Annotated in this window: 52 protein-coding genes, 8 tRNA genes, 1 rRNA gene and 1 pseudogene (2 of these 62 only partly in view); 7 read left to right on the top strand and 55 right to left on the bottom strand. The window is 49.9% G+C overall.

All coding sequences use genetic code 11. From position 1 onward, the window contains the following. From M1L66_RS05485 to M1L66_RS05440, 10 genes are all read right to left on the bottom strand, one after another. Positions 1-1209, bottom strand: the 5' portion of a protein-coding gene (locus M1L66_RS05485) for a xanthine dehydrogenase family protein molybdopterin-binding subunit (protein WP_434694197.1). It extends 1077 nt beyond the left edge of the window; only the first 1209 of its 2286 coding nucleotides appear in the window; it begins with the start codon at positions 1207-1209; its stop codon lies off the left edge, out of view. Positions 1210-1217: 8 nt separating this feature from the next. After that, positions 1218-1679 carry a (2Fe-2S)-binding protein gene (locus M1L66_RS05480; protein WP_187024221.1) on the bottom strand — a complete coding sequence of 154 codons (462 nt, stop codon included), beginning with the start codon at positions 1677-1679 and terminating at the stop codon, positions 1218-1220. Positions 1680-1682: 3 nt separating this feature from the next. Continuing rightward, entirely contained in the window at positions 1683-2447 is a 765-nt protein-coding gene (locus M1L66_RS05475) for an FAD binding domain-containing protein (protein WP_187024220.1), read from the bottom strand. Between the two features lie 280 nt (positions 2448-2727). Then, positions 2728-3615, bottom strand: coding sequence for an SDR family oxidoreductase (locus M1L66_RS05470; protein ID WP_187024219.1), 888 nt, complete (start codon positions 3613-3615; stop codon positions 2728-2730). Between the two features lie 18 nt (positions 3616-3633). Continuing rightward, the gene (locus M1L66_RS05465; RefSeq protein WP_187024218.1) at positions 3634-4209 is read right to left on the bottom strand and encodes an RNA 2'-phosphotransferase; all 576 of its coding nucleotides are present in this window, start codon (positions 4207-4209) and stop codon (positions 3634-3636) included. Between the two features lie 64 nt (positions 4210-4273). Further along, the gene (locus M1L66_RS05460; protein WP_434691422.1) at positions 4274-5392 is read right to left on the bottom strand and encodes a glycoside hydrolase family 25 protein; all 1119 of its coding nucleotides are present in this window, start codon (positions 5390-5392) and stop codon (positions 4274-4276) included. Next, a complete protein-coding gene (locus tag M1L66_RS05455; protein WP_434691419.1) occupies positions 5385-5930 on the bottom strand; it encodes a DUF6560 family protein in 546 nt (181 codons plus the stop codon). The genes M1L66_RS05460 and M1L66_RS05455 overlap by 8 nt, the downstream gene beginning before the upstream one ends. Positions 5931-5972: 42 nt before the next feature. Next, positions 5973-6665 carry a hypothetical protein gene (locus tag M1L66_RS05450; RefSeq protein WP_434691416.1) on the bottom strand — a complete coding sequence of 231 codons (693 nt, stop codon included), beginning with the start codon at positions 6663-6665 and terminating at the stop codon, positions 5973-5975. A gap of 28 nt (positions 6666-6693) precedes the next feature. Beyond that, the gene (locus tag M1L66_RS05445) at positions 6694-7509 is read right to left on the bottom strand and encodes a PhzF family phenazine biosynthesis protein (RefSeq protein WP_243270490.1); all 816 of its coding nucleotides are present in this window, start codon (positions 7507-7509) and stop codon (positions 6694-6696) included. Positions 7510-7691: 182 nt separating this feature from the next. Beyond that, positions 7692-7946 carry a TfoX/Sxy family protein gene (locus M1L66_RS05440; RefSeq protein ID WP_434691414.1) on the bottom strand — a complete coding sequence of 85 codons (255 nt, stop codon included), beginning with the start codon at positions 7944-7946 and terminating at the stop codon, positions 7692-7694. Between the two features lie 417 nt (positions 7947-8363). Here M1L66_RS05440 and M1L66_RS05435 point away from each other — a divergent pair, with 417 nt between their 5' ends. Then, positions 8364-9269: an AraC family transcriptional regulator gene (locus M1L66_RS05435; RefSeq protein ID WP_434691412.1), complete on the top strand. Its 906-nt coding sequence runs from the start codon at positions 8364-8366 to the stop codon at positions 9267-9269. Positions 9270-9458: 189 nt separating this feature from the next. On the opposite strand, the gene M1L66_RS05430 is transcribed toward M1L66_RS05435, so the two are convergent. From M1L66_RS05430 to M1L66_RS05360, 15 genes are all read right to left on the bottom strand, one after another. Then, positions 9459-10520, bottom strand: coding sequence for a MerR family transcriptional regulator (locus M1L66_RS05430; protein WP_434691410.1), 1062 nt, complete (start codon positions 10518-10520; stop codon positions 9459-9461). Between the two features lie 84 nt (positions 10521-10604). Continuing rightward, positions 10605-10820 (bottom strand): hypothetical protein, encoded by a 216-nt coding sequence (locus M1L66_RS05425; protein WP_434691408.1) that lies wholly within the window; start codon positions 10818-10820, stop codon positions 10605-10607. 48 nt (positions 10821-10868) lie between these two features. Continuing rightward, positions 10869-12116: a serine hydroxymethyltransferase gene (gene glyA, locus M1L66_RS05420; RefSeq protein ID WP_434691406.1), complete on the bottom strand. Its 1248-nt coding sequence runs from the start codon at positions 12114-12116 to the stop codon at positions 10869-10871. Between the two features lie 163 nt (positions 12117-12279). Then, positions 12280-13749, bottom strand: a complete 1470-nt coding sequence (locus tag M1L66_RS05415; protein WP_187024208.1) for a glycoside hydrolase family 32 protein — start codon at positions 13747-13749, stop codon at positions 12280-12282. Further along, positions 13736-14803, bottom strand: a complete 1068-nt coding sequence (locus M1L66_RS05410) for a LacI family DNA-binding transcriptional regulator (RefSeq protein WP_187024207.1) — start codon at positions 14801-14803, stop codon at positions 13736-13738. Before M1L66_RS05410 ends, M1L66_RS05415 begins: the two co-directional genes overlap by 14 nt. 24 nt (positions 14804-14827) lie before the next feature. Then, positions 14828-17305: a GH116 family glycosyl-hydrolase gene (locus M1L66_RS05405; protein ID WP_434691402.1), complete on the bottom strand. Its 2478-nt coding sequence runs from the start codon at positions 17303-17305 to the stop codon at positions 14828-14830. A 19-nt stretch (positions 17306-17324) separates the two neighbouring features. Next, positions 17325-18209, bottom strand: a complete 885-nt coding sequence (locus tag M1L66_RS05400) for a carbohydrate ABC transporter permease (protein ID WP_187024205.1) — start codon at positions 18207-18209, stop codon at positions 17325-17327. Beyond that, positions 18202-19113 carry a carbohydrate ABC transporter permease gene (locus M1L66_RS05395; protein ID WP_187024204.1) on the bottom strand — a complete coding sequence of 304 codons (912 nt, stop codon included), beginning with the start codon at positions 19111-19113 and terminating at the stop codon, positions 18202-18204. Before M1L66_RS05395 ends, M1L66_RS05400 begins: the two co-directional genes overlap by 8 nt. A 33-nt stretch (positions 19114-19146) precedes the next feature. Continuing rightward, on the bottom strand, positions 19147-20496 hold the full coding sequence (locus tag M1L66_RS05390) for an ABC transporter substrate-binding protein (protein WP_187024203.1): 1350 nt from the start codon (positions 20494-20496) through the stop codon (positions 19147-19149). Between the two features lie 196 nt (positions 20497-20692). After that, entirely contained in the window at positions 20693-20866 is a 174-nt protein-coding gene (locus M1L66_RS05385) for a GNAT family N-acetyltransferase (RefSeq protein WP_434691399.1), read from the bottom strand. Between the two features lie 18 nt (positions 20867-20884). Then, positions 20885-21238, bottom strand: coding sequence for a GNAT family N-acetyltransferase (locus tag M1L66_RS05380; RefSeq protein WP_434691396.1), 354 nt, complete (start codon positions 21236-21238; stop codon positions 20885-20887). Between the two features lie 57 nt (positions 21239-21295). Continuing rightward, positions 21296-22435, bottom strand: a complete 1140-nt coding sequence (locus tag M1L66_RS05375; protein ID WP_434691395.1) for a Gfo/Idh/MocA family protein — start codon at positions 22433-22435, stop codon at positions 21296-21298. Between the two features lie 15 nt (positions 22436-22450). Next, complete coding sequence (recJ, locus tag M1L66_RS05370; RefSeq protein WP_434691393.1) at positions 22451-24163, bottom strand: single-stranded-DNA-specific exonuclease RecJ; 1713 nt, start codon at positions 24161-24163, stop codon at positions 22451-22453. Beyond that, on the bottom strand, positions 24114-25250 hold the full coding sequence (locus tag M1L66_RS05365; protein ID WP_187024200.1) for an MCP four helix bundle domain-containing protein: 1137 nt from the start codon (positions 25248-25250) through the stop codon (positions 24114-24116). The genes recJ and M1L66_RS05365 overlap by 50 nt, the downstream gene beginning before the upstream one ends. Next, complete coding sequence (locus M1L66_RS05360) at positions 25216-25983, bottom strand: M48 family metallopeptidase (protein WP_434691390.1); 768 nt, start codon at positions 25981-25983, stop codon at positions 25216-25218. The genes M1L66_RS05365 and M1L66_RS05360 overlap by 35 nt, the downstream gene beginning before the upstream one ends. Positions 25984-26176: 193 nt before the next feature. Between M1L66_RS05360 and M1L66_RS05355 the strand changes: the two genes are divergently transcribed. Continuing rightward, the gene (locus M1L66_RS05355; RefSeq protein WP_055659605.1) at positions 26177-27073 is read left to right on the top strand and encodes a tocopherol cyclase family protein; all 897 of its coding nucleotides are present in this window, start codon (positions 26177-26179) and stop codon (positions 27071-27073) included. A 35-nt stretch (positions 27074-27108) separates the two neighbouring features. Here M1L66_RS05355 and M1L66_RS05350 read toward each other — a convergent pair whose 3' ends face one another. The 10 genes from M1L66_RS05350 to M1L66_RS05305 all read right to left on the bottom strand — a co-directional run bounded on the left by M1L66_RS05350 (position 27109) and on the right by M1L66_RS05305 (position 38019). Further along, positions 27109-27954: a serine hydrolase gene (locus M1L66_RS05350; RefSeq protein WP_187024199.1), complete on the bottom strand. Its 846-nt coding sequence runs from the start codon at positions 27952-27954 to the stop codon at positions 27109-27111. 147 nt (positions 27955-28101) lie between these two features. Next, entirely contained in the window at positions 28102-29007 is a 906-nt protein-coding gene (locus tag M1L66_RS05345; RefSeq protein ID WP_187024198.1) for a C40 family peptidase, read from the bottom strand. A gap of 131 nt (positions 29008-29138) precedes the next feature. After that, the gene (locus M1L66_RS05340) at positions 29139-30074 is read right to left on the bottom strand and encodes an ATP-binding cassette domain-containing protein (protein ID WP_187024197.1); all 936 of its coding nucleotides are present in this window, start codon (positions 30072-30074) and stop codon (positions 29139-29141) included. After that, positions 30074-31123: an ABC transporter ATP-binding protein gene (locus tag M1L66_RS05335; protein WP_187024196.1), complete on the bottom strand. Its 1050-nt coding sequence runs from the start codon at positions 31121-31123 to the stop codon at positions 30074-30076. The genes M1L66_RS05340 and M1L66_RS05335 overlap by 1 nt, the downstream gene beginning before the upstream one ends. A 34-nt stretch (positions 31124-31157) precedes the next feature. Then, positions 31158-32171 carry an ABC transporter permease gene (locus M1L66_RS05330; RefSeq protein WP_172683671.1) on the bottom strand — a complete coding sequence of 338 codons (1014 nt, stop codon included), beginning with the start codon at positions 32169-32171 and terminating at the stop codon, positions 31158-31160. Then, positions 32168-33109, bottom strand: a complete 942-nt coding sequence (locus M1L66_RS05325) for an ABC transporter permease (RefSeq protein ID WP_187024195.1) — start codon at positions 33107-33109, stop codon at positions 32168-32170. Before M1L66_RS05325 ends, M1L66_RS05330 begins: the two co-directional genes overlap by 4 nt. Positions 33110-33275: 166 nt before the next feature. After that, positions 33276-35231 carry a peptide ABC transporter substrate-binding protein gene (locus tag M1L66_RS05320; RefSeq protein ID WP_187024194.1) on the bottom strand — a complete coding sequence of 652 codons (1956 nt, stop codon included), beginning with the start codon at positions 35229-35231 and terminating at the stop codon, positions 33276-33278. Between the two features lie 65 nt (positions 35232-35296). Beyond that, a complete protein-coding gene (locus M1L66_RS05315) occupies positions 35297-36382 on the bottom strand; it encodes a dipeptide epimerase (protein ID WP_434691385.1) in 1086 nt (361 codons plus the stop codon). Beyond that, on the bottom strand, positions 36379-37179 hold the full coding sequence (locus M1L66_RS05310) for a serine hydrolase (RefSeq protein WP_187024192.1): 801 nt from the start codon (positions 37177-37179) through the stop codon (positions 36379-36381). The genes M1L66_RS05315 and M1L66_RS05310 overlap by 4 nt, the downstream gene beginning before the upstream one ends. A 192-nt stretch (positions 37180-37371) precedes the next feature. Further along, positions 37372-38019 (bottom strand): Crp/Fnr family transcriptional regulator, encoded by a 648-nt coding sequence (locus tag M1L66_RS05305; protein ID WP_002601480.1) that lies wholly within the window; start codon positions 38017-38019, stop codon positions 37372-37374. A gap of 103 nt (positions 38020-38122) precedes the next feature. Here M1L66_RS05305 and M1L66_RS05300 point away from each other — a divergent pair, with 103 nt between their 5' ends. Continuing rightward, on the top strand, positions 38123-38827 hold the full coding sequence (locus tag M1L66_RS05300; RefSeq protein WP_434691381.1) for an ATP-binding protein: 705 nt from the start codon (positions 38123-38125) through the stop codon (positions 38825-38827). A gap of 184 nt (positions 38828-39011) precedes the next feature. Here M1L66_RS05300 and M1L66_RS05295 read toward each other — a convergent pair. Both M1L66_RS05295 and M1L66_RS05290 read right to left on the bottom strand, forming a co-directional pair. Then, a tRNA-Arg gene (locus tag M1L66_RS05295) sits at positions 39012-39085 on the bottom strand. 61 nt (positions 39086-39146) lie between these two features. Then, entirely contained in the window at positions 39147-40160 is a 1014-nt protein-coding gene (locus tag M1L66_RS05290) for an MBL fold metallo-hydrolase (RefSeq protein ID WP_434691378.1), read from the bottom strand. A 183-nt stretch (positions 40161-40343) separates the two neighbouring features. Between M1L66_RS05290 and M1L66_RS05285 the strand changes: the two genes are divergently transcribed. After that, a complete protein-coding gene (locus M1L66_RS05285) occupies positions 40344-41231 on the top strand; it encodes a LysR family transcriptional regulator (RefSeq protein ID WP_187024189.1) in 888 nt (295 codons plus the stop codon). A 130-nt stretch (positions 41232-41361) separates the two neighbouring features. Here M1L66_RS05285 and M1L66_RS05280 read toward each other — a convergent pair whose 3' ends face one another. The 9 genes from M1L66_RS05280 to M1L66_RS05240 all read right to left on the bottom strand — a co-directional run bounded on the left by M1L66_RS05280 (position 41362) and on the right by M1L66_RS05240 (position 51908). Further along, a complete protein-coding gene (locus M1L66_RS05280) occupies positions 41362-42663 on the bottom strand; it encodes a GntP family permease (protein WP_187024188.1) in 1302 nt (433 codons plus the stop codon). 17 nt (positions 42664-42680) lie between these two features. Further along, positions 42681-43994: a hypothetical protein gene (locus M1L66_RS05275; RefSeq protein ID WP_434691375.1), complete on the bottom strand. Its 1314-nt coding sequence runs from the start codon at positions 43992-43994 to the stop codon at positions 42681-42683. An 11-nt stretch (positions 43995-44005) separates the two neighbouring features. Beyond that, positions 44006-44563, bottom strand: coding sequence for a hypothetical protein (locus M1L66_RS05270; protein ID WP_187024187.1), 558 nt, complete (start codon positions 44561-44563; stop codon positions 44006-44008). After that, positions 44556-46199 (bottom strand): medium-chain fatty-acid--CoA ligase, encoded by a 1644-nt coding sequence (gene fadK, locus M1L66_RS05265; RefSeq protein ID WP_187024186.1) that lies wholly within the window; start codon positions 46197-46199, stop codon positions 44556-44558. The genes M1L66_RS05270 and fadK overlap by 8 nt, the downstream gene beginning before the upstream one ends. Before the next feature lie 103 nt (positions 46200-46302). Further along, positions 46303-47316, bottom strand: a complete 1014-nt coding sequence (locus M1L66_RS05260; protein WP_434691371.1) for an electron transfer flavoprotein subunit alpha/FixB family protein — start codon at positions 47314-47316, stop codon at positions 46303-46305. Positions 47317-47341: 25 nt separating this feature from the next. Then, entirely contained in the window at positions 47342-48130 is a 789-nt protein-coding gene (locus M1L66_RS05255) for an electron transfer flavoprotein subunit beta/FixA family protein (RefSeq protein ID WP_187024184.1), read from the bottom strand. Between the two features lie 106 nt (positions 48131-48236). After that, a complete protein-coding gene (locus M1L66_RS05250) occupies positions 48237-49379 on the bottom strand; it encodes an acyl-CoA dehydrogenase family protein (protein WP_434691368.1) in 1143 nt (380 codons plus the stop codon). A gap of 39 nt (positions 49380-49418) precedes the next feature. Beyond that, positions 49419-50645: a CaiB/BaiF CoA transferase family protein gene (locus M1L66_RS05245; RefSeq protein WP_187024182.1), complete on the bottom strand. Its 1227-nt coding sequence runs from the start codon at positions 50643-50645 to the stop codon at positions 49419-49421. A gap of 78 nt (positions 50646-50723) precedes the next feature. After that, entirely contained in the window at positions 50724-51908 is a 1185-nt protein-coding gene (locus tag M1L66_RS05240) for an acyl-CoA dehydrogenase family protein (RefSeq protein ID WP_002601501.1), read from the bottom strand. A gap of 321 nt (positions 51909-52229) precedes the next feature. On the opposite strand from M1L66_RS05240, the gene M1L66_RS05235 reads away from it, so the two are divergent. Beyond that, positions 52230-52628, top strand: a complete 399-nt coding sequence (locus tag M1L66_RS05235) for a PaaI family thioesterase (RefSeq protein ID WP_434691364.1) — start codon at positions 52230-52232, stop codon at positions 52626-52628. 15 nt (positions 52629-52643) lie between these two features. Here the strand turns inward: M1L66_RS05235 and M1L66_RS05230 are convergent. Beyond that, positions 52644-52790 (bottom strand): annotated as a pseudogene (locus M1L66_RS05230) (DUF6783 domain-containing protein); the annotation flags it as partial. On the opposite strand from M1L66_RS05230, the gene M1L66_RS05225 reads away from it, so the two are divergent. Further along, entirely contained in the window at positions 52728-52967 is a 240-nt protein-coding gene (locus M1L66_RS05225) for a DUF6783 domain-containing protein (protein WP_434694195.1), read from the top strand. The pseudogene M1L66_RS05230 and the gene M1L66_RS05225 sit on opposite strands and share 63 nt — an antisense overlap. A gap of 63 nt (positions 52968-53030) precedes the next feature. Then, positions 53031-53855 (top strand): linear amide C-N hydrolase, encoded by an 825-nt coding sequence (locus M1L66_RS05220; RefSeq protein ID WP_434691362.1) that lies wholly within the window; start codon positions 53031-53033, stop codon positions 53853-53855. A 55-nt stretch (positions 53856-53910) separates the two neighbouring features. On the opposite strand, the gene M1L66_RS05215 is transcribed toward M1L66_RS05220, so the two are convergent. From M1L66_RS05215 to M1L66_RS05180, 8 genes are all read right to left on the bottom strand, one after another. After that, positions 53911-53996: transfer RNA gene (locus tag M1L66_RS05215), tRNA-Leu, on the bottom strand. 22 nt (positions 53997-54018) lie between these two features. Beyond that, positions 54019-54091: transfer RNA gene (locus M1L66_RS05210), tRNA-Val, on the bottom strand. A gap of 73 nt (positions 54092-54164) precedes the next feature. Next, positions 54165-54238 (bottom strand) — tRNA-Asp (locus M1L66_RS05205). 28 nt (positions 54239-54266) lie between these two features. Continuing rightward, positions 54267-54340: transfer RNA gene (locus M1L66_RS05200), tRNA-Ile, on the bottom strand. Between the two features lie 113 nt (positions 54341-54453). Beyond that, positions 54454-54526: transfer RNA gene (locus M1L66_RS05195), tRNA-Thr, on the bottom strand. Positions 54527-54563: 37 nt separating this feature from the next. Continuing rightward, positions 54564-54635, bottom strand: a tRNA-Glu gene (locus M1L66_RS05190). Between the two features lie 49 nt (positions 54636-54684). Continuing rightward, positions 54685-54757, bottom strand: a tRNA-Asn gene (locus M1L66_RS05185). 114 nt (positions 54758-54871) lie between these two features. Then, positions 54872-57671: ribosomal RNA gene (locus tag M1L66_RS05180) — 23S ribosomal RNA — on the bottom strand (it continues 91 nt past the right edge of the window).

Genomic DNA, 57671 nt, shown 5'->3' with positions numbered 1-57671 from the left:
TCTTACCATGTTCTTTTCCCGGAGCGCCACCGGGTCCATGTGGAGTGCAGCCGCCAGTTCATTGACTGCGGATTCCACTGCAAAAATCCCCTGGGTTGCTCCATAGCCCCGGTAAGCGCCGGAAGACATGACATTCGTATAGACTACATCGTAACGGAAACGGAACGCTTCCGGCGTCCGGTAAAGCGGAATCGATTTGTGGCCGGAAAGGCCTACCGTTGTCGGGCCGTGTTCTCCATACGCTCCCGTATTGGAGAGCGAATAGACATCAATGGCCTTAATCGTTCCCTCAGCATCCGCTCCCAGCCGCACACGGATCTCCATCTCATGGCGCGGAGATGAGGCAATCTGAGACTCATAGCGGGTGTAGACCATCTTGGCCGCCCTTCCCGTCTTCATGGTCACGATAGCCGGATAGACTTCCGCGACTACCGTCTGTTTTGCACCGAAACCGCCGCCGATTCTCGGTTTAATCACACGTACCTTCGACTTGGGCACATCGAGCGCATGGGCGAGAATTCTTCTCACGTGAAATGGAATCTGCGTGGAAGCCACCACGTTCAGCCTGCCGTAAGTATCCAGATACGTATAAGCCCGGAAGGTCTCCATCATGGCCTGCTGGTTCGCCTTCGTGTGATAGACGCGGTCAATCACATACTCGCACTGTTCCAGCGCAGCATCCACGTCACCATTTTCCTCACCGCCGCAAGCGCAGAGATTACGCCGGTTGTCCGCGCCTACAGGGCAGAGGCTCTTCCAGTTCTTTTCCGGATGAACCAGAATGGAGTTATCTTTCGCTTTCCGAAAATCGAGAATTGGCTCCAGCACCTCATATTCTACCTTGATCAGACGAAGGGCGTGATCAACCGCCTCCTCCGTCTCGCCCGCCACAATCGCAGCCGCATCGCCCACAAAACGCATTCTCTTATCCAGAATCAGCCTGTCATAGGGGCTTGGCTCCGGGTACGTCTGGCCAGCCATGGTAAAACGCTTATCCGGCACATCCTCATAAGTCAGTACACAGGCAATCCCGTCCACTTCGGAGGCGGCCTTCACATCGATTGCCTTAATCAGGGCATGAGCGTGAGGACTGCGGAGCACCTTTACAATCAGGCTGTCCTTCGGCGCCAAATCATCCGTATAGACAGGCTTTCCCGTTACCAGCGCCCTGGCATCCACCTTTACTACAGGGGAATTTACCGCATGCATTTCCATTTTCATCTCGCCTCTCCTCCCCTCGCCAGATACTTTCTTATGGCCCTCATCTGGCCCATATAACCGCTGCACCGGCATAGATTGCCGGCCAGGTACTCCCTGACTGCATCTTCTTCCGGCTGATTCAGTTCCTTTTCCATTGCAAGCACGTTCATGATCAGGCCGGGGCTGCAGAATCCGCACTGTTCGGCTCCCTCTCCTGCCAGATACATTCCAAACTCTTCCGCTTCCTTCTGAACGCCTTCCAGAGTCACCACGTCCTTGTCATCAACACGGGCCGCCAGCATAGAACAGGAGAGAACCGACTTCCCATCGACCAGAACGGTGCACAGGCCGCAGTTTTCCGTCTCACAGCCGCATTTTACACTGTAGCAGCCTTTTGCCCGGAGTAAATCAAACAGGGATGTATCGTCCTTGATCTCCGCATACGTCACTTTTCCATTTAAAGTAAATTCTATCTCCACGTTCTATACCTCCCCGCCAAGCTGCTTCATCAGCCGCCCTGCGTATACTTCCGTCAGATGCCTCCGGTATTCGGCGCTTCCTCTCGTATTGTCTCCAAATCGAAAATGCTCCGCCACGGCACCGCAGTCCACCTTGCCGTCCTCGGCCGCCACTTCCACCACTTCCGCTCTGGAGGGCCTGGCTCCGACCGATACGTACCATGTCCCCTCTTTTTTTGCCACACAGCAGGCAATCAGCGGGAAATCCGTACCGGATCGTCTCTGAGCCGCGTAAGCAGCCCTTCTGCCGTCTTTTTTTATAATAATGCGCACCAGAATATCGCGGTCGTATTTCATGTGGTTAAACTCTTTCAAGGAGACGACTCCGCCCTGATAAAGCTCCACATAAGTATCGAGCGCCATCAGGCAGGTCATGATATCGGAAAAACCAAATCTTCCGAACACACTGCCTCCGACCGTCGCCCCGTTTCGAAACTGAACGCCCACAATCGCCCGCGTGCACTCCTTAAAAACTCCCTGAAAATATGTATTCAGCCCCTCATGTGTCTCCAGCATGCGCAGGGTGCACATGCAGCCGATCCGGAATTCCTCATCCGTCTCCTCGATCGTATCGAGCCCCAGTCCCGCCAAATCGATCAGGGTCATTTTCACGCGGTTCTGAAGCTTCAGCCACATCATACCGCCGCCTACAATACTGCTCTTTTTCTGATTCAGCTCATAGGCCTCTGAAAGGCTTCCCGCCTTCACGTAATTTTTAAACCTTACCACCAGAATTTCCTCCTGACTCCAAAGCTTTCCTTCTTTTGCAACAACAGAATAAATCATAGATTCCGCATCCGGCCTTATGCCGCCTCACTCCGGGCAGACATAAAGCCGGAAAAAGTATATCATACTCACTCCGGCTTTGACAATCGATTCTTCGGTTTTCCGCTGTTTTTCTACATTTTTCGACTTTTCCCTGATAATTCACCGGGAAGTTAAGGCACTTTTCCGCCCTGGCTTCCCCTCATTTCGACTCTGATGTCTTTTTCCCCGCGAAAGGCCATTCCTATCGCTGCCGGATCATCCCCGTCATATATTCCGGACTCTCCTCGAAACACCTGCGGAACCCTTCCACTGTATCCGGAAATTCAATCCCACAGCCTCGTATTTTTTCTGTATCCATCAGCAGGTTCCTGGGCTGTTCTGCAAACCGCTCCTGGTCAGGAATGAGAAGTCCGCTTCTGTCCTCTCCGTCTGTCACCATCGCCAGAACCGCTCTCGCCGTCTCATATGTGGACAGCGTACCTCCGCTGCCAAAGTTATAGATTCCCGCCGGAAGCGTTCCCGCTGCCTCTATATTTTTCACGACCTCCATGGCCCAGGTGATTCCGCGATAATCGTGGACCGGAAGCGTCAATGGACGGTTTTGAATCAGAGCCTTCAGTAAATTCCCCAGAAGGTTGCTGTTGCTCTTTAGCCCCCGCCAGGGGAAATCATACATCCACGGCAATCGGAGGCACACCGAGTCCGGAAGTATGGCCATAATCTCCTCCTCTGCCTGCCGTTTGTGAAGCCCGTAGACATTGACCAGCTCCGGAGTATTCTCCTCCTTCGCCGGTACCATGGTCCGGTTTCCCGCGTAAATCTGATCCGAGCTCATAAAGATCAGCCTGCTCCCGGTCTCCCTGCAGGCCCGTGCCAGGTTCACAGCCCCGTTCACATTGACCGCCTCCGACAGGCCCGGATTTTCCTGGCAGGTCCCGGTGTTGGAGATAGCCGCGCAGTGAATAACCAGCTGTGGGGCCGCCGCTCTCACGAATTCTGCCGCCGCTGCCTCATCCGTGATATCCAGATTCCCGTGATGTGCTCCCGTTATCTCATATTTTTCCTGGTAAAATTTCATAAGCCTGGAGCCTAGAAATCCGTTTGCTCCTGTTACCAACCATCTCTCCATACTGCTTCCTCCGTCACCTTATTCTCTGTCCATGACTTTCAGATATTTACTCTCCACCGGTCCGGTCAGCCACACTCCGTTTTCAGACTGGTAAAATACCGCTCCGGCTCTCATCATTCTTTCCGTATCGACGCTCAATACCACCGGCTTTCCGTGCCTTTTTCCAACCTTTACAGCCGTTTCATAATCCCCGGACAGATGGACGTACAGCCGGCTCATGGATTTCAGCCCCTGAGCCATAATGGATGGGAGAAAACGCTCCGCCGTCCCATGATACAGCACTTTGGGCGGTTTCGTTTCTTTCAGTTCCACATCCACCGGAATACTGTGGCCCTGGTTTGCCCGGATCAGCGTACCGTCTTCGCTCATGCGGTAACGCCCCTTTTCATCTGTTCTCACAATCTCCTTCAGCATTTCCAGATCCAGAGGCCTTCCTGTTTTCTGAAATCCCTCAATCAATTCCTCCACATCAGCCCAGCCATGTTCGTCCAGCGTGATGCCGGCCGCATCTGGCTGATGGCGAAGAACCAGGCTTAAAAACACGCTCATCTTCTTCCATTTATTATTTTTTGAATTGTCGTTCTTATTCTCCATCCTTTACTCCTTCATGTTCCTGTCCCGCGGCGGAAGAGGCATTATCTTCTCTTCCCACGTTCTCCTATCCGTTTCCGTCATACGAATCGTATTTAGATATCACGGCGGCAGGGCGTTGCGCCTCCGGATTGTATTTCCATTCCTGTTCCGTACATTCATAACACCGAAGTCCGGTATCGGCAGACTGCGTCCATATCCGGTCCGTTCCCGGTTCCCAGCAGATTCCCCGGAAATCCCGCGCACGGTCCGTGATAAAGGCAAAAATACGTTCTCCGCTCTCTCCATCCTGAATCGTCACCCGAACCGATTGCAGACCGGTGCTCTCATCTGTCACCACGTCCTGAACCGCCAGATAGCGGCCGTCGCCGCTGTACTGCGGATCCGGGCGGAAGCTTCCCCAGCCTGGCCTGTAGTTCCAGCCCATCTCGTAATTCCTGGACCAGAATTCCCATTCATCACGGTCGCCCCCAAACACATTCATGTCAATATACGTTTCATCTCCCTCGTATCCGTTCAGCTTTTTCCGGTTTGTATACTGCCAGAACACCCAGTTCCAGTTACCTGTCTCCGGTTTCTTCATCACGTTTCTAATCCAAAGAGGATACTCCTCATATCTTCCTTCCAAATATAAATGCATCGTATCTTCCGTCGCATAGAGCACCGGTTTGACGCCATAATGTGCCTCCAGCCCCTGCAGCATCACATCCAGCTGCGCGCATACCGTCTCTCGATCGGGCGGATTTACTTTCTTATCGCCATAGAATTCGAAATCAACCACTGGCGGAAGCATTTGCCGGAAGGCTGGTACTGTCTCTGTAAAATGCTTCAGCTGGCTCTCTCCCGGGCTGTCAAAGCTGAAAAAATGGTATGCCCCGATCCTGAGTCCCGTGTCCTTCGCCGCTTCCCAGTTCTCCGCAAACTTCTCATCCGTATGAGAGCTTCCCTCTGTCGCCTTTATGTATGCAAAATCCAGATCCTGCGCCGCCAGAACCGGCCAGTCGATGGTCCCCTGATAGTGGGAGACATCCACACCGCGTACCGGATACCGCTTCTGTGAAGGATTATTTAACTGAATCAGGCCGCAATAGACCGCGTACCCATAGAACGCGCACAGGATGGCCGCCATCACGCAGACCACGCCGGCTGCTATTATCTGTTTTTTTCCTCTTCTGCTCTTATCCATTCCATATCCCACCTGCACTGCGCCGGATCTTCCGGCTCTCCATGTCCTTCATAAAATATTCCGCATTCACCAGATTGGAGCGAATCCAGAATAACCGTCTTCCCTCCCTGTCAAATACCTCGATCTTTCCGGGTTTCGACCTGCCGCCTGCCGACTCCGTCACATGAAGCCCGGATATTTCTGTCGTCTGTATTCTTCCGCTTCTGTCCCGGTACGTAATCTCCATGGAGGTGACCGTAATCCGCATTGTAAAGAACAGAAAAATTTCCCTGGCCAAGTTCACAAAGGCACAGACACCTATTGCATAAAAAAACAGGCTGTTTTTCCCATTCAGATATTCGGGATACACCGCTCTCCAAACAAAAAGGAATACAATTAACGCGATCACAATCGTAAGGAGAAGTCCCCCTGCATTCTCATAAACCCGATACTCTTCTCTCTGGCGCTTCTTCTCCGCAGCCTGCTTAAGACCGCGTTCCAGAGCCCATACCGCTGCTGCCACAACAACGCAGGCCGCCAGTATTCTATTAAATTCCATTTTCTTCCCTCCTCTGCCGCTGTCACTGCAAACGGGCTGCTGTCAACGGGAATGGGCCGCTTTCGCCATTCGGAACTTAAGGCCTGTCTCCCTGTTCACGCTGTCTGCCATGGATGCCGTTGCATATAAATACAATGGTGCCTCATGGCTGTTATCCAGATAGAAACGTTGTTCTGCACCGCCCTCCCGGTCCAGAAGCCGGTTTAAAAATCCCGCCATCCCGGTATCCATCCAGTCGCGGTTTTTTCTGGCCTTCCATTGATAAGCACGGTCATGAAAACGGAAGGTTACCACATAACGTTCCTCCCCGCTGATCTCCTCAAACGGCAGCCCGGATATCGCCTTCAGACCATTTAATATCTTCCCGTAGGAATCCCACTGATAGATACACTCCCGGTCCCCGGTCGAATAGACGCAGTTCAGCGCCTTCCTGCTCCCGGCCAGTATACAGAATCCATAGTATGGGTGACTGGCAAGATACTCATTTTCCGAAGGCGTAAGACCGAGAATAAATTCCTGTTCCATTTCAGCCGGAGCAATGGAGATCCCCGCTTCTTTCAGTACCCGTATCTGCTCCAGTTTCGGAACACATCCGCTTGCCTCCACTCCCATCATATCCTCAATCGCCGCCACAGCGCGCCGTTTTACAAACTGCACACAGGCGGCCAGAGCCACCGCAGCAGCCAGTAAAATCAGGAGACAGCTCATTACCGTACCGATAAAACCTGCTGCCATATCCGCTTCACTTCCTTTCCCGGTCATCTCAATCCATGGTGATCGTTTTCATCGATTCCACATACCCGTACCCGCCTGCGAAAACGCCGGTAACAGTATTGCCGCTGCTATGCACATGAACATATATTTCGGAAATGCGATTCAAGCGGTGTCCCTGTTCAAATATATACCGACTCCGTTTCTGTTCGTATTTATGCAGATAACAGGCCAGTGCACAGTTGGAGGTTCCGGTAGCGGATTCCTCATCAATACCATACAGAGGCGCGAAATTTCTGCATACTGCGGTTAAATTGCTCTCTCCCGTAAGAGAAAATGCATGAATCCCGACGCAGTCCCGTTCCTGGCTGAGCTTCGTAATAGCCGCGAAATCGGGAACCATGTTCTCCAATATCGTCGGCGACTCAATCGGAACTATGATATCTTTTAGACCGGTCGATACCATTTGAACAGGCAGATTTTCTATACCGGAGCCAGCTTTTAAACCGAAACACGGTTCGACCTCTGCCCTGTTCAGTGTTTCGTAAAATTGCGGAGTATTCTGCTGCATGAATATTGCCCCGTCCTGCTCCACATTTATGCTCAATATCCCAGACCTTGTCTCAATCGTATACCCGGATTTTTTCAGTCTGTTTAAATGATTTAACACGACAAAGGACGCAATTGTCGCATGGCCGCACAGGGGAACTTCTCCCGCCGGCGTAAAATATTCCAGACTATAATCTGCCCGCTCTGACTGAGAAAGAAAGGCAGTCTCGGAATATCCTAACTGATACGCTATCTTTGTTTTTTCTTCTTTACTTAAAATAGGACTCTGCAAAACTACACCGGCTCTATTTCCGCCCATATTGTTTTTGCTAAATGCGCTTGCTACGCAGACATCGATCAACATAGGAATTCCTCAACTATATCCGCTATCTCATCAAACGTTAATTTCAATGACTTGCATTCCTTTTCCCCTACATATTCCCACAATGCCTGATATTTGCTCATTTCGTATTACTCCTTTCCCCCCTCTGAGGCTGCCGTTTATTGAAAGCCGTCGCTAAACGCCTTTAGATCTCTTTTGACTTTATCGGGCAATTGGTTATAACCCAGATCATCAATCGCTCCCTGAAGCGTATATAAATGGACTAAACAGACATTTGGGTAACGCAATTTCAAACGCAGAAAAGCTTCTTTGCTTCCTGTCTGCCTTAACTCCTCTGCCGTACAAATATCGACAGCTTTCAACTTCTCTTCCATTGTTTTTCCGATATTTCGCATGGAAGTCAATTCTGCCATAGAATACCTCCTGATCCTTGTCGTTTATTATCGCCTAAACGGTCAACAGACGATGCTTATATTCCCGTAACTCGTGACTTTTCGATATAAAAAACGGTAACCGGTTTATAAAATTCTGCTTAAAGTCTAAAACAGTATTTTTGACCGTTATAGTTCCATTTTACAGTAATCGCTGCTATTTTACTACTACGTTTATTACAAAAATTTATTTTGTGAATCTGTATGCGGCGCTGGCCTAAAAAATACAGGTATCTGCAGGACCACACTTAAGCAAATGATACCGCTGACACCAGGAAGCGGTGTCTGAAAAAGCCGGATCTCTGAAATCAACATACAAAAAGAGCATTGTGTGATAAGCTAATATTAAATTATCCGGTTAGAATATCATTAAAGAAAACAAAGGAGGGATATCAAATCGTGCATGCGTGGGAAGCAATTCAAAAGTCCGTTGATTATATAGAAAACCATTTAACGGAAGACATACCCATTGATAAACTTGCGGAGACTGCCAGCTTATCACCATTCTATTTCCAGCGTTTATTTTCACGCTTAGTTAAAAAGCCCGTCTGCGAATATATAAAGTTACGCAAATTGGCACAGGCAGCAGATGATTTGAAAACCAAGAATACCCGCATAATTGATACTGCAGTGAACTACGGTTTTTCCAGTCATGCTAGCTTTACAAGGGCCTTCAAAGAAGTTTATGGTATTACACCAGACGAATATCGAACGTCAGACGTACATCTGAACCAATTTGTAAAACCTGAACTGATCTTAAATTACGTAATGGTTGACGAAAATGTTCCACTGGTTACAGATGGTATTGTTCTGGAAGTCACACGCAGACAGCTGGCCATACCGCGAATATTTATTGGGATTGAAAAAGAAATACCAATTAAAGAATTGATGGGAGGAACTGAAACGAGCATTTCATATGCTGCAAAGCTGTGGAACGAATTTCACGAAATAAAACCGAAAATACCTCATCTCATCGAACATGGAAATGAATTTGGCGCTCTTTATATCGGAAATGCGAAAGAGGGATATTGTACCTATATGGCAGGCGCCGAAGTCGAATATGGAACTTCTGCAGAAGGATATTCTACCTTCGAACTACCTGCTGCCGAGTATATTGTATGCGGATTTGAAGCTGAAAGCTTTGAGGAGTTGACAAATTCTGCCGTTTATAAAGCACAGACATTCATGGAAAGGTGGATGAAAAAACACAAGCTGGCCGCAACCGATTTTGCAGGGGAAATGTATTATCCCACGGAAGGCTGTGCGTATTTGGAACATTGGGTGAGACCAGTTACAACAGATTAGTAACATCGCCCTCGTCGATGAACTATTTTTCTTCCCGGATTTGCAGAGAATTACCGCTGATATTGACAATGGTAACTAGTACAGCATTGCTGTCATGCCGTTCAAATCTTATTTTGACATTACAATGCGGCGCCGTATAACCGATTTTCCACTTCTGCGGTGCCGCATTGATTCCGTTCTCTGCCCCGTCTAATCCCCGGCCCTTCTATCCCCGGTCACAATCCAAATGAACGGATCCATCTGTACATGCCTGGCATCGAATCCCAACGTTTCCAACACGCCTTCCAGCCGGTCCGCATATGCGAAATATTCATCCTCCAGATCTTCCCGTTCCGCGTCAGAACAGTTTTCCGCAAATATCTTCCTTGCCTCTTCATCGGCAAACATCAGATCCGCAATCACAATACGCCCCTTCGGTTTCAGAATCCGGGCCATCTCCTTGACAGCCAGGATTTTCTCCTCCTCATTGCAATGATGGAACGCATAGGATGATACCACGGTATCCACACTCCCGGAATCCAGGGGAAGCTGCAGAAACGTTCCCAGTTTCACCTTCAGCTTGGGGAACTTCTTTTTAGTCTCCTTGAGCATATTCACCGACTGGTCGATTCCGGTAATTTCACAATCAGAAAGCCGCCGTCCAGCCAGTTCTCCTGTACCGACCCCAATTTCCGCCATGATGCCTCCGTGCTCCCGAGCCAGCCGCGCCGTCTCATTTAGGACCGTTTCATAATTCTCATAAAATGCGAGCCCGTTCACACCACGCCTCACCATCTCATCGTAATGAACCGCAGAGCTGTCGAAGTCCCACCGGTCCTCCCACTCCGCCATCCCCGCAAGCAGTGCCGCAGTTTTCTCCAACTCCTCCATGGCACTTGCCGGTATGGCCGCATTGAAACCGGAACCTCCGTCTTCCGTTCCATTTATCTCTCCCAGCATCCCGTCGATGCAGCCCGCCAGGGAATCCCGGATCAGGCTCATGGAATGAACATGACGGTTTAAAATATCATACTGCTGAAAAAATAAATCCACCGGACTTTCCTCCTGCCCGAGCAGTTTTAATATCATTTCAATGGAAAATCCCATCCTTCGGTACAGCAGAACAATCTGAATCCTGGCGACATCATCCATCGTATACATCCGATAACCATTTTCATCCCTGTGCGGTGCAAGAACGCCCTTCTTTTCATAAAAGCGCAGGGCGTTCGGATTGACATGAAGCATTTTAGCCGCCTCGTTGATTTTAAGCATCTTCTCTCCTCCTAAACATACCGTTTTCCCGGTGACAACGTCAGTATAGAGCTTCGCCCAGGGTGAATGTCAAGCGGATATTTTTCACCATTTTACACTATTGGGGTACTGTCCTGTAAAAAGCGATAAAATAAAATGAAATAAAATAAAAGCAAAAAACAACAGGCCGAAACCGCACAGTCTCCCATTCCAGGGAACCGCACGCCTCCGGCCTGCCTCAATCTCATTTACCGCTATCTCATTTACCGCTATCTCATTTACTGCTGTCTCATCTACTGCAATCTCATTACCGTGTCGCATTCTATCATTATCTGCGATTTACTCTACAATTTTCTATTATTTACTGAATTATTCGTAGATCGGATACTTCGTACAGATTTTCGTCACTTCAGCTCTGATGTAGTCGGCCTTGTTCTCAAAATCAGTCGCAGCCAGCCAGATGCATTCTGCGATCTTTTCCATATCCTCTTCCTTTAATCCTCTGGAGGTTACGGCCGGAGTTCCTACACGAACGCCGGAAGTCACGAACGGGCTTCTCGGATCATTCGGAACCGCATTCTTATTCAGAGTAAGATAAACCTCGTCACAACGGTTCTGAAGCTCCTTACCGGTTACTTCCATACCGCGTAAGTCGATTAACATCAGATGATTATCCGTGCCGCCGGTCAGAATGTTGAAGCCCTGCTTCACAAGAGCCGCAGCCAGAGCTTTGGCGTTTTTCACTACCTGCTCCTGATACTCTTTGAATTCCGGCTTCAGCGCCTCACCAAAGCACACTGCCTTGCCAGCGATTACATGCTCTAAAGGACCGCCCTGGGTCCCCGGGAAGATAGCTTTGTTGAAATTGAATTTCTCTGCAGCTTCCTTATTCGCCAAAATCATACCGCCTCTCGGTCCGCGAAGCGTCTTGTGGGTTGTCGTTGTCACGACATCCGCGTACGGGATTGGACTTGGATGGAGCCCTGCTGCCACTAATCCGGCGATATGAGCCATGTCTACCATCAGGTAAGCGCCTACCTTATCGGCAACCTCACGGAATCTCTTGAAATCAATGGTTCTTCCGTAAGCACTTGCGCCTGCAATGATCAGTTTCGGTTTGTTTTCAACAGCGATACGCTCCATCTCGTCGTAATCGATGAATCCCTCGTCATTGACACCGTAAGGAACAATATTAAAATAAAGACCGGAAAAGTTGACTGGACTTCCATGTGTTAAATGGCCGCCGTGGTTTAAATTCATGCCCATCACGGTATCGCCCGGCTGCACCATGGCTACAAATGCCGCCATGTTAGCCTGTGCGCCTGAATGTGGCTGTACGTTGGCATAATCACAGCCAAACAGCTTCCTGGCACGCTCGATGGCAATATTCTCCACGATGTCCACATCCTCGCAGCCGCCATAATAACGCTTTCCAGGATATCCTTCTGCATACTTGTTGGTGAGAACGGTTCCCATCGCCATCATAACCGGCTCAGAAACGATGTTTTCTGATGCGATCAGCTCTAAGTTTCTTCTCTGGCGCGCGCATTCCAGCGCAATAGCCTCGCCCACTTCCTTGTCATAGCTGGTGATAAACTTCATTACTTCATTGACCATGTCCACTTTCCCTCTCTTTTCCCTTTCAATTTAACAGTTGCACAAAGACGCTGGCAGAGGGACTCTTCCCTGCACCAGCGCCTCTTACCGTTGAGGTTGATTATAATGCATTTTTAATAAGACTGTCAAGTTCTTTCCGGGGTCTTAACAATCTTAGGTCCCCCTAATCCCAGATCCTGTGAAACGATATTACCTCAAGGCGTTCAAGCGCTGCAGTTTTATACGGTGTTCTTATAAAACAGCCTGTCTGTTCCTTATCCGGATATACATTAGTCGTCATACAGCAGCGCCCCTCATCCGTAATCACCTCCACGGAACTGTGATCGACCAGTATTCTCATCTCAAACACCGGACGTGAGGCATTAAAAGGCGCGTGAATGCGGCCCACATCCCACGGTCCCATACGGCTCTTATCAATAGTAACGACTCCCGCTACAAAGTCTGCATCAATCATCAGCACATGCTCACCGTCGTCGAACAGCCCGATCTCAATGGCCTGTGATTCGATGTTCTTGGTACTTACGCGCACCGCCATTTCAAAACAAAAGGGGTCTCCCGGATAGAGATATCGTTTTCTCCCAGTCAGTTCGCACCGTTCTGCAACGGTCCGGTCCCTTTGTATGGTATCCAGAGAGATCGGCGCTGCACAGATACTCCCCTCCGAATCCAATGTAATTCTTCTTGGAAGTGCCAGAACACACCGCCAGCCCTCTTTTCCTGATGGCCCCTGCCCTGTACACCACGGCATCCAGTCCCAGCCATTCTGCCAGGCCGTCATAATACGTTTTCCGAATTGATCCAGACAGGACTGTGCTGCATAATAATCAGAACCATAATCCAGACATCCGATTTTCTCCACTTTATAACGACATGTTTCAAAATCCATGGTTCCCACACAGTAAAGCGCCTTATTTCCTCCTGGGTGATACATAGGCGAACAGGTAACGATCCATTTTCCATCCAGTTCAAACATGTCTGGACACTCAAACATGGTGCCAAGCCTGCCGTCAGATGCGAGCACCGTACCGGCAAACTTCCATTTTAAAAGATCCTCAGATCGGTAGAGATAGATTCTTCCATCTCCCCCGCCTCCGTCCCTGCAGGCGGAACCGCCTACCACCATGTTCCAGCTTCCTTCTGCAAAAAAAACTTTGGGATCTCTGAAATCTTCGGAATTGCCTTCCGGCGGCTCTGCAATTACAGGATTGAAACGATACTTATGAAAAATAACCCCGTCATCAGAATAGGCCATACACTGTGTCTGAACAGCCCTGCCGCCTCGTTTTACCGCCCCTGTGTAAAAGAGCCACAGTCTTCCATCCTTCTCTACTGCACTGCCCGAAAAGCAGCCTCCTTCCGGATCGTCGTCATACGGCTGGTCTGGTTTCAATGCAGGGGGCAAATCTTTCCAATGCAGAAAATCCCTGCTCACGGCATGTCCCCAATGCATAGGGCCCCATTCGCAGCCAGCCGGATTGTATTGATAAAACAAATGATACCAGCCTTTATAATAAATAAGCCCATTCGGATCATTCAGCCATCCTGACGGCGCCGTAAAATGATACGCCGGACGCCAGAACTCTTTCTTCTCCCCCTTAAACCGTTCAGAGGGAAGTAACTCATCCTCTATCATTAAACTCCTCCTCACCGATGCTGCGGACGGAACTGCGGATAATCAGTTTGGGACTGATTAAAATCTGCTCCGCATCAAACGGGTACTGGTGGCGGAATAAGTAGCTCACCGCCTGGTCACCCATCTCATAATGGGGCAGCTCAATAGTCGTTAAAAAAGGTACCAGGAATTCTGCGATAACCGTCTGATTATCATAACCAATCACCGATAAATCCTCCGGAATTTTTAGTCCAAGCGCATTAGCAGCGGAATACACGCCCATCGCCATTCTGTCATTATAACACATGACAGCAGTCGGACGGTCCGCAGACGATAAAATATCCGTTGCCGCCTCAAATACATCATGGCCTGTTATGGTGATCGGAATAATCGCAGCAGTTTCTGACGAAACTCCATGATCTTCAAACGCCGCTTTAAATCCACGTTCTCTCAACAAAGTTGCTGGCAGTCTCTCGCCATTCCCCGTCTCCCGCTTCTCGTTGCTTAAGTAGACAACATTCCTGTGACCACATTCAATCAGGTAGGATGCCGCCTGATATGCGCCTGAATAATCATCCGGCAGAATGGCCGGATACCGGTTTTCAGAATCGAAGCAGTTGACCAGTACGGTCGGAATATCCTTTAAATTTGACGGAAGTTCGATTCTCCTGTGATACATGGAGGCATAAAGAATGCTGTCCACCCGGTATCCGATCATCATATCGACCGATTTTTCCACCAGCCGCCCCTCGTTCTCCAGGGCCGCAAGCATCAGTATCTTATTTTTTCCCAGGGCACGTTCCTGGGCGCCCTTTACAATTGCACCGGCAAAGTTCGTCGTGATCAGCTCATCTGTCAGCATGCCTATGATTCCGCTGCCTGTACTGTTTAACGCACTGGCCAGCTTGTTCACCCGATATCCCAGTTCACTGCTGGCCTGGAATATCCGGTCCCTGGTAGCCTCCGGTATGTTATCCCCCGCTTTCCCCCGAAGCACAAGAGAGACTGTGGACTGTGAAACTCCTGCTAACCTGGCGACATCCGTCATAGTAGGCAATTTTCTATTGGCACCCATTTTAACCCTCACATTCTATTGTTCTTATCTTTCTAATATTCTAACACCGTCCAGACTTCCGTACAATACTTGAATACCAGATTTTACCACGCCATCCTCGCCGATGGATTGTTCATAAGTGCCCCAGGCTTTTCCGTTAATCCAGAAGGACTTAAAGTGATTCTGGTTGATTACCGGCTGGAAGGACATGGTCTTCTCCGTCATATCACACTCATAACCGGACAGAGCCGGAATCAGGGAAAAGCTGGACATTGGCCGTATATAGTGATGTCCCGCCTCAGTCTCACTCCAGGGGCATCTCTTATATCCGTCATACCTGTCACGGACTGCCCTTATTATGGTAAATGCTTCCTCCAGCATCCCCTCCTTAATCATGCATACTGCCACCTGGTATTCAACACCGGTCCACACTTCATCACAGTAAGCGAACGGGAATCTCGGACGGCCGCCTTTTGGCCAGGAGCAGAGAACCAGCCCAGCCTCATCATTCAGCGCATAGGTTCGCTGAACATTAGGGACCTCTTCCATGCAGTCACGGAAATTATAGCGATAAATGGATTCCAGCGTCTTTTTTACATGATCTTTCGGAAGCACGTATCCCAGCCCCGCGGCATGTGCCATGAACTGTCCCAGAAGCTGGTCCGTAAGGCACCCGGTACCGTACTGGTAACGATAAGCATCCACATCATCAAGCTTCTGCACGTAATACTCCCCGTTAAACAGCATTTCATCCACTAACGGTTCTGCTTTCTCATACAAAGCACGATATTTTTCCGCCTCTTCTGTCTTTCCCAGATGTTCTGCCATCAAAGCAACACCTTTGACAGCTGCCAGATAAATAGTATTTGTCATCGTATTCGGACCATAGAATTCGATGTCATAGGTAACATGCATTTTTCCGTCGAGAACGCCGTCTCCATCCGTATCCCACTCATGGATCGCATATTCAAGTGCTTTTATCGTTGGCTCCCATATTTCTTTCAGGAAATCGTCGTCTCCGGTATACTTCCACTCACGATATACCCGTAAAATAGAGCCAAACTGCCCGTCACATGCGGGTATCATATCCCAGCGGCTCTCCCCTAGAACCTTTCTTGCTCTGAATGGCATACCGCCGTCTTCATCCAGTTCCTTCTTAAATTCTACATTCCGCATGGTAATTTCAAGATCGGGGAACAGGGCCGCCACAGCTGTAGCATAATTCCAAACATGGTTTACATTACCCTGACCACAGCCTACATAGTCTCTGATCCCTTCCCAGCCCAGAAACTCTCCCGTCTCAATCCGGAAGCAGCAGTGGCTCTTCATTGACATGATATTGGCGGCCACTGCATCGATCACATAAGCTGGAATCGTAGTCTCAAACAGTGCCTCTTCAAATGCCCGGGAAGGCGTTTCCAGCTCGTCCATCTTCCCGGCTACGTACTCCGTTACATTCCATGCATCGGTAAATCTTGTGGCGTAATAATTGCGTACCGTATCATATCCGCCATCTCTGTATCTCTCTAAATCCTCATCGTATTCGATCCAGCCCTTTGGACGGTTGGGAAAATACCAGGAAATCACGAATTCAAACGTCTTCTCCTCGTTTGGCCCAACCATTTCCATACTTCCGACAGAGCTGATGCGTTCCTTGAGATTTAAGAAACTGAAATCGTAATGGGAAAGAAGATCACATCCTTTTGACTCAATTGTTTCCATATCGTCCAGAACTCCGTCCTCAGTAAAATCATCCCAGAAGTCCTGCGCATTATCCGTCCATTGGCCGTGCAGCCACTGTTTCTTATAAGTATTCTTCGCTCCCACAGATGCGATGGACATGCTTCCAAATTTCATGTCCGTTTCTTTTAAGTGCTTTGCAGTATAATACCAGCCTTTGATTTCTCCATTTTCACGATATTCATTCTGTACTTCATCAACCAGCTTAACATTATTAAATACATCGTAGCCCTGAAATCCGACCACATTAGCCATGGTGCCCACTACGGATACTTCTACCGCTCTATCGGTTGGATTCTTCACGTGATAACGGATAATTGCTGTTGGAATCCCGGAATCGTCGGAATTAAGCGGTATGAATGGTGTAAATGCCTCCATTTTCACCGCCACCGGCACCTTGCTGTCCTCCAGATCAATATAAACGAAGGGCTGCTTCCCTACCATTTTAGAAGATTCAAAACGAGGGATTCCTGCCAGTTCCCCATTTAAAAATCCGTGAGATTTATAGTAGGGCGGACATATCTTCGACTCCAGAATCCTGCTGACCGGTTCCTTTCCCTCCTCCCTGGTACGGATTGCAAAAAATGAAAATGGAACGAATTGTCCCTTTCCCGGCCAGTTAAATATTTCCCAGTCCCTAAGCTCCCCTCTGGCCCCCACGGAAATATTGCCCGTTCCGATTCCGCCCAAAAGAAATTTAGCAACTCCGGCATCCCCATTGTAGGAGATCTCCCCGCCGGTCTTGAATAAATCTGTCTTTGAATGCAGCATTTCTCTGTTCATCTCTTAAATACTCCTCCTCTTATCCCTTCACTCCCACATGCGTCATGCTCTGTACGATCCATTTCTGCCCCAGAATAAACACGAACAGGACCGGCAGCACCGCGAGACAAACTGCGGCAAATACAACATTATCACCTGTGGAAAACGGTTGTTTAATTGATAGAATTCCTACGGGCAGCGTCAGCTTTTCCGTAGAGTTTATCATAATAAATGTAGTAAAATAATCATTCCAGGCAAATGTAAAAACTATAATTGCCAGGGACGCCAGCGTCGATTTTGCCATTGGCAGCATGATGGAAAAAAAAGTTCTGATAATGCCTGCCCCATCGATCGTAGCTGCCTCTTCCATCTCAGCCGGCACCGTCATAAAAAACTGCCTCATCATAAATATTCCAAATGCCCCCGCAAATCCCGGGCACATGGCTCCAAAAACAGAAGGCAGTGTCACGGCAGCAGCCGTGTTGATAACCCCCAGCAGATTCATGATCTTAAATAAAGGGACTATCGTCACCTGTACCGGTACCATCATACCCACCAGCATCAGCCCGAACATCACATTCTTTCCTTTAAACGAGAGACGGGCATAGGCGTAGCCTGCCAGCGCACCGTGGCATACCATTCCAGCAGTGATGATTGTGCTGATTTTCAGACTGTTCCGCATAAAAGTAAAAAATGGGATCTGCCCCGAACATAATTTGTCAAAATACTTCATATTCCACTCGCCGGGGGCAGGCGGAAGCCATTTGGGCGGCAGTGCCGTCGCATCGCTGAATGTCCTTAGCGACGCTGAGAACACCCACAAAAACGGGGCAATCATAATCATGGCCATAAGGATCATACCAATGGCCAGAAGAATCTGTCCGGGACGTACTCTTTTTCCTTTTATTCTTATTATCTTAGTCATAATGTACCCACCACCTGCTTCCCGCGAATTGAATCATTGTAATGATCCCGATCAAAATCAGAAGAATCATGGACAGAGCCGAAGCTATTCCATAATCGAATGAGGTAAACGCCTTTTCCGCAATAAGCATAACAAGACTTCTGCTGGAATCTCCCGGCCCGCCGTTTGTCAGAACATATACCGATTCGTAAATGCGCAGCGCACCCGTCACATTCATAACCAGCACAAAGAAAATGGTCGGAGACGCGAGGGGAAGAGTCATCTTTAAGAACTTCTGCACAGGTCCGGCCCCATCGATACCCGCTGCCTCTAAAAGGCCTCTGTCGATATTCTGGAGTCCTGCCAGAATAAGCAGCATGGACATCCCACAGTTCTTCCATACGTCAAGGATCAGAACAGAAAACTTTGCCATGCTCTTGTCACTGAGCCAACCGATTTTACTGATTCCAACCTTCCCCAGATAATAATTAATCACTCCGGCATCCGTCTGGAAAAAATACTGCCAGATAATTGCTACAAACACCAGCCCGATTAAGGACGGAAAAAAATAGATGGACCGGAAGAATACCGTAATCTTTCCCGGAAGCTTATTGTCCACAGCTATCGCTAAAAGAAGCCCCACCGCTGTGTTTCCTACCGTTGCGAAGATTGCATACCACAAGGTATTCCCCAGTGTGGTCACAGATCTTGGATCCTGTAAAATATGCAGATAATTCTTTACCCCGTTCCATGTGCTGGCCCCGGTAAATACATTGTATTTTTGAAATGAAATGATAAGGGCCCAGAATACCGGAATCAGAACAAAGGCTATGAATCCAAGGAAGGATGGCAGGGTAAATAAATACCCTGTCAAAGCCTCTTTTCTCTTTCTTCGGTTATCTGGTCTTCGTTTTATGCCTGCCATCGCTTCCTCCAATCTAGTGTACGTCGAACCGGCCTACTTGTTTGCAATCGTAGTCTCCACCTCTGACTGTGCCTGATTCATGGCATCTTCTACACTCATGGAACCTGAGAATACATTTTCCAGTCCGCGAAGCATCGCCTGCTCAATATCCCCAAAGAATACGGGAGCCGCAACCGGTGAAGCAATCGTAACTGCCTTCCAAAGCCCCAGAATGTTATCCGGTACTGTCCCCATGATTGCCGTATCACAAGCCAGCTTCTCTGTCGGAGGTATCTGCTGTCCGCCCGCCGCTACTGCAGTCAGCGTCTCGTCTGCCACCATTTCCTTCAGCAGTTCGACAGCCAGTTCTTTCTCCTTTGTCCCAGAACCGATACACCATGCAGAACCGCCATATACACTTCCCTCTTCTGTCTTCTTCGGCCACTGCACACAGTCAAAATTCTTCATTCCCGCATCCTGCCATGTATTCAGTACCCATCTGCCAGCACCTACCATAGCCAGCTGACCGGAAGAAAACATCGTATAAACATCGGAGCTGATCGGATCTGGCGTCACCTTCTTATCTGCCATGGATTTTAAGAATGTAATGGATTCCAGCATAGCCGGTGAATTTAATGTTGGCTTCTCATAGTCTTCACTGACCGGATATGCGCTGTTTGTGGCCCACCACGGTGTCAGCTGAAAATAAGAACTGGATAATCCGTATCCATATACTGTCTTTCCATTTTCCTCATATGTAAGCTTTTCAGCCGTCTCCAGGAATTCATCCCAAGTCCAGCCTTCCTTCGGATATTCGACGCCTTTTTCATCGAAAATATCCTTGTTATAGTACATAACCATGGTCTGTGTTCCACTTGGAAGCCCATAAAGCGTCCCACCCTCGCTGAAGCCTTCCAGCAGCGACTCCGCATACTGTTCTTTCTTACTCTGTAATTCTGCATCCCCTGCTGCAATGTCATCGAGCGGAAGCAGTAAATCATTGGCAACTGCCATCTTCGCGCCTTCCAGCCCCAGATTAATCACATCCGGCGCCTCCCCCGAGGTGCTCATGGTAATCCACTTCTGGATAAAGTCGGACCAGGAATCAACTGGAACACATGTCTGTTCAACCTCCACTCCCGGATGCTTCTCCTTAAATCTGCCAATCGCATCATTGGCGATAGCTTCCTCCTCCGTATTTCCCCAGTTCAACATCCGGAGTGTCACCATCTTTTCTTCTCCCCCCGCGGAAGATTCCTTTGAAACCTCGCCAGACGTCTGCGCCTCCTTCTGGCTGCTTACCGCAGCTGGATCTGCTGTCTTTTGCGGGCTGCAGCCTGCTGCCTGGAGTACCATGAGAGCGCCGAGTGCCAGTGCCGTAAACCGTTTCCATTCTTTTTTCATTTTACCTTCTCCTTTTTTCTTAAAGTTAGTAATTCGAATTAGTAATACGTATTACTAACGTTAAATTAACACACTGCAAGACCTTTGTCAAGAGTAATTCCTCTACTAAAGGCGAATTTTTTTCAAAAAAAAGAACGCTGTTTTCACAGCATTCCTTCCCTAATCAGATCCCCTAGAGACAATCCGTCCCAAAGCTCTATAGCTCAATCCAATATCTCTGCGTAATCTTGCCTAGATACGGGACTTCATTTTCCAATACCGCACCGTTTTTCTTCATAGTGGCGATCGAAGCCGTTTTATCGCTGTCGACCGTCAAAAGTACTCTGTCCAATCCTATCTTTTTCGCCTCCTTCAGAGCCAGCCGCAGCATTTCAGCTGCATATCCCTTCTACCGCTCTGATTTGCGGACGCAATAGCCAATATGTCCTAAATACCGGTACATTTCTTCGGTTAAATCGTATCTGACATTAATCATACCAACGATTCTTCTGTCCGACTTTCGGATAGCCATAAATTCATAGGACGGTGGTCTTCCGTTTTCTGCAGTTTCCTTCTTTTCGTTTCTTTGTACGTTTTTCAGCCACTCTTCAAAGCTCACCGCATCCGTTAATTGTTCTGTCCCATACGCAGTTTCATGATTCCGCAGAAATTCTTCTCTGAAGTCCATAATCTCATGCTGATACTGCTCAGAAGGCTGTATCAGACAGATATCTGACTGAGTGAGTAAGTTGTTTTGTTCCATCCTTATCCTCCATTAGAAAAACAGATCAAATTCCCTTCGCATTTAAGCCGGAACACTTCATCTATCAAGACAGGCCAGCGATTTCTGTTCGTCCCGGACCTTCTCCTCCAGCATTGCCGCATACTTCTCATCATCGATCGGGAACTCAACCCGCTGTCCCTGCCAGGAAGAGAGGTACGCGCCATTCGCAATCATCAGTACGCGGAGTCCATCCTCTCCCGTTGCAAGCAGCGGTTCCCCTTTTATCAAATGATCCGTAAAATTCTGGAAGATCTTCTGATATCCTTCGACGCCATTTTTCTCCACTGTAATCTCCCTTGCATTGTGCTCCGGCATTCCATAGATATCCTGATTCAGACGGTTAAAATCATCCGTAGACATCACATTTTCGTCAAATATAATCCGGCTGCTGTCCTCGATGCACAGCCTTCCCTTCGTTCCCCAGATTTCCAGACGGTTGACTCCCGGATACTCCCCGCTGGAGGCAATAAAGGTTCCGTGGAGCCCGTTGTCATAGAAGAATTGGAGATCCATACTGTCGTCTACCGTGATATTACTGTATTTTCCGCATTCCACCGTTGCCAGCACCTGGTCCGGCATGCCGAGAAGCCACTGCCACACATCGAGGAAATGCTGGCTTTGATTGATCAGCAGACCGCCGTGCTCTCCCTCCCATGTGCTGCGCCAGGGCGCGGAATTGTGATAGGCCGGAGTACGGAACCAGATATTGGATATCCACACTGCGCGGTTAAGCCGCCCCAGTTCTCCACGCTCGATCATCTCCTTTGCACGGAAAAATACGCGGTTCATCCTCGTATTAAAGATCATTCCCAGACAGACTCCGGCGCGGTCTGCTGCATCTATGAGTCCCTTCACTTCCTTCGTTGATATCCCGGCCGGCTTATCCAGCAGGATATGCTTTCCCGCCGCGGCCGCCATCTTTCCGATCTCGACATGGGTGGCGTGAGGTGTCACGACAACTACAGCATCAAATTCGTCTCCGCATGCGAACATCGCCTCCACATTCGGATAGACAGATGCCCCCGGATAGACTGCCCTTATCTCATTCTGCCCTTTTTCATTTCGGCAGCAAACTCCGGCGAGTACCATACCATCGATTTCACCGTCATAAATCATCTGTACGTACTGGCGGCCCATACCGCCGAATCCAACCACTGCGGCTCTGATTTTCTCCATCGTCCTGCTCCTTCGTCAAACCGGTATTTTATAATTTTTTATTATAATCTGTAAAGTCCTGCTGCCATTGTATACATTAACCGTCGGATAATAAATCACATCGATTACCCGGCTTCTGCCGAGTTCCTCCAAAAATGCGTCGCCGTCTGTAAACAGCATGGCGTCGATCGGAACGCCCTTATCGTCAGCCAGGGAAAACTTCACCGCGTTCCGGTTCTTTCCCAGCACCCGCACGCTTCTGATATGAAGTCCTTTCAGTGCAAACAGCGGCTTTTCATTGCCCTGTCCAAATGGTTCCAAAAGCTCCAGTTCTTCAATAAGAGGCTCATTTATGTAATCGAGAGGCATGGGAACATCGATCCAGATCTTGCGGACAAAGTCATCCTCTGTAAGTTCCGCTTCCTCATTCAGCCTGCGGCGGAATTCATCAATATTTTCTTTTTCAAGTGAGAGTCCTGCGGCCATGGGATGGCCTCCGAATTTAAGCAGGATATCCTTTACCTTCACCAGCCCTTCGAACATATGATACTGCTCGATCGATCGCCCTGATCCCTTCGCGCATTCCTCTCCATCCGTCAATACAAAGGCCGGTTTCTGATACTGCTCCCGCAAACGCCCTGCAATGATTCCCGCCAGCGATTCATGGCAGGAAGGCAGATACGCCACCAGAACCTTATCGTCACGATAGCACTCCTCCACCTGCGCAATGGCTTCCTCGGTCCCCTGCTTCGTCATATCTTTTCTCTGGTCATTTAAATCCTTCAGTTCCATGGCCAGCTGGTCCGCCTCTTCCCCGTCCTCACACAGCAAAAGCGACAGAGCCAGCTTGGCTGTCTGAAGACGTCCGCCTGCATTTAAACAGGGTCCGATGACAAATCCGATATGATATGCGGTAATCTGGTCTTTATCCAGGTCATTCCGCTCGATCAGCTTTAAAAGACCGATACTCTTCGTATTTGCGATTCTTTTTAATCCTTCTTTGACAATGATGCGGTTTTCATCTCGCAGCTTCATCACGTCGCCCACCGTGGCAATCGCTGCAAATTCCAGCATGGACAGCCAATCCTCCTCCGGAACGGAAAATGCCTCGTAGAGGGCCTTTACAAGCTTATAAGCAACCATTCCTCCACAAATCTCCGGATACGGATAGCTGCAATCGCTCTGTTTTGGATTGACCACCGCGTCCGCGGGCGGAAGCAGATCATGGCCATCCTCCTGCATGATATCGTGATGGTCCGTGATCAGCACGGTAAGTCCCAGTTCCTTCGCCAGGCTGATCTGCGCCACAGCGGCGATTCCATTATCACAGGTCAGGATCGTATCGACTCCATCCTCAGCCGCGGCGCAGATAATGGATTCATTGATTCCATAGCCATCCTTGATCCGGTCCGGAATCTCATAATCCACGTTAGCCCCGATTCTCGTGAGCGCCCGGTAAAGCAGGTACGTAGAGCAGACGCCGTCTATATCGTAATCCCCGACTATCCGGATCCGTTTTCCCTGCTCCGTCTTCTCCTTCAGGATCTCTACTGCGAGATCCATGTCCTTTAACAGATGAGGGCTGTACAGATCCTTTAATGATCCCCGGAGATACTTCTCTACCGCCTCCTCTCCCACAATATCCCTGTTCCGGATAATCCTCGCCGTTACAGGTGTAATATGATGGTTTCTTGCCATCTCATGAAAGTCTGCCTTCTTCGTCTGAAGCATCCATCGTTCTGCTGCCATCCTTCTTCGTCTCCTCACCAGCCTGTTCTCGATCAGGCGTTGTATTTTCTCCCGCCGACTGCATCTCTTCCGCCAGCTTCTTCTCCGCGATTATCTCCGCCGCAACCCGTTCCTCCAGGCGCTTTTTCAGTTCTTCCTTCTTCTGCTTTGCAATATCCAGTCTGCTCATCAGGCTGGCAATGGAATACAGGATAGGTGCAAAATCCCCTCTGTAAGCCTGTTCACAGGTAGACTTCACCTCGAAATTCTCACTTCCGATCTCGCGGAAAAGGTATTTCTCATCGTCAATAATATTCTTCAGCCGCTCAATCAGCTGATTCACGGAATCCGTCAGAATTCCGATCTCATCCTCAGAATCGTAGGGAAGGTACACATCCAGGTCACCGTTGGAGACCCTTCTGGTCCCCTCCACGATCGCCTTGACCGGCTTATCGATAGCAATAATGATATAGATGACAAGCAGCGTGATCATCAGCGCAATCAGGCAGATGGACACGATCTTCACCCTGGCCAGCCTGGCGTAAAGCTGATCGCCCCGGACACTGGCCGCCTCAGCTCCAAGCCGGTTAAACTCCGCCATCTTTAAAAAGTTGCCGCTGGCTTCATCAAATAAGAGCCTGGACTCTCCGATGATCATTTTCAGCGATTCCTCGTTATCATTGCCCCGGCTGATCGGAAGAAGCCGGTCGCTGTATTCCAAGTACCGGTCCCAGTAGGCCCTGGCGTTTTCCATCAGCTCACGGTCCGTTTCGTCCGTAATATAATTCTGCTCATACTCCGTAAAAGCCGCGTCGATCTCATCACGGACCGCCATCATCTCTTTTTCCAGATGATCCATGGTCTCCTGGTCGTGGGTTATGGCATGGTAAAATTCCTTGATCCTGTAATCCGAGGTCTCGGTATTCAGTTCCTCCGCGATGATGATCGCCGGAACCCAGGACTGGGAAATCTCCGTGCTGGCCTGGTTAATCTGTCTCGCCGTGATAATGGACTCCGCGCCGATAAACACGAGTCCCAGAATGCTGACTCCTCCCAGAAACAAAAGCTTCGTTTTAATCCTGATATTTCTGATTGATTTCACTTTCATAACCCTTAAGTCTTCTCCTTCTTTGCCGGTAATCCGGCAGTTCTCTCTCAACGACTTTCCAGAAGTCCTTTGAATGATTCATCTCTGTGCGATGAGCCAGTTCGTGCACTACAACGTAATCCGCCAGCTCCACGGGCAGAAGCACCAGCTTCCAGTTATAGTTAATATTACCGCGGGCGCTGCAGCTTCCCCATCTGGTGGCCTGATCCCGAATGGCGATTCGCAGATACGACACCCCCATCCGATCCGCCCACCACGCGGTTCTCTCCTCCAGAAAACGCCTCGCCTGCTTCCGGTACCAGTTTTCCATGGCCGCCTTCACAAGCGGCTCGTCTGCCTCCTGCCCCTTAAAAGGGCCGGATACCAGAAATTTATCGCCCGTATCGCATACCCGGAACCGTTCCGTCTCATAGTCCCGTTCAAAATGGAGTTTTCTGGGGCTTCCATGAAAAAGCAGTAAAGCCCCCTCCGTCCAGTGAAACTGTTCCCGTTTCTCCAGCTCCTCCCTGATCCTGGAAGCATGCGCAAAGATCCATTCCTGATTCCGCTGCGCAAATTCATGGCCGGCCTTCCACGATAGCCGATCCGGTATCCGCACGACAATCTCTCCCTCCCTGGTTACGGAGACCGCCATCGTGCGCCTGGCGGATTTCACTATCCTGTAAGGGAAAAAATCCCCATCTTCACAGATGAGTATCCCTTGATCAGGCAGCGCCTGTTTTTCAGTTTTCATTTATTTTCACATTCTTTTCTATCATGCTTCAGCCTTGCTTTTACCTTCAGTACACGCCGCATTCTCACGGCCTGTATGTCACATTATAGCGGATAATGTCAAAAGAAACAAGTGTGAATGTTTCCGCAGCACCTGGACAGACTATAAATGGTACTATCTGCTAAAAAACAAAAAAAATACGGAGGTTCACCTCATGAAATATTTTCACGGCTATCAGAAAAAACACTCTTTCTTTGAAGGCTGGTACTTAAAACATCAGTCGCCGGACGGTGTACTTGCCCTGATTCCGGCATACCATATTGACAGGCAGGGAAAGCCATCCGCCTCCCTCCAGATTATCACCAATACCGAGTCGTGGGTTATCCCCTGCTCCGCCGACCAGTTCCGTGCGGCCTCAAGTCTATTTTATGTAAACCTTGGTACTTCCACCTTCGCGGAACAGGGCATCCATCTGGATATTGCCACAAAAGAGGTGACACTGACCGGTCACCTCTCCTATGGGCCATTTACACCGCCCAGCTACGATATTATGGGACCTTTCTGCGCCGTTCCGTTCATGCAGTGCCGCCACGGAGTCTTAAGTCTCTCCCACCGCCTGTCCGGCCAGCTGGTCTTAAACAGGAAAAAGCTGAACTTTGACGGCGGTCTCGGCTACATCGAAAAAGACTGGGGCCGCTCCTTTCCCTCCCGGTACGTATGGACCCAGTGTACCTGGACCGACAAGAAGACAAAAGCCCCCTGCTGCGTCATGCTTTCCGTGGCTGATATTCCCTTTGCCGGAACGCATTTTAACGGTTCTGTCGGTTCTGTTTTGTTCCGCGGAAAGGAATACCGCCTCGCCACCTACAAAGGGCTTAAAATCCTGGAATTCACCGACCGCGAGCTCCTGGTCAGCCAGGGCGGCCTGATGCTTCACGTCAACTTAATCAAGGACCAGCCCCTGTCTCTGGCCGCGCCCTCATTCGGAAGCATGAGCCGCACCATAAAAGAGAGCGCGGCCTGCCAGGTCCGCTACCAGTTCTTCTACCAGGAAAAAAAGATATTTGACATCCTGTGCCACCATGCGGGATTTGAATCCCAGATCATGTGACACTTAACTGACAAAAAGCAATTTTCAGACATGCACTACATCTGAAAACGGCCTTCCAGCGCGATGAACTGATCAAACAGCATCCGGCTGACTCTGGCGCCGAAAACCGTCGCCGGATGCGCCGGATAATACATGGCGTCGCTGAACTTTTTATTGAACATCACCAACACATACGGGCCGTACGGGGTGTATATGATGCCGCCGTCATTCCGGCAGGCGTTCATACTGCCGCTCTTGGAGGCCACATTTACCATCACATCATCCGTATTGTCACTGTCCATGTAAACAGCCGGAAAATCCTTTGTGATCATGCTGTTGTAGTGCTGCTTCTTAAAAATCTCCAGCATCTTCGCGTCCGCTTCAGGGCTTATCAAAGTCCCCGCTGCCAGCCTCGTAAAAATGCTGGCGTAATCCCTGGGAGTTGATGTTCCCAGCTTGTCATACCGCTCAAAATGAAGCGGATTATACAGCATCGTGTCCCTGCAGCCCAGTCCGCGGATACACGCGTTGATCGTATCCAGCCCCAGATAGTCGATCATCATGTTCGTCGCCACATTGTCGCTGACAATAATCATCAGGGTGGCTGCGTCCTTCACCCGGAGAACCGCCCCCGGCTCCAGCGCACACAGGACTCCGCTGCCGTCGACCGTGTGCTCCTCTTTAAATTCCACCATATCCTCTAAGCTGGCTATTTCCTTTTCCACCTGATCAAACAGACACGCCAGAATATATGTCTTTATGGTACTGGCCGTCTCAAACGGCTCATCCGCGCCGATGGCAATAACATTTCCATGAAAATCGTCGGCGTAGATACCCATCGTCCCATCATAACTCATGAGCTCCGCCTCAATCCGTTTCTCTATCGTCAGTCTCTTATCCATTCTCTTTCTCCTCTTCCGTCTATGCGCCGCGAACGATCACTCGCACGCTCTGCGCACGAGTCACCGTGACAATCTGTGCTGCTTATCCGTTCCTGTACCTATCCGCTCCCAAAACCTGCCCGCTCCCAAAACGGCATGGTTCCTCTGTCAGAAAATACTTCCCACCGCATACAGGCTCTCTGCCAGATCGGCTCTGAAATCCGCCTCCTCCGGGTTCAGGCTGTTGATCACCACTCCGCCGCTTCCCGCCTTTCCGGTGGAATGAATATACTTTCCATTCCCCATATACATGGCGATGTGTCCTGGGAAATACAGCAGATCTCCCATTTTTTTCTCACCCGCTGCGATCTCGCGGACCGGATACCCCTCCACGATTTTCGCATCCCGGTAGGTCAGGATTCCATTCATCATATAACTTACCGAGGTAAGCCCGGAACAGTCGATCCCAGCGGTGGAACGGCCGCCCCACCGGTACTGAATCCCCAGATACGTCTTTGCAGTCTCCACTACAGCGCGGCGAAATGCATCTTTATCCACAATTTTCTTCTGCGGAAGCACCTCTGTCCACAATCCAGCCTGCGAAAACTCCTTGTTTTCCAGAAACTGCTCCCTGATGTATCCAAAACGGCCGTCTGCCAGCTTCACCTTCCCCCAGCCTTCTATGCCGCATTCATACGGTATCACACTCACCAGAGACCCCCGGAACAGGCTGACAAGCCTTACTCCCTGCACTTTTGGCACGGAAACCACATCGACGCAGAAAGCGGTAGTCACCATAAGACCGCCTTCCTCCCACGCCATCATTTCCTCTAAAGAGACAAGCCGCACCGCTTCTTTCCGCACATAGCCCGTATAACCGTAAAATGTGCGCACCGGCAGAAATCCCTGCCCGGCAGCCTCCCTCCCGGTAATCTCTGCCCCGGTAATCGCAAGCCCCGTTCCATACATCGCCTCATCCGCAATAGCGGACAGCGTCATTCCAGCCTTAACCATAGTCTCCGCCGGAATCTCATAAATAGTTGCAACCGGCTGTATCACAATTCCATACTGCATCGTTCCATCTCCTGTTCCGGACTCCCTGGAATTCCCTGAACCACAGGAAAGGCAGCGCCAAAGCGCCGCCTTCCTGCTGCCTCTTTCCTCTTTCCATATGGTCCTTTTCCATGATTTCCGCGAAGAGCGGACTATCTATCCCGGTATAGCTTCTTATACGCCTCATACTCGCTGCTGTTAGCCAGCACATAATGTTCCGGCCTTACCTCCCGCCAGGAAGGCGGATCCGTCTCATAGTGATGCATGGAGGTGTCATAAATCAGAAGCTTTTTCTCCCTCTCATGCCGCGGATCCGGCATGGGGATCGCTGACAGCAGCGCCCTTGTATATGGATGAATGGCGTGGGTAATCAGTTCCTCCGTCTCCGCCATTTCCACGATCTCCCCTTTTCTGATGACCGCGATTCTGTCGGTGATAAACCGCATAACCGACAGATCGTGTGCGATAAACAGATAGGTGATCCCGCGCTTCTTCTGCATATCCGCCAGAAGGTTTAACACCTGCGCCCGAACCGACACGTCCAGCGCGGAGATCGGTTCATCCGCGATAATAAACTCCGGATTCATAATGAGTGCCCTGGCAATACCGATTCTCTGCCGTTGACCGCCCGAAAACTCGTGAGGGAAACGGCTGGCAAATTCCGGCAGCAGCCCCACATCGAGGAGTGCCTGATCCACCCGCCTCTTCCGTTCCTTCTCGCCGATTCCTTTCTCAATGTTCATCAGGCCTTCGCTGATGATGTAATCCACCTTGGCCCGCTCATTCAGCGAAGCCTGAGGGTCCTGAAAGATCATCTGGATCTCCCCCATTACCTTTCGGTCCAGTTCTCCGCTGATCCTGCCGTTGATCTTCTCACCTTTATAGATGATCTCCCCGCCCGACGATGGGATAATTCTCATGATGGCCCGGCCGATGGTCGTTTTTCCGGAACCGGATTCTCCCACCAGTCCGAAGGTCTCTCCCTTGTAGATCTTGAAATTGACCTTCTTTACCGCCTCATACCGCTTCCTCCGCTCGCCGAACGTGACATCTAAATCCTTTACATCCAATAATACTTCTCTCTCCATTAAAACAGACCTCCGTTTCGGATTTTTTCTACTACGGAAGGCGGGTTCACCTTCGGAGCCCGTTTATCGAGCAGCCAGGTTTTGGCCTTATGGGTCGGTGATACGAAAAAATACGGAGGCCGTTTGATAAAATCGATCTTTAGCGCTTGGGGATTTCTCGGCGCAAACGCGTCCCCCTTTATCTCCGTAAATAAGTTGGGCGGTGTCCCGGGAATCGAGAATAGATCCGTCCCCTTCACGCCCACCTGCGGAAGCGACGAGAGCAGCGCCCACGTATACGGGTGTCTCGCATCGTAGAAAATGTCCTCGCCCGTCCCGATCTCGATAATGTCTCCCGCATACATCACAGCCACGCGGTCCGCGATATTGGCGACCACGCCCAGATCGTGCGTAATCAAGATGACGGATAAATGGTATTTGTGGCGCAGCTCCTTGATCAGATCGAGTATCTGTGCCTGGATCGTCACGTCCAGCGCCGTTGTCGGCTCGTCACATATTAAAATCTGTGGGTTGCAGGCAATGGCGATGGCGATCACCACACGCTGCCGCATGCCGCCGGAAAATTCATGGGGATACTGGCCGAACCGTTTCTCAGGCTCACTGATTCCCACATCCGCCAGGTATTGCAGCGTTCTGGCCTTCGCCTCGGCGCGGTTTACATTCTGATGAAGCAGCACCGCCTCCATAATCTGCACACCGATCGTCTTTAACGGGCTTAAGCTGGTCATGGGGTCCTGCATAATCATGGCGATCTCATGGCCCCGGATCTTCAGCCATTCCTTTTCCTTCTTTAAGGCAGTCAATTCCACCGGTTCTTTGTTGTCCGCACCGTAATACGTGGCCTTCCCCGCCGTCACATGGCCGTTCTGGTCCAGAAGTCCCATAAAGGACTTGGTAAACACGGATTTTCCGCTTCCCGACTCGCCCACAATGGCCAGAATCTCTCCTCTATGTAAATCCATGGAAATTCCTCTGATTGCATGCAGAGTCTTTCCCCTCAGTTCAAATTTAATCTCTAAATCTTCTACCGTCAGTATCTTCTCTGGCATTCCTTTCCTCCTTCTGATCGATCCGTTCTGTCTTCTACACATGGTTCTTCGGGTCAGCCGCGTCCGAAAACGCGTTGCCGATAATATAGAATGAAATAGTGACGAACGAAAGAATGATGGTCGGATATACGAGCTGGTAACGGAGCGCCGGGCTGGTGATGAGGGCGCGGCCCTCATTGATTAAGTTGCCAAGGCTTGGAATATTGACTGGAAGCCCCAAACCGATGTACGTGATAAAAACCTCATTTCCAATGGCGGACGGAATCGTCAGCGCCATACGCAGCATAATAACCGACACCAGATAAGGAAGCAGGTTTTTTATGATAATCTTCGCCGTCGGCGTGCCGAGACAACGGCTGGCCACATTGTAATCCCTGTCGCGGATAATCAGAATCTGGTTTCTGATGAAACGCGCCATCTGAATCCATCCCGTAAGGCACATGGCGAAGATCAGTGTCTTCACACCCGGCTTCAAAATATAGGAAATCAGAATCAGGACAATCGTATTCGGTATGTTGTCTATAATATTATAAATCTCAGTCAGTATAAAATCAGCCTTCCGCACGTAACCCCAGATGACACCGACCGTGATGCCGATCAAAGCTTCCGCCAGCGCCACAGATAAGCCGATCAGCAGGGAGGTTCTGGTTCCCGCCCAGATTCTGGCCCACAGATCCTGGCCAATGGAGTTGGTTCCCAGAATAAACTGGTCTCCGGGCGGAATATTGCGATACTGCATTCCCGCCTCATCATTGACGATCATGTTCGGGTCATACTGGCCCGGAAGATGGGGCTGAATAAAGGTAAAGGCCAGAAGAAGGAGCAGGAGAACGAGAAGAACAACCGCCCCCTTATTCTTTAAGAAAGCCCGAAACGTGCTGCTCCAGTAGGAATAGTTGCTGTAGCCGGTCCGCTCCACTTCCGCTTCGTTAAATCCGGCGAAGGAAAAAAGCTCCTCATCGGTCTGTGGGGCGCCCTTTGCCGCCTGTTCCATGCTGTCCATCAGCTCTGCCTCTTTCGTATGGCGGTAAGAAAACTGCTTCATCATCTGTCACCTCCCTTTTTGCTCAGGCTGATTCTCGGGTCAAGCAGGACCATCAGGATATCGCCGAGAAGCAGACCCATAACACCGACGCAGGCATAGAGAAGCACGATTCCCTGAACCATGGTATTGTCGTGTTTCTTAATCACCGTGACCAGCAGGCCGCCCATTCCCGGAATGCTGTATAAGGATTCGATGTATATGGAGCCGATGACCGTGTTCAAAAATGCGGTCGGTATGTACTGGGCCAGCGGAACAAAGGCGTTTCGGAAAATATGCTTGAACATGACGCCGCCCTCGGACATGCCCTTTGCCCTGGCCAGTTTCACATAGTCCTTATTGCTCTCATCCACCATGTAGCGCCTCAGCCACATGCCGTAAAATGCGATATTATTTAAAGACATGGAGACAACCGGAAGAATCCAGTACTTCGGATCGTCGATTTGAAACAGCAGACCGACGCCCAGCGCCTGCGTTCCGTACAGCTGGATATAAAGAAAGTAGACCGCTGCTGGAACCGCCTGGATACAGACGATAAATAACGTCCCCAGCTTGTCAAACCATCTGTACTTGTACCGCGCCATCAGTGCTCCCATGGGAAGCCCGATAAACAGCGAGACAATCATGGACAGGACGCCCAGCTTAATAGACACCGGAACCTTATCGGCCAGAATCTCCGCTACCGGCACATTTGCCCGGTAAATCCTGGATACCCCTAAGTCTCCGTGCACCAGGTCGTTAAAAAAGCGTACCACCTGCACCGGAAGCGGATCCGTAAGTCCCATCTCCTGTAAGCTTACCTGAATCTGCTGTGGGGTCAGCTTATCAAAATTGGTGAAATAGCCTTCAATCGGCATCAGACGCAGCAGACAGAAAACAACAGTCAGAATAATGATTAGAGTAAGAAACGATCGCGCAATTCTTTTACCTAGATATTTTAGCATCAGCAACATAACTCCTTTGTAATTTCTTTTATAAAAACACTCTCGGAAGCAGATGTCATCGGCAATTTCGTAAATTACATCTATTTCCGAGAACATTTTTACTTAATTCCGCAGTGATGCGGATACTTACCGAAGTAAATGCTCCGGTAAGCATCCGCCCTCCGCTCTACTGGCCGGCCTTCTCCTTATTCGCTTCAAATTCTTCCATGGAGATGTAATGATCCTGCAGATGCTGGCCCTTATATTTTAAGTTGGACACGCCAAACGGCGCATACTGGCCTTCAAACACATTGAGCTTCGTCGCAAGATATTTGCTTACGCTGATGCTGAAAGGCACGACAAGCGCATGATTAATCAGAGTAGCCTCCGCTTTGGCAAATGCCTCATAACGGGCGTTGATATCCACCTTGATGTCCTTGGCTTCCTCAATCGTTGTAAAATACTCTAATACAGCGTCGGCAGAAGGGGTACCATCCTCAATGGCTTTCGCAAGGTTTGCATACTTGTAGCCCGGATCGTAACCGCTCTCGCCTTTCGCCTGGTAGAATGGATCGGTCCAGGTCTCCGGGTCCGCGTAATCGGCGCCCCAGTTACACTTTAACATTGCGTACTTTCCGTTGCGGCGGATTTCAGTCAGGAATCCGTCGGTTGGACCTGTCTGCACGATAATATCGATGAAATCAGTTCCCAGCAGCGATTCCATCTGCTGTTCCACAACCTGACACTCCTTATCCCAGTTGACCTCGGTAGGATTATACGGCAGCAGCACCTTCACCGGGAAGGTCACGCCTTCTGCCGCCAGCTCACTCTTTGCCAGATCACGGTACTCCACAGCCTTCGCCTCATTAAAGGTATCTCCCAGTGCCGCCATATCGCCGATCTCTGTAAAATCGGTTCCATCCGCGTTGAAGGTAAACTTCGCCGGAGTGATGGTATTGATCACGTAATCTTCCGGAACGTTCGGCTCCAGCACAGCGACTTCCTTGGTCTTATTTAAAGCGGAAGAGAGGGCCTTACGGAAGTTCTCATTGTTCACAGCCTTTCTCCAGTTATCCGGCTCATACTCCGCATCGAACTGCGGATCAAAGTTGAAGCAGTAGAAATAAGAGTAGCTGTTTCTCGGCCTCTCACGGCTGATCAGATTCTTTGTATCCTCGTTGCTCATCCAGTCGTCCAGAATATCGGCTGTGATTTCCGCGTAATCGATCTCACCGCGCTTGATCATCTCCGGTCCGATGGTATTCGATTCCGCATTGTAAATTTTCTGTATTTCATCGATATAGACGATATCCGCATCATAGTTTAATGTATTCTTTTTATAGATCCGGCGCTCCTGAGGAGAAAATTCCGACATATAGTAAGAACCATTGTAGTACATCTTATCCGCGGCCGTTGCAAACGTCTTGCCCAGTTCCTCCAGCTGAGGTCCATAAGCCGGCATATAGACAATATAAGCCAGAGAAGACAGGAAATACGGCACTTCCGTCTCCAGCGTATAGGTAAGCGTATAGTCATCCACTGCCTTTACTCCCACCTCGGAGAAATCAATGGCATTCCATACCACACCGTCCTCATCGGCTCCGCCGTTATATACAAGGCCATTGTAATAAGCTTTGGCATTTGCAATCACACCGAACAGATTCTGCACAATCCCGCTCTCGTATTCCGGTGTCAGCTGGTATTTGATGGCGTCGACGTAGTCCTGTGCCGTCACGTCGGCTACCGGCGCGCCTGTGTTATCCACCCATTTGGCTTCTCTTAAATGAAAGGTCCACGTCCTGGATGCCTCATCATATTCCCATTCCGTCGCCTGTCCCGGCCGGATCTTTCCTTCACTGTCGTACTCGATCAGAGTATCAATACAGTATGCTGCCGTTTTAAAATCAGCTTCTGACGCAGAGACCAGATAGTTTAATGTTGTAACCTCCCCCGAGTACAGCTCCTTATACACAACCGGCTTTCCCCCGTCTTCGCCATTCCCATTCTCATTTTTCCCTGCCTCATTACCGGCCTGGGCGGAGCTTCCGCCTTCCGTCGTCTTTTTACCGCCGCATCCGCTGAGCACGGTCGAAGCAGCAAGAACAGCACAGAGCAGTGCCGCAGTCAATCTTCTTTTCTTCATAAGTTTTCCTCCATGTTCCTAATATTCTAACCCTTGCGGGATTAGTTTCCATACGATTACGCCAGTTACGGCTCAAATGCGGGAACTCCGGTAATCCCGATCCCGTCATTGTCATTCATTCGGATGACCGCGCCCTCATAAACCGGTCCCCCTGTATACGGATCGATGGAACAGAGGGATGGGCCGTCCAAATCCGCACGGGTAATAATCCCCTTACCCGCCGCCAGATGCGCCGCTGCGCTGACCGCGATCTTGCTCTCCAGCATACACCCGATCATGCACTCCACTCCGTAGCTTTCCGCAATGGCACAGATCTTCAGTGCCTCATAAATCCCGCCGGTCTTCATCAGCTTGATGTTAATGAGATCCGCCGCCCGGTTCTGGATAATCCGAACCGCATCCTCCGGAGAAAACACGCTTTCATCCGCCAGGACAGGCGTGGCCACATTGGCTGTCACAAACTTCATCCCGTCAAAATCATGAGCATTCACCGGCTGTTCCACTAAATCCATCTCAATTCCCGAATCCTCCATGGCCCTGATGATACGAACGGCATCCTTGGCCGTCCAGCCCTGGTTGGCATCGATGCGCAGCCGGATCTCCGGCCCCACAGCCGCCCGGATCTCCCGGATTCTCTCGATATCTTTTACGCCTTCTTTTCCCACCTTGATTTTCAGGATTCGAAATCCCTGTTTAACCGCCTTTAAGCTGTCCTCCACCATCTCGTCCACACCGTTGACACTGATGGTCAGATCCGTCTCCACTTCTGTCCTGCTGCCTCCCAGAACCCGGTACAAAGGCTTCCTGCAGGACTGTGCATACAGATCATAGAGCGCCATATCCACCGCCGCCTTGGCCGATGTGTTCTTCACCATACAGCCGTGAAGCTTCTTCATCATGCCATCCAGGTTATCGATCTCCATTCCGATCAGATTGGGAGCGATAAATTCCTCAATGGCACACCGGATGGAGCCTTTCGTATCCCCGGTGATCACAGCCGTGGGAGGTGCCTCTCCAAAGCCCGTCCTTCCGTCATCCGCGGTAACCCTGACCACAATATCATTCACGCTGTTCACGGTTCGCAAAGCCGTCTTAAACGGCGTTACAAGCGGAATATTTACTTCCGCAGTCTCTATCTTCGCAATTCTCATACTCTAACCTCCGAATTTCTATGGTACAGCCACAGGGAAGTCTCCGCCATCACACGCTCATATGCCGGCGTATCGGTATCGTTTCCACAGTAGCACACAACAAATGGCTGTTTTGCATATACAATTCCAACATCATGTGTAATTCCGCAGTCTTCCCCTGTCTTGTGGGCGATTTCCGGTTCCTCCGGCAGCGCCTGCAGATAAAACGGAATCTTGCTGCACAGCTGCTGGTTCTTTAAAATAGAAATCATCTTTTCACTGGCCTGCCGGCTCACCAGTCTGCCCTGATACATCTCACGCAGCAGACGGCCCGTCTCCGCTGCCGTTATGTAATTCTGGATTCCCCGCTTTGATTTCTCCGTATCGTACATCTTCCGCTGAAGCACCGTATCGCGGTATCCCATCCGCCTGATCGTACGGTTAATCTCCTCGATTCCAAGAAGATTGATAAGCACATTCGTCGCAGTATTATCGCTGAAAATAATCATCAGCGTCACGAGATCGAGAACCGTCACTTCGATTCCGTCATGGAGATACGTAAGTGCCCCGCAGGACGGCACACAATCCTCCCGCTTCATGCGGATGATCCTGTCGGGATTCAGAGTCCCATCCTCGAACCTCACAAATGCTTCTGTCATCACAAACAGCTTGATAACGCTGGCGGCCATCATCCGTTCATCCTCGTGATACGCCGCCCGCTCACCGGTTACGAGATTTTCATAATAAAATCCCGTTTTTCCCGGAAGTCTCCTGAGCTTCTCTGTCACTTCCTCTTCCAGACTGCCTGTCAACCGCATAAGTCCCCTCTCTACGCCTGCCGAATTTTTATTATAGAAAAAAAGAGGCACTGCACCTACCACCTACAGCTACCTCATTGCACCTGATTTTGCGACTGATTCGTATTCTTTATGAAATATAATCTTATGTATAAGTATAATAAATTTCACAAAAAAAGCAAGCGCTATTTCCCTCTGTTTCGGAGGTTTTGTCTACCGCAGCTCCGCTTTCAGCAGCTGAAACTGATTTTTATGGAAGGATATCTGTCCTTCCTCCTTCAGCCGCCCCAGCTCCTTTGACATGGCGCTCCTGTCCACAGCCAGATAATCGGCCATCTCCTGCCGGTTTAACGGAATAGTAAAGGACTCCCCTCCCGCCTTCTTTGCCTGCTCCGACAAATAGGAAAGAATCTTCTCCCTGGTTGTGCGTTTTCCCATGTGACCGATCTTCTGTGTCAGAGTCATATTCTTTTCCGCCAGGATTTTAAGCATATTGCGGACCAGGCGGTTATGAAACTCACATGCAGACGGACAGACGGTTATGATTCTCTCACAGTTGATGAAGAGCACCTCCGTCTTCTCCGCGGCGGTCACACTGACCGGCAGACACTCCACGCGCGCAAAGGAAAATGCCTCACCGAACAGACCTCCCCGCTCCACATGGGCCAGAATGGTCCGGTTGCCCCAGAAGTCGTCAGAAAACACCAGCACGCTGCCAGACAGAACCATACCTACCTGATCCGCCCGGCCGCCCGCCATTAAGATATACTCTCCCTCATCAAATAAAACTCTTCTTCCGCCAAGACATGGAAGCAGCTGTTCCAGTTCCCCATTTTCAATCCCGTCAAATAATGAAACCATCTCGCTCCGCCATTTCGATTTATTTTAATTTCGTTGCAAAAACAACATACTTTTCGATTTTAGTATAGTATGATACAGCTATCGAGTCAAGGAGGAAAAAAATATGATAAGAAAAATCATTCACATTGATACAGACGCCTGTACCGGCTGCGGACTGTGTGCCGAAGCCTGCCACGAGGGAGCCATTCAGATGATAGATGGAAAAGCAGTTTTAACAAGAGAGGATTACTGTGACGGTTTGGGGGACTGCCTGCCCGCCTGTCCCGCAGGAGCCATCTCCTTTGTAGAGCGTGAAGCGCCCGCCTACGATCACGCCGCTGTACAGAAGGCCAAAAAGGCCCTGGAACACGCCGGCTCCCGAGACAGCCACTGTGCCTGTCCCTCGGCTGCCTCCCGTTCCTTATCCGGCAGCGCCGCCCAGAACCAGGCCGGACCGGAAGACGTTCCAAGCTGCCTGTCACAGTGGCCGGTCCAGATTAAACTGGCGCCCATCCACGCCCCCTATTTCGCCAATGCCGACCTGTTGATCGCAGCGGACTGCACCGCTTTTTCCTATGGTAATTTCCACCACGATTTTATCCGGGACCACATCACTCTGATCGGATGTCCAAAATTAGACAGCACGGATTACTCCGAGAAGCTGACGGAAATCCTGCGTGAAAATGACATCCGCTCCATAACGGTAACCCGTATGGAAGTTCCCTGCTGCGGCGGAATCCAGTTCGCGGTGGAACGGGCAGTAGAAAACAGCGGGAAGAAGATTCCGTGTAAGGTCTTTATCATCGGAATTGATGGGAATTTGCTTTGAGGATGGGTTAAAAAGATGAGAGATACTTCACGCCTGCATATCTATAATACCGTGAAGTATCTCTATTTTTGTGCCCCCTGCGATTGTCCGCACTTATAATCCAATGACTAAAAAACATGCAGCTATCAGCAATAAAAAAGACACCCTCACTCGGATGTCCTTTTCCTTAAACTTTTGCTTTTAATGCGCCGAACATGATTCGAACACGCGGCCTTCTGGTCCGTAGCCAGACGCTCTATCCAGCTGAGCTATCGGCGCATATTGCTTTCGCAACGGTATTAAGTATATCCGATATAACTCGTTTTGTCAACTATTTTTTTTAAAATTGTTTCCAACGCTTCCAGTAAATAATCCCCTCCCGCTCGCATCTCTCCACAAGCCCTTCCCCATACATAAATTCCAGGCAGGAAAATGTCTTCGCCCAGATCTGGGTACAGGAGACGAAATGGCGGTAGTCGGGCGGCCCCTGGCTTCTTCCGTAGGCCCGGACGCCCACATCCCGGGTGGTCATCATCCCTCCGTCCTCTTCCAGTATCCCTTTCATGATTTCACATTTATCCAGATAGCCGAGAATAATCCGGTTGGCTTCTTTTTCCACATCTGCTATAGGCCCATAATGGCACGGCAGAATCCTGCAGTCCGCGTACCGGTGCTTCATATCACCAAGGGACTCCATATAGCATTTTAAAAGTCCCAGATCCTTCTGCTGGCTGCCCACGATCGGCACGATGGTCGTCATGATCTGATCCCCGCAAAACAGGAATCCGTGTCTCTTCTCATGGAGACCGCACTGCCCAAACGTATGGCCCTTTAAAGAAACGACATCGAACTGATACTCCCCATATTCCAGTGTCTGGCCGGGATGAACCGGGATAAAGGGGAAGTCCTGAGCCTTTCCCCGCTCCGCGTAGGCGCGCCCAGTGTATTCCATAACAGCCTGATAGACGTCCGGAGTATCCTTCTTCGTCACGCCCACAATCCGCAGATTCTGTATACGCGACTCCTCATCCGCCAGGTAACAGTGAAGCAGATCCGCCCGCTTCCTGGTCTCCTCCGGATTCATGTACACGCTTGCCCCCAGCTCCTGCAAAGCCGGCACAAGCCCCGTATGGTCCGGATGGTCATGGGTAATAAACACGTCCAATTCCTTATAGGAGACGCCCAGAGTCTCCACCATACCGCGCAGACTCTCCCAGTCCCGTTCAAACCGAAAAGATGTATCCACCATCAGACTGCGCCCAGGCTGCCGGATCAGATAGAGATTGCGCGGACTCATGTGACGGTCAGAATAGGAAATCGTCTCCTGAAACAGATTGTGGTAAATCTCCTGCATATCGTCCCCCCTCCTCTCATCGCTGTTATTTCCCGCTGATAACCTCCATTGTAAAAACTTTCCGGACAAATGTCAAATAAAATTGCCGTCAGCGCCGGAACACCTCCGGAATTATACCGCTGTTTACTGGCTTTTCCATTGTTCATCCTGTATAATAAATATATCGATTTATTGGAGGGGCTTATGAACTTACCACAACTGTACTATTTCCGAAAACTGGCAGAAGTCCAGCACTACACGGAGGCCGCCAAAGCGCTTTACATCACCCAGCCCAGCTTAAGCGATTCCATCGCATCTCTGGAGAAGGAACTGGGGGTATCCCTCTTCCAGAAAAAGGGGCGTAATATTAAGCTCACCAAATACGGGGAAGAATTTTACCAGTACGTCAGCGAATCCCTGAGTATCCTGGAACACGGCATCTCCCTGATCAAGGAGAAATCAGGTCATATCAGCGGCTCCATCGATATCGGATGCATTCCCACCCTGTTAGGAGACTTTTTACCGGAGGCGCTGGATCTTTATCAGGAGAAGAATCCGCTCGCCACGCTCAATATCTACCACGGAATGTCCATCGAAGTGGCGCAGGGCGTTTCCTGCGGTAAATATGACATCGGCTTCTGTTCCATGGTGGACGATATGCCCGACCTGGTCTTCGTCCCCATCACCTATCAGGAGCTGATCGCCATCGTCCAGAACAACCACCCGCTGGCCGGCCGGGAAGCCATGTATCTGTCGGACCTAAAGGATTACAGGCTGACCACCTACCGGGACACGATTCCCATCGGCAAGGTTGTCCGCAAGCTGCTGAAAGAAAAAGGAGTGGAGGCCGTCTATTCCTACGATGACGAAATCTCCATTGCAGGAAGAATTTCCAAGTCCTCAAAAGTGGCCATTGTGGCCGATACCCCCTATTTGAGGCAGTTTAACAATCTTGCCAAAGTCCGGCTTTTGGACGTGCCCAAAGACACCCGTATGATTTACATGGTATACAGCAGTAAAAACTTCATTACCTCAGCTGTGGAAGCATTTGCAAACTTTATGGTTGCCAGTTGCTTAAATATGCCGGACTAGCACAGCCTTGACCCGGCCGCTCTGTGCCCGAATCACAGGAGACTTTCTGCGCCGCCCGAATCACACAAAAGAAACCGCCCTCTGCTGTCTGAAACAGAGGAACGGTTCCTTTTCTCATACTCACAAATTCCTAAAACGTAATGCCAAAGGTGGCCATCAAAGCGATTACCAAACCCGCAACAGCCGCCGGAATCATGGTTCCAAGAATTACATGCTTGTAACTCTCTTTTAAACTGCATCCGCAGATAGACATCGTGAGAATCGCCACAGAAGAGTTAGGCAGCTTATTTAAAATCAGGGCAGACTCTGTCACGATTCTGTGCAGGGCCTGGACATTGACCCCCATATCCACAAACGCCTGGCCAAAGCTCTCCAGGAAAATGGTTTCACCGGAGATTGCAGACCCTGTCAGACCGGTCAAAACCGCGGTCCCGAAATACGCCTTTAAATACACCGGCATATTCATGGATAAAACAGCCTGCTGCAGCGCCTGAAATGCAGGCGACAGGCTGAGAACCTTGGAAAGTCCCATAACCGCAGCCACGGTCAGCATAGAATTCAGTCCGGATCCCGCGCCAGTTTTAGCGGAGGACTTGATGTTTTCAATATGCTTAAACTGGGTTGCCATAATCAGCAGAATCCCTACTGTCAAAGAAAACAGAATACTCGTGGAGGTTCCCCAGCTGGAGGTAGCCACAACGATTCCAAATACCACAATAAACGGAAGTACCGACATTCCGATGCCGGGCAGCTCTTCATCGCTCATTACCTTATTGGAAGAGGTATACATGGCCAGCAGTTCTTCGTTTGTATGCTTCTTATGGCTCTGAGCCTGGGCATAATTGAAATATACAAAGTAACACACAGCCACGATGGCGGTAAACACCAGAGATAAGAACGGTGCCGATCCCAAAGACGTTCCAAGATAACCGCTGGGCAGCACGTTACAGATATCCAGGGTATACATGAATCCATTGGCGGAGGCCCCGCCGCCCAGCAGCATGAACGGAAGCAGCCGGCGGTCCATCTTGTTTTCACGAAGCAGATTGTCTGCGATCGGATACAGTACAAACACCATGATATAACCGTTGATGCCTAAAAGCGTAATAAAAAAGGTACAGATCAGAATAACCAGGCCCACCATCCTGGCTCCCAACTTCTGCGTCAGCCACTTGGCGATTTTTGTGGCCAGCCCGGTTTCCAGCACCAGCTGTCCGAAGATGCCTCCCATCCCCAGGATCAGGAACCAGGAAGTTACGAAACCGCCGGCGCCGCCGGAGAATGTGGTAAGAAGACCGTCGGACAGGCTGAGCTGGCTGCTTAATAATATAATTACCGCCGTAATTACGGTTGCGCAGATCATGTCAATCCCCTTGATGATCATGACTACTAAGAGAGCAATGGCAAAGATAAGACCCATTGTAGCTAACATAAAAATACCTCCATCAATTATTTTTTAGTTCCGGCCTGCACTTTCCTGCCGCTGCCGTACTCTCTGTCCGGCCATCCGATTATCACATTCATCACCGTGGGAAGGATGAGGGTGAATAAATTGATATAGGATGCCGCGGTCAGTCCCTTGGACACCAGCGCCGTAAGCCCCGCCTGGGAAATCACCCAGGTAAGACAGATATAGACAAAGGTAAGGACAGCTCCCCGCCGGTTGCGCTTAGCTTCAGAAACCTTCGGATCTTCCCCGGTCTTTTTCTGATACCAGTTCAGAGCACGGTCGTTAAAGCCCTGTGCATAGTTGATCGCCGTGGAGATTGTTGCAAAAAAGATTGCTATGGTAAGAAGCGTCAGCGAAATCGCTTTGACAGCGCCGCCCGCCCAGCCATTCTGTACCACCAGAATTGTATACACGGCTTTTCCATTTGCCCACCCATCGTAAACCGCACTGTAGTTTCCCGCCAGGTTAATGGCGTTCATCTCCAGGAATACCCAGTTTACAATCACGGACAGGATCACCGCCCTGCGCAGAGTTTTCTTGTTGTTAAACAACTGCGCATGATTGACGTACGCGCCGAATCCAGCCAGATTCTGACCAGAAAAGATATAGGCCCATACAAATGCAATGAAAAGATATTTTAAAAAGCTGCCCGCGCCCGATGCGATTCCTGCCTCCATGCTGCTGCTCATAACAGCCATCTCATTTGCCAGTTTTCCGCTCCCGATATTGAAAATAAGATTTGGAACGTGAACAATAACCAGGGCGATAAAGATAACAGCACTCATGAACACCGCGTTCTTGCGGACCAGCTCCGTGCCTTTCATACAGAGAAGAAACATGATAACTCCCACAATAAATGTGGTCCATATGTACGGAATCCCCGTCAGCTCCTTAAGGGCTGAGCCGGAGGTGGAATAGGCCAGTGCCATACATACGATGAGCAGCCAGTTAAAATTCAGCTCATACACGATCTGCATCGGTTTTGCCAACACGCCTCCCCAGAATCTGGAACCGTATTTTTCAAGGAAATTCCCATAGTCAAAGGTTCTGAAATCCATGGCGAATTTCATGAAAAAATAGATAATAAAGCAGTTGATCGCCGCCACCACAAGAGGCATCAGCAGGCAGAAGTAAGGCTGTGTCACCTCCGGAAGCATACCGTAAAATCCTGTGTTCTGGAAAAAATAAGTCCAGGGTGTGGAGCCTGACGCAAAACCGCCTCCGCACTGTGAGCTGAATGCAATGGATACAAACACCAGCACTGCTCTCCAGTCCACTGCTGTCCCACCACTTCCGACATTTTCGCTTTTCATATGTACCTCCCCTACCTCTCCGTTTCCTTTTCCCGTGTCTGCCAGTGGGCTGTCATTCTGTCCAGCGGCATTTCCAATAGTCCCGTCCCCTCTGAATATGCGTAAACCGTAAATCCCCTCTTACAGCGGAACACGCATTCCAGACAGGGATCTTCATCGCAGTAGCAGAACGCATCCGTGTCTGCCAGTGCAAATACCATGGGGGAACGTTTTTCCTTCATCACGTATTTTAGATAACCGCCCGTGAAGGTCTTCAAATAAATCCACTGCGGTGCGCACTCCTGTTTTTTCGTCTTCCAGGATACCTTTACCGCGTTGTCGTTATAGCCGCCGGTAATCTGGTAACTGAGTTCTAAAAACTCCTTTGCCTCCCCGGCGTCTGTCGGCGACAGGCGCTCTGCTTCCACATTACAGCAGAGAATCTTCTTCTCCTCAAGCGCCTGGCCTCCGGTAACTGGAAATAAGCTGTTACAGCTTCTGCAGCGATAAAATACGACATCCGGACACTGATCCGCGCGTGGTTTTCTGGTATCCCTGCACCTTCTCGGTCCAAATTTCTGCTCAATCATTGCGTTCCGGGCCCTCCATTCTTTTTTCCAGTTCCTCTTTTAACAGATACTTCTTCACCTTTCCACTGCCCGTATGGGGAATACGGTCAATCAGCTCCAGCCTCTCCGGCCAGAACCGTTTCGGAACACCGTTCTGACAGAGCCATCCGGTCACATCCTCCAGCTTCAGATGCTCAAATCCCGGCAGTGGAACGGCAAAGGCGCAGATTCTCTCGCCCAGCCGGTCGTCCGGCATTCCGATCACCGTGTGGTCGCCCATTCCCGGACAGCCCTCCAGCCGGTCATTGATCTCGTTGGAATTCAAATTCTCGCCGCCGCGGACGATCATATCCTTCTTTCTTCCAATAATGCGAATATTACCCGCTTCATCCATGACGCACAGATCACCGCTGTGAAACCATCCGTCATCATCCAGGGCGCTGTCCGTAATCTTCTTATCCTTTAGATATCCCACAAATACATTGGGTCCTCTGGAAAGCTCTTCTCCCGGCACCCCGGGCGGCACATCGTTTCCCTCGTCATCCACGACGCGGATCTGGACGCCTTCTACCGGCCGGCCGGAAGTGGTTCCGTTTAATTCCAGGGCCTCATCGGGCCGTACAAACACGTGGGGGACACTTTCTGTCGAACCGTAGACCTCGCAGAGCAGGATTCCGAAGCTCCACGCCTTCCGTACCATATATCCCGGCACCGGAGCGCCTCCGCAGAGGTATAGCTTCAGAAACGGCAGTTCTCCGCCTCCGTTCTCCAGTTCCCGGAGAATGTCATAGATAAATGGCGTAGCGCCCATGGAGAAGGTACACCGCTCCCGGTTCATCAGATCAATGGCCTCGCGGCAGCGGTACTTCTGCTGAAGCACCACCTTGGCCCCGATCAGCATGGGAGCGATCAGCCCGTGATGGAAGCCCGTTGCATGATTTAACGGCGCAGGCATGAACATGATATCCTCACTGGTCAGCCCCAGCTCTCTGGTAAATACCTCCTCGCTGTAGCGGATATTATTGTGGGTGAGCAGCACTCCCTTCGTCCCGCTGGTCGTCCCGGAGGTGCAGAGAATCAGCGCCAGATCCTCACCTGTCCGTCTGATCTCCTGCTTTTCCGTATCCGCCTGGTCCATAATTTCCGTAAACGCCAATACCCCGTTTCCCTCCGGCTTCTCACCGCCCACGATGACGACACAGGACAGCGATGGAATGCGTTCTCTCACAGCCAGAATCCGGCTCGCATAATCCGTTTTATGAAAAAAGGAGGGGCCGAAGTAAACCTTTGACTCCGTTAAATTCATGCTCCGGATCAGTTCCTTTTCCTCATAGGACATGGCGATGGGATGGGCTACGGCCCCGGTCATAAAGCAGGCGATGGTCACCACCGCGAACTCGCTCCAGATGGGGAGCTGGAATGATACCGCGTCTCCCGGCAAAACACCCTGCTTCCGGAGAAAGGCCGCCACTTTTGACGCAGCCTCATCCATCTGCCGGTAGGTATACCGATTCCCCCTGTCATCCACCACATATTCCCGTTCGGAATACTTCTTCACGGATTCTTTCCAACAGTCCAGCAGCGTGATATCCTTCCAGCAGCCCTCGGAAAGATACTTTTCCCGCTGGATGGCATTGATCTTCATCTCATCAATCATGACCCGTCTCCTATACTTTTTTGCGTGCATCCTGCCGGACCACGCCTGCCATCAGCGCATGTACTGCGGTATGCTCCGAGAAACGCTTCCTCAGCTCTGCTGTCTAGTGCAACACTGTACTAGCCTTTAACTCCTTCACAAGAGCCGGAACAATCTCGAACACGTCGCCTACGATGCCGTAATCCGCCACCTCGAAAATCGGCGCCGTGTCATCCTTATTGATCGCCACAATGGTTCCTGAGCCGCTCATGCCCGCCACATGCTGGACAGCGCCGGATATGGCGCAGGCGAAGTAGATCTTCGGAGTTACCGTGGTTCCCGTCTGCCCTACCTGTTTGGACTGCGGCATCCATCCCGAATCGACCGCTGCCCTGGAGCAGCCGACCGTTCCGCCAAGCACGTCTGCCAGTTCCTTCAATACTTTGAAATTCTCTCCATTCTTCATGCCGCGGCCGCCGGATACGATCACCTCCGCGTCCTGAAGCGGGATATCGTTGTCCTCACATGCCTTAATGAAATCAATCACCTTAGTCCTGATCTCGTTTTCCGGTGTGTGGATCGGTTCCATGATGATCTCCGGCTTGTTGTCCATCACCTTCTCCGGCCTCTTAAATGCTCCCGGTCTGCAGGTTCCCATCTGCGGCCTTGTCTCGCTGCACAGGATCTGTGCGTAAAGATTTCCGCCAAATGCAGGCCGTTCCCAGACCACATTTCCGGTCTCCTCGTCTACGCTAAGGGCCGTACAGTCTGCGGTCAGACCCGTACGCAGGCTGACTGCAATCTTAGAGCCCAAATCCCTGCCGTTTACGGTTGCTCCCACCAGAATCGTATTGGGATCATACTTTTCGCATAGCTTTAAGAATACATTTCCATAAGCATCAGCGGAGTAATTCTCATATTCATCTCCCTTTACCACGTAAATCTTATCCGCGCCGTACTCGCCGGCCTCCTTCACCGCCTCATCCACATCCTTTGCGATGACTACGGCACATAACTTCTGCTTTAAGCCGTCCGCCAGCTTTCGTCCCTGGCCAAGCAGCTCAAGGCCCACGCTTTTAGGCTGACCCTGGAAGCATTCGATAAATACCCATACGTCCTTACATGTATCAAAACTCATCTCTCGCGACCTCCTTTTGCCGTCCTTAAAGTACTTTTGCCTCTGTCAGCCTGTCAATCAGGGTCCCTGCGGTCTCCGCCGGGCTGCTGCCTTCAATGTTCATGCAGTTTGCATTTCTCTTTGGCGTAAAAGTTGCTTTTACCTTAGTGGGGGAACCCTTTAAGCCCATCTTGGTCGTATCAGAACCCGGCAGACTCGCCAGAGTGATCTCTCCAATCTCTGCTCTTAAGGATGTGAGCACGCCCTTGATGGTAGCGTATCTGGGTTTATTGCTCTCCTTTGTCGCGGTACAAAGCACCGGAAGGCTGGCCTCGATAACCTCCACGCCCTCTTCCACCTGGCGTCTGGCGATCACCTTATCGCCCTCGACCTCCATATCGAGTATATACGTCAGCCTGACTGCGCCTAAATGCTCCGCAATACTGGGGGCTGTCTGTCCCGTATCTCCGTCGATGGCCTGTTTGCCGCCCAGGATCACATCGAACCCGCCCAGCATCTGAATCGCCTGAGACAGAATATAACTGGTAGCATACGTATCGGAACCGCCAAAGGCACGGTCGGTAACGAGATACGCCTCATCCGCTCCCATGGCCAGCGCTTCCCGGAGCACTGCCTTCGCCTGAGGCGGTCCCATGGAAATCACGGTCACTTTTCCGCCGCAGCGGTCCTTCAGCTGAAGGCCTGTTTCCAGCGCATTTTTATCAAAAGGGTTCATGATACTCGGCACGCCGGTACGAATCAGCGTATTTTTCACCGGATCAATCTTGATCTCAGTGGTATCCGGAACCTGTTTTATACAAACAACGATATTCATCTTCATTCCTCCTCGTTATGAGCACTTAGCGGCTGTCTTTTAGCCGGTTACGTGCGATACATGTCACTGGCACTTAGCGAGGTCTTTCACGAGCTTAGTGCAGTGACTATTTATATTCCTTATCCAATACGCCTGTAATCGTCATTCTCTGGATCTGGTTCGTTCCCTCAAAGATCTGGAATACCTTGCAGTCTCTCATGAGTTTTTCCACCGGATACTCTTTGCTGTAGCCGTATCCGCCAAAAATCTGAACCGCGTTGGAGGTCACTTCCTGTGCACAGTCGGACACAAATGTTTTACAAATGGAGCCTTCCTTCTGTACCATGATTCCCTGATCCATCATCCGCATGGTGTTATTCACCAGACACCTGGATGCTTCAATCTTAATTGCCATGTCGGCCAGCATCTGCTGTACCATCTGGAATTTAATAATAGGGGTGTTAAACTGTTTTCTTTCCTTTGCATACTTCACGGATTCATCCAGCGCCCGCTGCATGATTCCCACAGCCAGAGTCGCCACAAAGGCTCTGGATAAGTTCAGAGCGTTTAAAGCCAGCTTGAACCCGGAGCCCTCCGGTCCCACCATGGCAGAAGCCTTCACACGGACGTTTTCGAAAATCAAGTCCGTAGTGTTGGAAAGTCTGAGCCCCATCTTGTTCTCATGGGCTCCTACGGTAACGCCTTCTGCATCCGCATCGATGATAAATGCGGACATGCCTCTGTGTCCTGCCGCCGTATCCGTCTTAAAGAATCCCACGAAGACATCGGCCAGAGCACCGTTGGTGATAAATGTCTTGGTTCCGTTTAAAATATATTCGTCCCCGTCCTTTACCGCCGTGGCGCGCATAGCCGCAGGGTCAGAACCGGCATTCGGCTCCGTCAGGGCAAATCCGGCAAATCCGCCGGGGGCAATCTTATCTGCAAAATACTGTCCCTGCTCCTTCGTTCCGGCAAGGATTACATTTCTAAGCGCCACGAACGTGGTTACAAAGGTGATGGCGTAGCCCGCGTCCACCTTTGCCAGCTCCTCAAAAATCATGGCGGTAGTCTCATAGCTTAAACCGGTTCCACCGTATTCCTCCGGGATTTCCAGCATGTGAAGCCCCATATCGAATCCCCATTTAAACAGCTCTCTCGGACACTCCCCTTTCTCGTCCGCGTCCTTTACATGAGGTTTTATTTCATTTTCTGCCATCTCCCTTACAAGAGCAAGCAGCGCTTTCTGTTCTTCGGTGTAAAGTAAGCTCATGTTATTTTCACTTTCCCCTTTCTGGTTGTTCGTTGTTCATTACAGTGGTTTAAGTCCTGTCGCGCCTTCTGCGGCTCCGGAAGCAATGATTTCGCAGATCTGTTCGTCACTGTATCCCAGCTGCTTCATAATCTCCACCGTATGGGCGCCCTGCATGCCTCCGATCACATAGTCCGGTTTGCCCAGAGATGCGAAGCCTACGGGGTTGGTCGGCATGATCTTTCCACCTGACGGATAAGGAATCTTTGTCAGCACATCGTTGGCCCACGCCTGCTCATCCTCATAGATATCCAGCGGCTCATATGCGGCTTCACACGGCATGTCATTTTCCTTTAACATCTTCATTAAGTCTTCTCTGTCAATCTTTGCAATAGCTGCATCCAGCACATCGGTCACGTCTTTATTCAAATGGTTGTTGTTGACATCCGCGCAGTGACGGTACTGCTCTTTCTCCAGCATTTCCGGACAGCCCAGGAGCGTGAACATCTTCTCATAATCGCGGTCGTACTCCGGACAGCAGATGCAGACCCACTTGTTGTCTCTGGTGCGGAATACATTGTTAAATGGATTTGGAACTTCTTTTCTGCTCTTCGGGTACTGGTTTCCGTACTGTGCGGAGATCAGGCCCGTGCTCAGCGCATAGACAGCCGCGTGATGCAGTCCGATGGTGACCTTGTCTCCCTCGCCGGATTTCTCTCTGCGGTACAGAGCCGCACAGATGCCGGACGCCAGAGCCATGGCAACCTGGAAATCTCCAAAACCGTTGGTCGGAATCATGGGAGCATCGCCGCGGTTTACCGTAGTTCCAAACACGCCGCCTCTCGCCATGTAACACGTTACGTCGAAGCCCGCCGTATCCTTTTCCGGTCCCTTTTCCCCGTATCCCAGGACCTGGGCGAAAATCAGCTTCGGAAACTTCTCCTTTAAAGTGTCGTAGTCCAGTCCCAGCTTTAACAGGGATTTCGTTCTCGTATTGGTTACGAATACGTCCGCTTCCTCCAGAAGCTTATAACAAACCTCCAGCCCCTTTTCTGTCTTCAGGTTCAGAGTGATAAATTTCTTATTTAAGTTTGCCACATCAAAGGCCAGGTTCTCGTCGTCGGTAAACGGCATGTTGAACACGGCGCCCTGAGTCCTGGCTGGATCTCCTTTGTGTGATTCGATCTTGATACAGTCGGCTCCCCATTCGCCAAGTACGCGAACCGTGGTAGGGGCCGCCAGATATGTGGTTAAATCCACTACTTTTACGCCTTCTAATGGTTTCATTGTCTTCCCTCCATATATGGAAAAGGGTCGGCAGGTCCGGAGTATGAACCTGATGACCCTTTTGTGTCAGATATCTCTTTAGACCACGTATTCGATATGAGCGCCGTGTTTAATGGTGTTTCTGGAAATTGTAATTCTCTGTACAGTCGGAGCGCCTTCCTCTAACCACATCGCGCGGCAGTCACGGTAAAGACGCTCAACCGGGCCGTACTTGCAGTCTTCAAAGTATCCGACACCGCCGAAGATCTCCAGCATTTCATCGCTGACTCTTCTGGTTGTATCGATGCTGTACAGCTTGCACATAGCAGCTTTTTCTTCAATATATTCGCCGGTTGGATTCTCCATATAGGATTTAGCAAAATCGTAAACCATGCAGCGAAGCGCGTGTACCATCATGGACATATCGGCAATCTTGCAGCGGATCGCCTGACGGGTTCCGATCGGCTTTCCGAAGGTTACACGGTCAGCGGCATACTGTAAGGACAGTTCCAGCATTCTCTGTGCCATACCTAAGTTGCTGGCAGCAATGTGAGCACGGGATACGGATAAGGAGTGCATGGCAATCTCCAGTCCCTGTCCCTCTTTACCTAAGAGGTATTTCTTATCGATGCGGCAGTCTGTGAATTTCAGCTCGCCATGACCGGCTCCGCGGCATCCCATCATATGAGGCATGTTGATCACTTCAAATCCAGGAGCGTCCATTGGAACGAAGAATGCGGACAGTCTGTCGTTCTTATCTGATTCCGGATTGGTTACTGCGATTACATAAGCAAATTCGCAGCAGTCGGTATGGGAAATCAGTGTCTTCTCACCGTTTAATACGTAAGAATCGCCGTCTCTCACTGCGATGGTATGTAAGTCAGCGCCGGTACCGCCTGTCGCCTCTGTCAGTGCGAAACAGGTAAATACTTCCTTGTTCTGGAATTTTGGCATATACTCTGCCTTTACTTCCTCATTGCCGTAATCGTCGAGGATTCTCCAGTTTAAATCCATTGCATAGTGAAGATGCATTCTCATTCCGCCCGGTCCTCTGGAGAATTCCTCCTGAACCTGTAAAATCTCCAGCTCGTTCAAACCGTATCCGCCGTACTCCTCAGGAAGGGAACAGCGATATAAATCGTTCTGGATTGCTAAATCGTAGAACTCCTGAGGAAACTTATTGGTTACTTCCACTTCCTTCTGGATTTCCTCAAGGGGACCCTCTGCCAGCTCACGGATCTGTTTTAAATACGCCTGGAATTCTTCATTGGATAACTTGCTCATTTGATATATCCTCCTTATTTATTCTTGTTAAATATTTTTTTAACAATCTTGATAAATCCATTATAGCCTGTAGTGAAGGAAATATCCAATCGGCCCTGTCCGTGATAATTCCGATAATTGATAGTTAAAACCTATGATTCCTTTTTCCTGTTGTAAATGGATTTTTGCAATGATATAGTATAGCCTGAAGTCACTGCGCTAAGCTCGAAAAGACCTCGCCAAGCGCCAGTGACATGTATCGCACGTAAGCGGCCAAAAGACGTCCGCTATGCCCGATAAAGCGGGGCACGCTGAGTGCTCATAACGAGGAGGTATGCATACATGAGATCAGAGATAATGGACGGCATTCTGAGACATATTCATCCGATCGGAGGCATAGAAAATGCCAGGCTTTTGGAGGTCTCTCCGGGCCACGCGAAACTCTCCATGGAAATTACTCAGGAAGCCTTAAATCTTTACGGAAATGTTCACGGCGGATTTTTATTCTCTCTCTGTGATATGGCGGCAGGAATATCCACTTACGCCTGCGAGACCACCAATGTCACGGAATGCAGCAGCATCAATTTCTTAAGAGGGGTGAATACCGGAACCATCTATATAGAATCCAACGCCATACACAAAGGCCGGAAAACCGTTGTCAATCAGGTAACCGTCACCAACGACGCCGGCAAACTGGTGGCATCCGCAAGCTTTACAATGTTTTTAATCGCACCGGTCTAGGTGAATTTCCCAACTTCATTCAGCACGAAAAATACAGCCAGCCATAACGTAATCCACCCTCTGTCTGCTAGGGTGTGTTTGAAAATTGCTTTCTGTCAGATGTACGTCACATTTTGTGGGAAATTTGTCCCGAATGAGCGCGGCGTAGTGGGCTACGTTAAGCGAATTCGGGGCAAATCTCCCGCGAAATGGGGCGTGCAGATGGCAGAAATGAATTTTCAAACAGGCCCTAGACAAAGACCGGTTCACGTCATGGTTGGCTGCCTTTTAAAGCTCAAGCCTGCGTGGAACATTTTAGAATCAGAAACATGTTGTAGGTTGAACCTTCAATATGCCTGATGATATCATATAGTTAGAAGCCATATAATATCACAAACTTATGTATGAAAAGGAGATTTCAAAATGTGTACAAGTTTTGCAGTATACCATCAAAAAAAGGCTGTTTACGGAATGAATTTCGATACCGATGAAATTGATTTAAAACTAATAGTCAACAGTTATCATGATAAGAACTTATTTTACTTTTCAGCCCTGTTAGAAAACAAATACAGGGATATCGCCGGTATGAACAGTGAGGGGCTTTTTATCTGTACGCAGGCCGTAGAATATGGTCCAGGCTTTCAGTCAGGCTGTGACGAAAATGATTGGTATGCCTTTGATATTCTTGATGAAGTGCTAAAGATAACAAGAAAATCATCAGAATTTTTTGAAATTCTCAATAAAAGAGTAATCTCCTATCCCAGAAATCCATTATTCCCCAATTTAGGACTGCATACTATGATTGCTGATAAAACCGGGGATGCATTTATTCTGGAAGAGGGAAATGATACAAACAGAATAACCCCTGTTTCGGGTGATTTTATTGTCATGACTAATTTTCCAAACGGGAATTTTAAGGAAGCAGATTATAATAGGGTATATGGGATCGGAGCTGACAGATATATTTGTGCTTATGAATATATACAGAATCATATTCATAGCTTTGGAATCAATGAAGCCTTCGAAGCTTTAAACAAGACCAGCCAGAAGAATACGCTCTGTTCAATCGTATATGATCCCTTAGAGAACGAAATTTATATCAGTTTTAAGAAAGATCTGAGCAAACGATGGAAAATCTCTATGATCGAAAAAACAATCCAGTCAACGGATGGATTTTTGAGCAGCAATAAAATCCAACTTACAAACGAAGAGATACTTGTGAATGATCTTATTCGCTTATATAAGTGAGAACCAAAAAAGCTTGAAACTCTCTTAAACAGAGACTTTCAAGCTTTTTTATTAATGCCGGCGACCGGAATCGAACCGGTACGGGCGATTAGGCCCGCAGGATTTTAAGTCCTGTGCGTCTGCCAGTTCCGCCACGCCGGCATATCATGATTTCTCATGAAAATGGGACCTACAGGGCTCGAACCTGTGACCCTCTGCTTGTAAGGCAGATGCTCTCCCAGCTGAGCTAAGATCCCGTTTTTGTAACATGCTGTGAAACGATACAACATATGCTGGTAGTGAATGCTGCATCAAAATGTTTCATGCAAACGACCCGGATGGGATTCGAACCCACGACCTCCGCCGTGACAGGGCGGCGCTCTAACCAGCTGAGCCACCAGGCCAGATTTCAAATATTTAGTTCAGTGTTAGTGGACCTTCGGGGACTCGAACCCAGGACCGACCGGTTATGAGCCGGTTGCTCTAACCAACTGAGCTAAAGGTCCAAACATAAATATAGTATGGTAACACTATGCTCAATGTCGCGTAAAATACACGCTCGTTTCGCAAGTGTGCTTAATTGCTAAGTTTGAAAGAACCTCACTAAACAATTAATGCAAGCCGATGATCGGACTCGAACCGATAACCTGCTGATTACAAATCAGCTGCTCTGCCAATTGAGCCACATCGGCATTCTCATTCCTCCCTGCATATGCCTGGTGGAACAAATGACCCCAACGAGATTCGAACTCGTGTTACCGCCGTGAAAGGGCGATGTCTTAACCGCTTGACCATGGGGCCTTATAAATTCGTATCTGCTGAGTCTGAAATACAAAGAAGTATTTCAAAACTCCCCGAGTAGGACTTGAACCTACGACAGCGCGGTTAACAGCCGCGTGCTCTACCGACTGAGCTATCGAGGATTATTATACCATGAGGTATCCTCTATTTCAAGGCATATACCCTCAAAACCACACATTGTACATATCTTTCATCCGTTCTTATTTCCTCTGCCATTTCTGACAACCTAAACCAACTTGGTTAAGCCCTCGACCTATTAGTGACAGTCAGCTACACATGTTGCCATGCTTCCACCTCTGCCCTATCTACCTCGTCGTCTTCAAGGGGTCTTACTCTTGCGATGGGATATCTCATCTTGAGGGGGGCTTCACGCTTAGATGCCTTCAGCGTTTATCCCTTCCCGACTTGGCTACCCGGCCATGGGTTTGATACCCAACCGGTACACCAGAGGTCAGTCCATCCCGGTCCTCTCGTACTAAGGACAGCTCCTCTCAAATATCCTACGCCCACGCCGGATAGGGACCGAACTGTCTCACGACGTTCTGAACCCAGCTCGCGTACCGCTTTAATGGGCGAACAGCCCAACCCTTGGGACCTACTTCAGCCCCAGGATGCGATGAGCCGACATCGAGGTGCCAAACCACTCCGTCGATGTGAACTCTTGGGAGTGATAAGCCTGTTATCCCCAGGGTAGCTTTTATCCGTTGAGCGATGGCAATCCCACTTTATACCACCGGATCACTAAGTCCTACTTTCGTACCTGCTCGACCCGTCAGTCTCGCAGTCAAGCTCCCTTATGCCTTTGCACTCTTCGAATGGTTTCCGTCCATTCTGAGGGAACCTTTGAGCGCCTCCGATACTCTTTCGGAGGCGACCGCCCCAGTCAAACTCCCCACCTGACATTGTCCCCCGGCCAGGTCATGGCCGCAGGTTAGAAACCCAATATCGCAAGGGTGGTATCCCAACAATGGCTCCGGTAAGACTGGCGTCCTGCCTTCACTGCCTCCCACCTATCCTGTACATGCGACACCGAATCCCAGTATCAAGCTGGAGTAAAGCTCCATGGGGTCTTTCCGTCCTGGCGCAGGTAACCAGCATCTTCACTGGTACTTCAATTTCACCGGGTGCATTGTCGAGACAGCGCTCAAATCATTACGCCTTTCGTGCGGGTCGGAACTTACCCGACAAGGAATTTCGCTACCTTAGGACCGTTATAGTTACGGCCGCCGTTTACTGGGGCTTAAATTCAAAGCTTCGGATTGCTCCTAACCTCTCCTCTTAACCTTCCAGCACCGGGCAGGCGTCAGCCCATATACCTCACCTTTCGGTTTTGCATAGACCTGTGTTTTTGCTAAACAGTTGCTTGAGCCTATTCTCTGCGGCCCACTCTCGTGGGCACCCCTTATCCCGAAGTTACGGGGTCATTTTGCCGAGTTCCTTAACAATGCTTCTCCCGCCGGCCTTAGGATTCTCTCCTCATCCACCTGTGTCGGTTTACGGTACGGGCACGTATTACACAATAGCGGCTTTTCTTGACAGCCCCTATACCAACTTCCCTACTTTTGTTCGGTACGCTTAACGCTTTCCTGTTGTTAAACGGATTTTCCAGTCTAACCAGTCCGGCGCTTGCCCCGGTCTTTTCATTCCCGGGTTTGGCTTCGGTTCTGTGTCCCCACAGTTCTGATAATACGCGGTACAGGAATTTCAACCTGTTGTCCATCGACTACGTCTTTCGACCTCGCCTTAGGCCCCGACTTACCCAGAGCAGATCAGCTTTACTCTGGAAACCTTAGATATTCGGCCTGGAGGATTCCCACCTCCATCTCGCTACTCATTCCGGCATTCTCTCTTCTTAACACTCCACGCCTCCTTACGGTAACGCTTCTCCGCAGTTAAGAATGCTCCTCTACCAATTGACTTACGTCAATTCCTAAGCTTCGGTGTTGTGTTTCAGCCCCGGACATTTTCGGCGCAGGACCTCTCGACTAGTGAGCTATTACGCACTCTTTGAATGTGTGGCTGCTTCTGAGCCAACATCCTAGTTGTCTTTGAAATCCCACATCCTTTTCCACTTAACACACACTTTGGGACCTTAGCTGTAGGTCTGGGCTCTTTCCCTTTTGACTACCCAACTTATCTCGTGCAGTCTGACTCCCGTACATCATTTATGCGGCATTCGGAGTTTGATATCTCTTGGTAAGCTTTGACGCCCCCTTAAGAATTCAGTGCTCTACCTCCGCTAAACTAATACGAGGCTAGCCCTAAAGCTATTTCGAGGAGAACCAGCTATCTCCGGGTTCGATTGGAATTTCTCCCCTACCCACACCTCATCGCCACCCTTTTCAACGGATGTGCGTTCGGTCCTCCATTTCCTTTTACGGAAACTTCAACCTGGACATGGGTAGATCACCCGGTTTCGGGTCTGCCTGAACTGACTTATTCGCCCTATTAAGACTTGGTTTCCCTTCGGCTCCACACCTTCAGTGCTTAACCTTGCCAGTCCCGGCAACTCGCCGGACCGTTCTACAAAAAGTACGCGGTTCCACCTAAAATGTGGTTCCACAGCTTGTAAACACAGGGTTTCAGGTTCTTTTTCACTCCCCTCCCGGGGTCCTTTTCACCTTTCCTTCACAGTACTATGCGCTATCGGTCACTAAGGAGTATTTAGCCTTGGGGGGTGGTCCCCCCGAATTCCCACAAGGTTTCTCGTGTCTCGTGGTACTTTGGAATCTGCTCGCTCTCTTCTGGTTTCACATACGGGGCTTTCACCCTCTGTGGCCGGTCTTTCCAGGGCCGTTCTGTTACCATACGAGTCACTTTTAGCAGTCCATAACCCCGGCATGCACGCACGCCGGTTTAGGCTCCTTCCATTTCGCTCGCCGCTACTTTGGAAATCGAGTTTTCTTTCTTTTCCTCCGCCTACTTAGATGTTTCAGTTCAGCGGGTTCCCAACGTATGGCTATGGATTCACCATACGCCGACTGAGGTTTGCTCAGCCAGGTTTCCCCATTCAGATATCTCCGGATCAAAGGATAT

Origin of the sequence: Hungatella sp. SB206 (assembly GCF_051132295.1) — a bacterium.
In the GTDB taxonomy this organism is placed as follows: Bacteria; Bacillota; Clostridia; order Lachnospirales; family Lachnospiraceae; genus Hungatella; species Hungatella effluvii.
The sequence above is the reverse complement of the archived record's forward strand: the minus strand, read 5'-3'. Positions and strand labels throughout refer to the sequence as shown.

Bases quoted from the DNA above. Each gene is read 5' to 3' on its own strand.
- recJ (WP_434691393.1), bottom strand. From the start codon at position 24,163: ATGGCAGCAGAACGATGGATGCTTCAGACGAAGAAGGCAGACTTTCAT.
- M1L66_RS05285 (WP_187024189.1), top strand. From the start codon at position 40,344: ATGAACTTACCACAACTGTACTATTTCCGAAAACTGGCAGAAGTCCAG.
- M1L66_RS05365 (WP_187024200.1), bottom strand. From the start codon at position 25,250: ATGAAAGTGAAATCAATCAGAAATATCAGGATTAAAACGAAGCTTTTG.
- glyA (WP_434691406.1), bottom strand. From the start codon at position 12,116: ATGGTCAATGAAGTAATGAAGTTTATCACCAGCTATGACAAGGAAGTG.
- M1L66_RS05245 (WP_187024182.1), bottom strand. From the start codon at position 50,645: ATGAAACCATTAGAAGGCGTAAAAGTAGTGGATTTAACCACATATCTG.
- M1L66_RS05405 (WP_434691402.1), bottom strand. From the start codon at position 17,305: ATGAACAGAGAAATGCTGCATTCAAAGACAGATTTATTCAAGACCGGC.
- M1L66_RS05395 (WP_187024204.1), bottom strand. From the start codon at position 19,113: ATGGCAGGCATAAAACGAAGACCAGATAACCGAAGAAAGAGAAAAGAG.
- M1L66_RS05305 (WP_002601480.1), bottom strand. From the start codon at position 38,019: ATGGTTTCATTATTTGACGGGATTGAAAATGGGGAACTGGAACAGCTG.
- M1L66_RS05250 (WP_434691368.1), bottom strand. From the start codon at position 49,379: ATGAGCTTACTTTACACCGAAGAACAGAAAGCGCTGCTTGCTCTTGTA.
- M1L66_RS05270 (WP_187024187.1), bottom strand. From the start codon at position 44,563: ATGATTGAGCAGAAATTTGGACCGAGAAGGTGCAGGGATACCAGAAAA.
- M1L66_RS05400 (WP_187024205.1), bottom strand. From the start codon at position 18,209: ATGACTAAGATAATAAGAATAAAAGGAAAAAGAGTACGTCCCGGACAG.
- M1L66_RS05425 (WP_434691408.1), bottom strand. From the start codon at position 10,820: ATGCGACACGGTAATGAGATTGCAGTAGATGAGACAGCAGTAAATGAG.
- M1L66_RS05330 (WP_172683671.1), bottom strand. From the start codon at position 32,171: ATGATGAAGCAGTTTTCTTACCGCCATACGAAAGAGGCAGAGCTGATG.
- M1L66_RS05240 (WP_002601501.1), bottom strand. From the start codon at position 51,908: ATGAGCAAGTTATCCAATGAAGAATTCCAGGCGTATTTAAAACAGATC.
- M1L66_RS05290 (WP_434691378.1), bottom strand. From the start codon at position 40,160: ATGCAGGAGATTTACCACAATCTGTTTCAGGAGACGATTTCCTATTCT.
- M1L66_RS05360 (WP_434691390.1), bottom strand. From the start codon at position 25,983: ATGAAAACTGAAAAACAGGCGCTGCCTGATCAAGGGATACTCATCTGT.
- M1L66_RS05315 (WP_434691385.1), bottom strand. From the start codon at position 36,382: ATGAGAATTGCGAAGATAGAGACTGCGGAAGTAAATATTCCGCTTGTA.
- M1L66_RS05255 (WP_187024184.1), bottom strand. From the start codon at position 48,130: ATGAATATCGTTGTTTGTATAAAACAGGTTCCGGATACCACTGAGATC.
- M1L66_RS05260 (WP_434691371.1), bottom strand. From the start codon at position 47,316: ATGAGTTTTGATACATGTAAGGACGTATGGGTATTTATCGAATGCTTC.
- M1L66_RS05235 (WP_434691364.1), top strand. From the start codon at position 52,230: ATGAGATCAGAGATAATGGACGGCATTCTGAGACATATTCATCCGATC.
- M1L66_RS05320 (WP_187024194.1), bottom strand. From the start codon at position 35,231: ATGAAGAAAAGAAGATTGACTGCGGCACTGCTCTGTGCTGTTCTTGCT.
- M1L66_RS05470 (WP_187024219.1), bottom strand. From the start codon at position 3,615: ATGGAGAGATGGTTGGTAACAGGAGCAAACGGATTTCTAGGCTCCAGG.
- M1L66_RS05415 (WP_187024208.1), bottom strand. From the start codon at position 13,749: ATGATAGAGGATGAGTTACTTCCCTCTGAACGGTTTAAGGGGGAGAAG.
- M1L66_RS05410 (WP_187024207.1), bottom strand. From the start codon at position 14,803: ATGGGTGCCAATAGAAAATTGCCTACTATGACGGATGTCGCCAGGTTA.
- M1L66_RS05350 (WP_187024199.1), bottom strand. From the start codon at position 27,954: ATGGATAAGAGACTGACGATAGAGAAACGGATTGAGGCGGAGCTCATG.
- M1L66_RS05440 (WP_434691414.1), bottom strand. From the start codon at position 7,946: ATGGCAGAATTGACTTCCATGCGAAATATCGGAAAAACAATGGAAGAG.
- M1L66_RS05275 (WP_434691375.1), bottom strand. From the start codon at position 43,994: ATGAAAAGCGAAAATGTCGGAAGTGGTGGGACAGCAGTGGACTGGAGA.
- M1L66_RS05310 (WP_187024192.1), bottom strand. From the start codon at position 37,179: ATGCGGTTGACAGGCAGTCTGGAAGAGGAAGTGACAGAGAAGCTCAGG.
- M1L66_RS05380 (WP_434691396.1), bottom strand. From the start codon at position 21,238: ATGGAACAAAACAACTTACTCACTCAGTCAGATATCTGTCTGATACAG.
- M1L66_RS05460 (WP_434691422.1), bottom strand. From the start codon at position 5,392: ATGGATAAGAGCAGAAGAGGAAAAAAACAGATAATAGCAGCCGGCGTG.
- fadK (WP_187024186.1), bottom strand. From the start codon at position 46,199: ATGATTGATGAGATGAAGATCAATGCCATCCAGCGGGAAAAGTATCTT.
- M1L66_RS05445 (WP_243270490.1), bottom strand. From the start codon at position 7,509: ATGGGCGGAAATAGAGCCGGTGTAGTTTTGCAGAGTCCTATTTTAAGT.
- M1L66_RS05335 (WP_187024196.1), bottom strand. From the start codon at position 31,123: ATGCCAGAGAAGATACTGACGGTAGAAGATTTAGAGATTAAATTTGAA.
- M1L66_RS05465 (WP_187024218.1), bottom strand. From the start codon at position 4,209: ATGGAGAATAAGAACGACAATTCAAAAAATAATAAATGGAAGAAGATG.
- M1L66_RS05340 (WP_187024197.1), bottom strand. From the start codon at position 30,074: ATGGAGAGAGAAGTATTATTGGATGTAAAGGATTTAGATGTCACGTTC.
- M1L66_RS05300 (WP_434691381.1), top strand. From the start codon at position 38,123: ATGATAAGAAAAATCATTCACATTGATACAGACGCCTGTACCGGCTGC.
- M1L66_RS05455 (WP_434691419.1), bottom strand. From the start codon at position 5,930: ATGGAATTTAATAGAATACTGGCGGCCTGCGTTGTTGTGGCAGCAGCG.
- M1L66_RS05225 (WP_434694195.1), top strand. From the start codon at position 52,728: ATGTACGTCACATTTTGTGGGAAATTTGTCCCGAATGAGCGCGGCGTA.
- M1L66_RS05390 (WP_187024203.1), bottom strand. From the start codon at position 20,496: ATGAAAAAAGAATGGAAACGGTTTACGGCACTGGCACTCGGCGCTCTC.
- M1L66_RS05345 (WP_187024198.1), bottom strand. From the start codon at position 29,007: ATGCAGTATGGAATTGTGATACAGCCGGTTGCAACTATTTATGAGATT.
- M1L66_RS05355 (WP_055659605.1), top strand. From the start codon at position 26,177: ATGAAATATTTTCACGGCTATCAGAAAAAACACTCTTTCTTTGAAGGC.
- M1L66_RS05280 (WP_187024188.1), bottom strand. From the start codon at position 42,663: ATGTTAGCTACAATGGGTCTTATCTTTGCCATTGCTCTCTTAGTAGTC.
- M1L66_RS05325 (WP_187024195.1), bottom strand. From the start codon at position 33,109: ATGCTAAAATATCTAGGTAAAAGAATTGCGCGATCGTTTCTTACTCTA.
- M1L66_RS05450 (WP_434691416.1), bottom strand. From the start codon at position 6,665: ATGGCAGCAGGTTTTATCGGTACGGTAATGAGCTGTCTCCTGATTTTA.
- M1L66_RS05385 (WP_434691399.1), bottom strand. From the start codon at position 20,866: ATGCTGCGGCTGGCTCTGAAGGAGGCGAAAAAGATAGGATTGGACAGA.
- M1L66_RS05430 (WP_434691410.1), bottom strand. From the start codon at position 10,520: ATGCTTAAAATCAACGAGGCGGCTAAAATGCTTCATGTCAATCCGAAC.
- M1L66_RS05220 (WP_434691362.1), top strand. From the start codon at position 53,031: ATGTGTACAAGTTTTGCAGTATACCATCAAAAAAAGGCTGTTTACGGA.
- M1L66_RS05375 (WP_434691395.1), bottom strand. From the start codon at position 22,435: ATGGAGAAAATCAGAGCCGCAGTGGTTGGATTCGGCGGTATGGGCCGC.